The organism is Terribacillus saccharophilus, from assembly GCF_002272075.1.
Classification (GTDB): domain Bacteria; phylum Bacillota; class Bacilli; order Bacillales; family Amphibacillaceae; genus Terribacillus; species Terribacillus saccharophilus_A.
Map to the genome: position 1 here is coordinate 1 of NZ_NPBJ01000013.1, position 57671 is coordinate 57671.

Here is a 57671-nt window from a genome sequence, read left to right on the forward strand (position 1 = left end):
GTTTTGTTCAGTTTTCAAAGATCAATGACTGCCTTACGACAGTAACTATATACTATCACCATGTTTCGATACTGTCAACACTAGTTTCGGAGAAAAATAGAATATGAAAGAGGAAAACGTCGGAACGCCTTCCTCACATAGATTTCTTCGCCTTATTTAAAGACGAGTTCACCTTTCCATTCCAGCATTCCGCCGTCCATATTAATCACGTCATAACCTTGGTTTTCCATAAATGCAGCAGCATTCATGCTCCGGTGACCACCGCGGCAGACAAGTACATATGTGTCTTCTGTCGACAGTTCAGGAAGCTTCTCAGGTATCTGCTGAAGCGGGATATGAACCGCACCAGGAATCATACCTTGCTCTACTTCTTCATCTTCCCGTACATCAATTACTATATAGGAGGAAGTATCTTTTTCAATTAGTTCATCCAGTTCTTCCGGTTGTATATTGCGCATTTATAGTTCCCCTTTACTTAAAATAGAATCCCTTCCGTAAACAGAAGGGATCCGACTATTAATTTGCTACTACGTTGACTAGCTTGCCTGGTACGACAATCACTTTACGGACAGTCTTTCCTTCCAGCCAGCTTTTCATTTGTTCATCGTCAAGTGCAATTTTCTCAAGCTCTTCCTTAGAAGCATCATGAGGCACCATAACTTTTGCACGTAGCTTACCCATTGCCTGCAATACAATCTCTATTTCCTGTTCTACAAGCTTCGACTCATCATGAACCGGCCATTCAGCGTACGTAATTGTTTCCCCGTGGCCAAGTTTACTCCACAGTTCCTCCGCGATATGTGGCGCAACTGGTGAAAGTAACTTCATGAATCCTTCCGCAAATACGCGCGGGATGACAGGTGCCTTGTAACAATCATTGATGAACACCATCAATTGAGAGATACCTGTATTGAAGCGCAAAGCTTCAAAGTCCTCTGTCACTTTCTTCACAGTTTCGTGATACGTTTTTTGCAGGTCTTCTGATTCTGTGTCTTGTACTTTCTCTGAAAGTTCGCCCGCTTCTGTGATGAACAGTCGCCATATACGATCAAGGAATCGACGGGAACCATCTAATCCATTTTCAGACCAAGCGATGGAAGCATCCAATGGTCCCATAAACATTTCGTATAGACGAAGTGTATCTGCGCCATGTGATTCGATAACATCATCAGGGTTAACCACATTCCCTTTGGATTTACTCATTTTTTCATTATTTTCTCCAAGGATCATCCCTTGATTATATAACTTTTGGAAAGGCTCCTTAGTCGGCACAGCACCGATATCAAATAAGAACTTATGCCAGAAGCGCGCATACAGCAAGTGAAGAACAGCATGTTCTGCTCCCCCGATATAAACATCAACCGGCAGCCATTTCTTCAGTGTTTCAAAATCAGCCAGCTTTTCCGGGTTCTTCGGATCGATATAACGAAGGAAGTACCAGCAGCTGCCTGCCCACTGCGGCATTGTATGTGTTTCACGTTTCCCTTTCTTGCCTGTTTCCGGATCAGTGACATTCACCCATTCCGTAATATTAGCAAGCGGAGATTCACCTGTACCGGATGATTTAATCTCATCTGTTTTCGGCAAAACAAGCGGAAGCTCTTCTTCGGGAACACTTGTCATTGTACCGTCTTCCCAATGGATTACTGGAATCGGCTCACCCCAGTAGCGCTGACGGCTGAAAATCCAGTCGCGCAGACGGTAGCTGATTTTTTTCGAACCTTGTTTGTTCTCTTCCAGCCATGCGATTGCTGCAGAAATTGCTTCTTGTTTATTCATACCATCAAGGAAATCAGAATTGATATGTGCTCCCTCACCAGTATAAGCTTCATTTTCTATATCGGCACCTTCGATAACTGCCTTGATCGGCAAATCAAAAGTCTTCGCAAATTCATAGTCGCGTTCATCATGTGCAGGTACTGCCATGATAGCTCCGGAACCATAGCTCATAAGTACATAATCCGCGATCCAGATCTGCATTTTTTCGCCATTAACCGGGTTTATTGCATACGCACCAGTAAAGACACCCGTTTTCTCTTTTGCAAGATCTGTACGCTCCAAATCACTCTTCGCTGCTACTTCTTGTTTGTAGCTTTCAACTGCTGTCTGCTGCGCTTCAGAAGTGATCTTATCAACTAGCGGATGCTCTGGAGACAGTACCGCGAATGTAGCACCAAACAAAGTATCCGGACGAGTTGTAAACACATCGAAGCTTTCCTCAGTGCCTTCTATACGGAATGTTACTTCCGCACCTTCCGAGCGTCCGATCCAGTTACGCTGCATCTCTTTCAAGCTATCCGGCCAGTCAAGTTCATCCAAGTCTTCCAGCAGGCGATCTGCATAGGCAGTAATACGAAGCACCCATTGCTTCATTGGCTTACGGATAACAGGATGCCCGCCGCGTTCGCTCTTTCCGTCGATGACTTCTTCATTGGAAAGTACAGTACCAAGAGCAGGACACCAGTTCACTGCTACCTCATCCACATAAGCAAGTCCCTTTTTATACAACTGAAGGAAAATCCATTGAGTCCACTTATAGTATTCTGGATCAGTTGTATTAACTTCACGATCCCAATCGTAAGAGAACCCAAGTTCTTTGATCTGTCTTGTGAAAGTCGCGATATTCTTTTTCGTGAATTCTTCCGGGTCATTCCCTGTATCCAGCGCATACTGCTCAGCAGGTAATCCGAAAGCATCCCAGCCGATTGGATGCAGCACTTCAAAGCCTTGCATCCGCTTCATACGAGACAGAATATCTGTAGCTGTATAGCCTTCAGGGTGTCCTACGTGCAGACCAGCTCCTGATGGATAAGGGAACATATCCAAGGCATAAAACTTTTCTTTTTCAGAGGAAGTATCTGTTTTGAATGTTTTGTTTTCTTCCCAATAAGCTTGCCATTTCTTTTCGATTTCATGGTGATTGAATGACATATCGTGTGCCTCCTGTACTCTCTTCAACTTGAACAATTCTGACCGTGAAGCAAAGAAAAAAGCCCCTCATCCCAATAATGGGACGAGAGACTTCTCCCGCGGTACCACCCAACTTAGCGCAAATGCGCCCGCTCGACATTCCTTAACGCGGAAAACGGCAAAAAGTACTGGTAGTTCCCTTTTGCAATTACGAAGGCGAGTTCACAAGATGCCGGGACGGCTTGCACCAGAATGCCGTCTCTCTTAAACCAAGCAGAGCTTGCTACTACTCCTTCTCCTCATCGTTCACAGTATTGTTGTGTCCAGTGTACGGAACTGCGCTACATTTGTCAAGATTCGGCAGCTTCCGTCCGGAACACCGAAACAGCATCCTGCAGTTCACGTGTTACGCGGTCAAGGTGCCTGACTGTCATTGCCAGCTGCTCATAGGCTCCATACTGTTCATTGGTGGAATGATGTACTACATCTGTTTTTGCAGTATTTTCCTGGAGGGTACTGCTGATTTGTTCTACCCTGCCAAGAACCTCGGTGCCCAATCGCTCCGATTGGACACTACCGCTTTGAATTTGCTGCAGCCGATTCGAGATGGACTGAAACTTTTCTTCAATTTCCACGAATGAGCTTTCCATGCTTTCCATAGAAGCGGTTTCTGCTTTAGCAACCTCATGACCAAACTGCACAGCTTCGGATAAACTCATTGTGCCCTGCCGAATTGATCCTACCGTCTGATAAATCGCATCCGCAGAAGATTTGGACTCATCCGCAAGCTTTCGGATTTCATCTGCTACAACAGCGAAGCCTTTCCCCGCTTCACCAGCTCTTGCAGCCTCGATCGCAGCATTTAGCGCAAGCAGATTGGTCTGTTCAGCAACAGAAGATACCGATGCTACCATTTGCTCGATCTGTTGCGAATATTGGATGAAGTCTCGCAGCGACGCTTCCATTAAATCTCTGCTCTCCCCGTTCTTTACGGTAAGCTGCTGCTGATTATGTACAGTTTCCCTGCCGCGTACTGCTGCCTCTGATGCAAGCTTGCCAAGTGCAACTGTTTCCGTAGCAAATGTACTGTTCGCACTTCCTTGCTTGTCCATTTGTTCTACCAGAGTCACAGTTTGCTGCAGATCGGCGGAAATACGCTGCGAACCGGAAGTGATTTCACCAACTGAAGCAGCAATTTCTTTATGAAGTCCCTGCAGATTCTGATTGTCTTTATCAATTTCAGCAGACATTCCAGCTACTTCATCACTTGCTTTCTCAATCGAACCGATTAAATTTTTCAGCTGCTCTGTCATCTGTCCGAAGGCCTGATTCATCTCACTGATTTCCAAACTGCCTGTCTTTTCTATCGGCTCTACCGTTAAATCCCCCGCTGCAATTTGGTTCGTTCTGGACGCTAGTGCTAATAGGGGATCTGCAATCGATTTACTCGTTCTTCGAGATGTATAATTTGTAATGACTATGAGCAGCACTACCCCAATAACAGATACCACAATTACAAATGTAATCTGATTCTGCAAGGCAAGCTGTTCATCCTCATAAGCTGCTGTACTGTATGCGTTCGCCATATAAATATCATTCAGCAGTCCTTGAACACGGCTCGATAATCGCAGCGCATCCATCTCATTCACATTGGTCAAAAGACTCGTAACTTCCCATTGCCAGTCATCATACTTTGCCTTTCCCGCTTCAAGATATGCTGCTGACTGTCCTTCTGATGATTGCAAAAGCTGTTTGAAACTTGAGTTGCTTTGTTCCATGTATGACCGTAAATCCCCCGCTGACGCATCAGTACGGATTGTAGTCGTATTTCTCAGTACCTGGCCGGCATTATTCAGCTGGCTGTCCAACTGCTGAAGCTGGAGAAGATGCTGAACTTGCTCATAACTTGAAGCATTGATTCTTATCATACTGAAAATGATAAAGGCAATGAGCGCCAATGCTAATGCACTCGTACCTGCTGCCTGCAGGAATAGTTTCCGTGTCAGTTTCATTTAGCTCACTCCGATTCTAACAGCTTTTGTGTCGCTGTGTGGACTTTTCCTTCAACTGTGTCGGTAATACTGACAACAGCAATAGGACTTAATCCGACAGCCTGCTCCTTCAAGCCGACCATATTGTCTTCAGGCAGCTCTTCACCTTTAGAGAACCGTTCAAGAAAATCAAATACAATATGATCAATTTGCAACTGAGCAGACGTGACGACGTTATCAGGAGCTAGATAGCTCTGGTCACCTCCAGCACCGACTGCATATATATTCGCGAGGGCTGCTTGCTGCAGCATTGCCTTTCCAGCATCGCCAGGCTCAGCGAAAAGAATATCTGCTTCCTCAGCAATCAACTCCTTTGCCGCTTTGCTGCCCGCTGCCTTATCTTCCGGTGAAGTCTCCCGAACGAGCAGTTCGGTTTCCTTGGATGTAGCTGCAATTCCTTGTTTGAAACCTTCAAGGTAAGCACTGGACGACTCACCAATGAAACCTGCTTTACCAGACGGCGTTACGGCGGCAGCCGCCACCCCAGCCAAATAACCTGCCTGCACTGTATCAAAAACGTAGCCGAATAGATTATCAGCTTCCAGCTCCGTCTCAAAAGCTATGTATGTAATAGCAGGATTGGCCTTCGCCTGGTTGGCTACAGCATCTTCTGCCGCTGCTTCCAAAGTTATAATTGTATCCATGCCTTCATCGGCCAATTCCTGTAATGCTTTCTCATAAGTTAGTTCTGGTGTAATTTCTTTATATGTATAGATGATATCAAGTCGGTCTCTCGCTTTCGTCAACCCTTCGATCGCCAAATCATTCCATTCTTGATCTCCGAGTCCCGCTTCTGTCAAAACGATTCCGATACGTTTTTCTTCATCCAGCTTGGCTGCAGCCGGGTTTGCGGCACACCCAGATAAATAACATAGAATCAAGGCACAAATAGGTATTAGGATGCACTTATACATGTCGATATACTCCCTTCTCTTTCTTCACACTACTACTATGGTCCTTATATCGACATGTTTCTACATATATTTGGTAAATTAATTGTAAATTTTCCTTTACAATAGAGAGGTTTGATTTGCTAAATAAGCACAGGTAGCGTAAAAATAAGAGAGAACAATTTGTCAGAGAGAGGATTCAAGAAATGCTAAAACACGTTATCGCTTATGCACACGAACTGATGGAGCAAGTGACTCAGCCAGGAGATACAGTCATTGATGCAACATGCGGCAATGGGAATGATACCCTCGCACTCAGCCGTTTTGTCGGAGAAGAAGGAAAGGTGCTGGCATTCGATATACAGGAGCAAGCCATCGAAATGACAAGCAAGCACTTGAGCCTGCATGATGTAACGAATACAACTCTAATTCTGGACAGCCACCAGCGTGTCGATCATTATATAACACCCGAAGATGAAGGAAAGCTCGCTGGAGCCATTTTCAATTTAGGTTATTTGCCCGGCAGCAATAAAGCCATTACCACCAATGCAGAAAGCACGATTACTGCAATTGAGAAAATCCGCCGCGCATTGAAACCCGGCGGCAGAATCGTGTTGGTTGTTTATCATGGTCATCCGGAAGGAGCTATCGAAAAAGAAGGACTGCTTGCTCACGTGAAAGATTATGATCAAAAACATTACGCTGTCTTGCAGTATCGCTTTCTTAACCAAAAAAACACCCCGCCATTCATCATTGCTATTGAGAAGAAGAAATAAAAGAAGCGCGATCCCCTAGTCAATCGGGGTACGCGCTTCTTTTATATAGGCTTCCAATCAGATGGAAGAAACTTGATTAAGTTCGGCTGTATACACAAACTCAAAGTCTGCTTTTTAAGAATTGATATGCCATGTGATCAGCTTCCTCCCCCATTGTCGGGCCGTGATTAGCCTGGGAAGAAGATAGGTACATAGCGTCCGCATCAGAAGATACTAGGGCTTTATAAAGACTCTCGCTTTGCTCAATCGGTACCAGAGGGTCTTTTCCCCCGTGCAAAATCATCATCGGCGGACTATCGGCGCTTGCGTATGTAATCGGACTGCATTTTTTGGCTAGTTCTATATACTTCCAATCCCCTTCACTCGTATTGCCGCTTTCCAGTAATCTATTCAAATCTAACAACGATTTTCCAGGCTCAGTATATCCAAGAATTTGGGTTACAACAGTATCCATGGATTTGTCCGCATGATCAACTTCTGTTCCAGACAGATTCTTTAATGCTGCATTCGCATCATTTTTGATGAGTTCTACTAAGTCGGATGGCGCATAAAAAATTGCCGCCGCCCTTACCGTACTCGTATATTCTTGGTTACCGCCGACATCCCCTTCCATTTCTCTGCAATTTGCGCTCATTGCAACCATCGCTGCTAGATGTCCACCAGCAGAGTTCCCCAACACTCCAATTCGTTCAGGATCAATATTGTATCTCTTTGATCTCGCTTTCAAAAAACGGACTACTCCCTTGCAGTCATGAATGCATGCTGGGAAAACAGACTGACTAGCCAAGCGGTAGGATGGAGATACAATTGTGAATCCTTGTTCTACCAATCTTATAAGTTCCCTGCAATATACTGCTTTTTGGGTAACCTGCTTGTATTCTCCATACATCCACCCACCACCGAAATAGTAAATGATGCATGGACCTGGAGTTTTCTGATTAAGATCTTGATAGATATCCATTTTCAGTGTGTATGGCTCTCCATTATCAAGCGTGACCTCTGCAAAGGGTACATCTTCGTAACGCGGCGGACGACCTGGCGGACATAAAGGTTTTACTTTAGAAAGTTGTTGCCCCATACATATTTCCTCCCGATAATTATCTCAACTTTTGTAGTGCCGTTTAGTCGATAAGAAAGGTACCATTATTACATGATCAGCTTACAGGGAACATAATCATCGCACCAACGCTTAGTGCGAAAATACGAATCACATACATAGGTACTGAGAACAGCCAGAACTGCGGCAGCTTATACTTACCCATACCTAAGATCATAGCAGGCATACCATCGACTGGCATGTAGCCGCCGTTCCATGCAGATATTACAACTGCAACTGCTGCAGCAGTTGGGTCAAGCCCTAAACTCAGACTCGTTGCAATGGCAATTGGCGCAAAGATATATACAGAACCCATATTTGAACCAGTAAACGTAGCACATGTGCTAGTCAAAAGAGCGAAGATAAAGATTAACATGAATGGACTGATATTAGTCCCTAATGAATTCGCTACGTAGTCTCCTACCATAGCTGTGAATCCAGTCTCAGCCAATGCATTGGCAACCCCGATAACACCAGCCATTAACAGGATGACAGGCGCTCCCATATTATCTCGAACTTCCTTGAAGTCAAGTACATTAATTATTAATAAGAATGCTCCAGCAAGACCAGGAATTACATAAGCCGCTTCGCCAAACACATTCATTAGCATCATGCCTGCTACACTTAAGACAAATGCTGCTATCGTAGCGTATTCTTTCCATGGAGGCATGGTATTAATCTCAGAAGCAACTGCAACCTCATCAAAACCAGAATCTTCCGAAATCGGATGATCCGGCAGAAGACGGTAAGCAACCAAAGCCCATACCAAAAAGCCAAGGGTCAAGATGAAATTCACGACAGCAAACTTAGACATAGAAAGCCCGCCGGTAAATCCAGCTGTTTCTAGTACACTGACAGTAACACCATAAAAGAGCGCCACATTAAAAGGAATCAAAGGATGGTTAGTTGCAAATCCCAAAGGCATCATTAATTTAGACGTAGGCATTTTTTTATTGTAAGGGATTGTAGATATTAAAGATAAAATAAGTACATAGTATCCCGTGGAACCAGGTCCCGCTAAACTGGCACCAAACATAACTACTACAATCAAAAGAGCATAACTTTTGTATCCTCCCTTATTCACCAAAGCAAGCATAGAACTTTGAACCTTACCAATTACGCTCGTCTTCATTAGTCCCGCCATAACAACCATAAAGCCGGCGACCATGATAACGCTTGAGTTTACAAAGCCGGCAAAAGCCTCGGGAACTGTAGCCAGACCTGTCACTACAAGTAAAAGGGACGCTATGAGTGGTGGTGCACCAAATGCAAATTTGTCTGACATGATCATCACAATCATCAGCACCAAGATACCAAGTGCAAGATACATATCCAATGTCATTTTTATTACTCCTCTCTTAAGTGATGACACTTCGCCATCACCTTAAAGACTTCCTAAAGTCTCTTGTGGGGGTGTACTTCCTAATAATCCCGAGCTCATTCTTCTAAGTGAAGCGGTTACATTATTTGCCGCTCCAACAGAGAATTTATTCTAGGAGCATGTATTCTCAGATTGTGCTGCTGCAATTGAGCAGCGCACCTTGACTAAGCAATGTTGTCTAAATTGGTATGCGACAGCGTTGTATGAGAGCGTGCTGCGGCTGCTATGCAAACGCAGCACACCGATACTAGAGTATTGGAGTCAGCCCCTATGTCTCTCCTTATTTCTAAGGAGTTACAGTGGGTACGATAATGATGCTATAACAGGCTCTTGTGATTACTACTTAGCTAATTTCTCCAGAAGTAGGATTGTAGACCCCTTCGTATTCACGCTTTGCACCGTAAATATCCTCAACTGAAAAACCATTATATTTTACACACATTCTATTTTTATACGCGTAGACTAGGTGTAGGTGCCCTTGCGGATCTTGATAAAGAGTTGGATATTCGAACTGTGAATTGTTCGTTTTATTTTCTGATCCGATGAAACCTTCAGCGTGTTCAATAATTCGTCCAATCGGCCAAGTATTACCAGCATCTTCAGACACGGAAACCACTACAGGGTTTCTTAATCCAGGCCATGCCACTTTACCTTTTTCGGGTCTATTAGCTGCATTTGCGTTATATGCAATCGCAATTGCACCGTTATCCAGCTTAATTGCGCTTACACTTGAATTGTTATTTGGTAAGGTTGTTGGCTCAGGAGCTGTCCAAGAATCTCCATAATCAGTTGACTCACTTCTATAAATATAATCTGCGAATCTACTTCTCATAAATGCCACTAGATGACCATTTTCTAATTCTATGACATTGGCATGTACTCGTCCGTTACTATCAGGCATACGCACTACTTTCCAAGTCAGTCCTTCATCGTCCGACACATGCATAACTGTGGGATCGTTCGTTAGACCAAATTCGGAATCCTCACATACCCAAGTACTGAATATCCATCTACCATTACTTAATACTTGAATAGCTTGTCTTGCAAAAGTTCCTTGCTGGCTGAACAAAACTTCTGGCTCAGACCAGCTTTCGCCATTGTCACTTGTTTTTTGATACTTGATAATTGATGTAAATTGCATATTATCTTTATCTGGCTGTCTGCCTTCCTGGGAAGTATAGATTACCCATACTGTGTTATCTGGTGCATGGAAAAATGATGGGTTTTGCTCGCTGCGCGTATCGTCCTGCGAGATAATTTTCGGCTCGTTCCACTCTTGGGATACATGATCAAATTTCGATAATACAATTGAAATATCCGGGCTGCCTTCAAATGACCCTGCAAACCACGCACATAACAAATCTCCATTTTCCAACTTTGTAACAGTAGGGGCATGTGCAGTCGAAAATGGTCCAGATGGAATCAAAGAAAAATCAATATTTGTGTATGCATCGTGATACAATTTACCGTTTGGAATTGACTCGTTAACTACTATTTTATTACTCATACTATTCACCTTATCTTTCTATTTAAATTTCGATTTTAATTACTGCTTTTTTGTAATTTGTCGCTTTATCTATATACTTTAAAGCTTTATGCCCATCATGAGGCAGACAAATGTAGGCCATGCCTTTATTGATTTTCATGGTCGTTTCCGGATTGCCGTTCAATCGAACAACATCTTTTTCGACATTGTATGCAACGTCAACTTCTAATTGATCAATGGGTGCCCATGCTACATATTCCGATCCATCCAATACAATTTGAATATCGATATAATTTTTATGTGCTTCAAATGTCCCTTCATCTATGTGAGTCGTAGTTCCTTCCTGAAAGAACAAATAACCTCCATCAAATTCAAATCGCTTATTATAATCTATTTCTATTTCATTGAATTTCTTTAATCCGTTGCCGATTTTTGGATTTAATGAATTATATTCAACCAAATTCTCTCTTAAATCGAATATCACACTTTTCACTTCGTTTCTGTATTGACATTATGAGCTAACTTCTTTCTCCTAAGTAAGGGGTTACATTTTCACATAAGCTTTTTTGAAAAGCTTTGAGTAAGACTTCAGGTTAGCTACTTATGGTTTAAATTTTTACTTGGGGCCAAGCCCCCTTAAACTCATTTTGCATCATGACTATTCTAATTCTTATTTCAAAACTTCTTTTGGGGACAAATCAGCAGCAGACTGGATTGCTGCAAGCATACTTCTTTCATCTGCAATATTTTTCCCAGCGATATCAAATGCAGTACCATGGTCTACGGAAGTACGAATAACACCTCCATTTAAACCAACCGTGATGTTAACACCCTCTTCCAAACCTAATACCTTTATTGGAACATGGCCTTGATCATGATAACAGGCAACGATTAAATTAAAATCACCACGAACCGCTCGGAAAAATACGGTGTCGGCAGGATGTGGACCGCTTACATTTATTCCTTCAGCAAATGCTTGCTCTATACCAGGAACTAGTTTTTCTTCCTCTTCCCCTTCTCCAAACAACCCATTTTCACCCGCATGTGGATTGATTCCGCAAACTGCAATTCTTGGATTTTTATATCCTGCACGCGTTAAAGTGTCGTGAGCAAGTTTCACCACTTTATATGTCCGTTCTGGCGTGATAGACTCGACTGCTTTAATCAGGCCAACGTGTGTGGTTAAGTGAATGACTTTTAGTTTTGGCGAAGATAACATCATGGAATAATCAACCGTTTCCGTTAACTCAGCAAGGATTTCAGTATGTCCCGGATATAGATGCCCTCCCTTATGAAGGGCTTCTTTATTTAATGGTGCAGTACAGATCGATTGTATCTCCTTATTCTTAGCCAACTCAACGGCCGTTTTCAAATATTGAAAGGCCGCATCTCCTGCTTGTGGTGATAATTCTCCAAAAGGCATGTCAGCAGATAGCAGATTCAAATCAATACAGTCAATTCTGCCAAATTCAAAATTACTTTCAGCGACAGATGCAACAGTCTCAACTGTTAAAGGAGATTGAGTGACGCGTATAGCTCTTTCTATCATTTTCGCATCACCAATCACAAGTGGTCTGCATATATCATAAACTCCCGTATGGCTCAAGGCTTTTACAATAATCTCAGGACCCACACCTGCGGCATCCCCCATGGTAATCCCTATAATCGGCTTCATCATATTCCCTCCCACGAAGTTCATAATGTGGCTTTCAACATGACTTTTTTAAAGCCATGTTGAAAGCAATAGCAACCACATATTTTAAACCGATTGTATTCTTGTACCTAATAATTGGAGCTGCTCGCCTAAACTTTCAAGAGAGTTTGGCCCTGCGATGATTTGGTCTGCTGTTTGAAATTTAAATAACTTTTGCATTGTCGTAACCTCTTTTCACACATTTTATAATTCGATTCAAGATGTGAGTAGCACTAGTTTTGCTACGTTAATCCTTAAATAACTGTTTCCTTTATGTAAGTTTGTTTATTTTTTAAACACATATTAATTTTATAACGCTTTCATAAATCCATTATATATATGAATGTTTAATTTATCAACAGGTTTTTTGTGAAAATACATTGCTTCCGGGAGATGTAAAAACCCATCTCAAAAGCACCCACCAATTCACGAATAGTGCAATTGCCATTTATCTCACGAGCTTCGATGAATAAGATGCTAAGCTTTCAAAAAATAAAGATATATGTAATAAAGGAATATTTACAGCTAGGAAGAAGTCCAACCAGCACCCGAGGAATACATTGGAAATGAAATGCTTATGCAGAAGTCAGAATCAGACATTCAGATCCATACAGACTATGACTGACCGTCAGATAGTACAAAGTCCTGTTCATCTTACATTTATCGGCCGCTTTCATATTATTCATTATTACTTTTTGCAACAAGAAATAAAGAAGCGCGATCCCCTAACTTATCGGGGTACGCGCTTCTTTCATTTTATTATATGCTTTGATATTCAAATGGAAAAACTTCGATTTGTTTCCGCTTGCCTTGAGCAGTGTTTTGATCATCTCTTTGCCATCCGAAAGCAGACTCACTTTGCGATCTGCCAAATACAGTCCAACAAGCCCGTGATGGACCATCTCATGGAATGACGCATGCGGAAGGCGCTGTACGCTTTCGTTCGTCCGCTCAATGAAGTACTGGAGTCTTTCCTTCATTTCATCTGAGTCTCGGTAATAATGGCAGAAATTCAGATCTCCTTCCTCTTCATCCTCCATCTGATCGATATAGTAATCTAGCAGAATGTGCAGTCCTTGCATATACGGGAAGTAGCTTTGATAGATATCATCTGCTAATTGATGATTCAGTTCCATCCCCATACCATACGATACAAAACAGAAGATACCGAGGGTCGACCCGCTGCACGCTGAGAATTCATACCATGTAAGATCCCTGTGCTCCTCTTGATGCTGGGCAAACCAGTTCGTCAGTCTTTCAATCCGCTCTTCCTTCGCCACATGCTTATGCACTTGCAAATCGCCGTATAAGCCGGAAAGTTTCAGCAAATAAGGCTGCAAAACTTGAAGGTTCGGCTGTTTGCCAAGGATGGTCTGACAAGTGAAAACAAGTGAGTGCAAGTATCCGCCGTCTTCCCGCTCGTCACGCAATGCATAATAATCCTTCAGCTTTTCACCGGGCTGAAGTGCATCCAGCATCGATTGATGCAAAAGACGAAAATCTTCTGGATCGAGAGAAGTACTGCGATCACATAAATTATCAAGATAGTCACTGATAGTCTGATAGGCAATAATGAACTTGATCGCTTGCTTCCAGGCATCACCAGCAAGCAGACTGTATACTGCCCCGCCCTGACAATGGAAGCGTTTGGTCCGAATACTTTCCAGTGCCTGCTTCCGCAGTTCCGGATCCGGTATCGCTTCTGCCCGCTGTGTCCATAGTTCTAATTCTTTATGTACTTCCGGGAATATTTTCCGATATACTTGATGCATAAGTAAAACCGATGACTTTGGTATTTGTTGGGCCATAATGTAATTTCGCTCCTCGAATCCGGGATTGTCTTCTTTCCAAAAAATCTATTAATTCTATAAGAACATAAACGAAGGGAGTATTCAAATGATATACGAATACGACAAGAAACGTCCACATGTTCACAAAGAAGCTTATGTAGCTCCTGACGCCGTTATTACAGGAGACGTTACGATTAAAAAAGATGCCAGCATCTGGTTCAAGACAGTGATACGCGGTGATGTTTCACCAGTTATGATTGGTGAAGGCGCCAATGTGCAGGATCTTTGTGTCCTACACCAAAGTCCTGATCTTCCTCTTATTATAAAGCAAGGAGCCACGATTGGTCACCAAGTTACGCTCCATTCTTGCACAATCGGAAAAAATTCCCTTATAGGCATGGGGTCAATTGTCCTTGATGGCGCGGTCATCGAGGATGGTGCTTATGTAGGCGCAGGTTCACTCGTCCCCCCAGGAAAAACAATTCCCTCCGGCAAACTTGCATTCGGCAGACCTGCCAAAGTAATACGTGATTTGACCGAAGCTGATTTCCAGGACATGGAGCGCATTCGGTTGGAATATATCAAGAAAAGCAAACAGTATAAAGAAACAACATAAAAAGCCGTTCCTCTTGCAGGAACGGCTTTTTTATTATGTGGTCTGCAGTTTGCTTTCCACTCTATCGACTTTTTGGAACTCAGCAAAGTCATACTTACGTTCTACGTAAATCTGATGCCATAGCATGAAAGCAAGTACAGTCCAGATTTTACGGCTGTAATCTACCTTACCTTGGCAATGTGCATCTAACAGATTCAAGATGTAGTCTTTATGCAAAAGATGATCTGTTTGGCTTTCATGGATGAGTGTTTTCGCCCAGCCATTCAGTTCATTTTTCAGCCAGTGGCGCATTGGCACTGGGAAACCAAGTTTTTTCCGATGCAAAACATGATCCGGAACAATGCCTTCTACCGCTTCACGAAGTAAGCTCTTCGTTGTGTTGTTGGCGATTTTCAAATCTTCCGGAATCTCGCGGGCAACACGGAATACTTCTTTATCCAAGAATGGAACGCGAAGCTCTAGTGAATGTGCCATTGTCATCTTATCCGCTTTCAGAAGGATGTCTCCGCGCATCCATGTATGAATGTCGATATACTGCATTTGATCGACAAGAGATTCGTTTTTTACGTTCTCATACAATGGTGCTGTAATCTGCTGGTAGTGAACCGCATCACTGTATGTTTTTAATAGCTTCTGTTTGTCTGCATCCTCAAACATTTTAGCATTTCCAATATAACGATCTTTCAATGGCGTTGTACCACGCTCAAGGAAGCTCTTACCACGTACACCTTCTGGCAAGATTTTAGCTACTCTTGCAAGCAAGGCTTTTGCAGGTCCCGGAATACTATCGAACATGCGAAGGGATTCTGGTTCACGGTAAATATTATATCCACCGAACAGTTCATCCGAACCTTCTCCGGAAAGTACAACCGTTACATGTTTGCTAGCTTCCCTTGCCACGAAGTAAAGTGCCACAGCAGATGGATCAGCCAATGGATCATCCATATGCCACATGATTTTCGGCAGTTTTTCCAAGTATTCTTCTGGTGTAATGATATGGGAATAGTTTTCTACGCCGAGTTTCTCAGCTGTTTCTTTTGCCACATCTACTTCGGAGAATCCTTCACGTTCAAAACCGACAGAGAATGTCTTCAAATTCGGATTGAATTGCTTCGCAATGGCTACAATGATGGAAGAATCAATTCCACCTGAAAGGAAGGAACCGACTGGTACATCACTTCGCATATGCTTGCTCACGGAATCATGAAGCACATCCTGGATACGTGTGATCCAAGCTTGCTTGTCCATGATTTTCGGTGAGAATGTCGCATGCCAGTAACGATGGAATTCTATCGGTTCACCTTCACGCTTCACGAAGTAGTGACCAGGCTCAACTTTTTTGATACCTTCTGTCATCGTAAATGGTTCCGGTACATACTGGTAGCTCAAATAATGCTGGAGTGCTTCCGTATCGACTGTCTCTGATTCTTCCAGAAGTGTGATGCTCTTCTTCTCAGAAGCGAAGAAAATCTCATCTTCTGTTTCTTTATAGAAGAGCGGCTTGATGCCAAATGGATCACGTGCTCCGAAAAGTGTCTTCTTCTCTTTATCCCATAGCAAAATGCTGAACATACCGCGAAGCTCTTTGAACGCTTCCGTTCCGTATGTATGGTACATCGCTGCGATGACCTCGGTATCGGATTCTGTCTTGAACTCTGCGCCTTTTTTCAGCAATTCTTCACGAAGCTCTACATAGTTGTAGATCTCTCCGTTGAAAACCATCCAGATTTTCTCGTCGTCATAGCTTAATGGCTGAACACCAGCCTCGATATCAATAATACTCAAGCGGCGGAAACCGAATGAGACATGTTCGTCATGGTAATATCCTTCATCATCCGGACCGCGGTGCGTGATGATGTTGTTCTGTTGTTTGAATTTATCCTTATCAGCTTGCGTTAATTGTTTTACGTTTTTTCTAATTACGCCAATCAAACCACACATTTAATGTTAGCCTCTCTTTCATTACTTCTAGCCATTAATTATAGCATAAAACAATTCGGTTCTTGAAGGGAGATTATGGGTGCCGACACAAAAAAAGCAAGAGCGAAATTACCGCTCTTGCCTTTCAAGCAGCTTATGCAAATGTATAGCTTTCCAGCTGTACTGCTTTGTCAGTCTGCTCCCAAGGGAAGTTTTTATCTGTACGTCCGAAGTGACCGTATGCAGCTGTATCTTTGTAGATTGGCTGACGCAGGTTCAGCATTTTGATGATGCCGGCAGGACGAAGATCGAATAAATCGCGTACCGCTCTCACCAATGCTTCTTCTGACTCTTTGCCTGTTCCGAAAGTATCGATACTGATGGATACTGGTTCAGCAACACCGATCGCATAAGCAAGCTGTACTTCACATTTCTCTGCAAGACCTGCTGCAACGATGTTCTTCGCCACATAACGTGCTGCATAAGCACCGGAACGGTCTACTTTTGTAGCATCTTTTCCGCTGAATGCACCGCCGCCGTGACGAGCATAACCGCCATACGTATCAACAATGATTTTACGTCCAGTCAGACCTGCATCACCTTGTGGTCCGCCGATAACGAATCGTCCAGTCGGGTTAATGATGTATTTCGTATTCTCATCCAGCAATTCAGCTGGAACGACAGGTTTGATAACAAGCTCTTTCAAATCGTTATGAATCTGAGCTTGCTCCACTTCTGGGTGGTGCTGTGTGGAGATGACAATCGTATCAATCCGTACTGGTTGATCGTTTTCGTCATATTCTACTGTTACTTGTGTTTTCCCATCCGGGCGCAAGTAATCTACAGTTTCATCTTTCCGTATCTTAGCCAGTTGCTTGGAAAGACGGTGCGCCAATGAAATTGGCAGCGGCATATATTCTGGTGTTTCATTGCTTGCATAGCCAAACATCAAGCCTTGGTCACCTGCACCGATTGCATCGATCTCTTCGTCCGTCATCAGCCCTTCACGAGCCTCAAGCGCCTGATCGACACCACCTGCAATATCAGGAGATTGCTCATCGATTGCTGTCAATACAGCACATGTATCAGCATCAAAGCCATATTTCGCACGTGTATAACCAATTTCCTTGATTGTTTTACGCACGATGCTTTGGATATCTACATAAGCGCTGGTTGTAATTTCACCTGCAACGAGTACAAGTCCAGTCGTAACAGTCGTTTCACAAGCAACACGGGCATTCGGATCCTTAGCTAGGATTTCATCTAATATAGCATCCGAGATCTGGTCACAGATTTTATCCGGATGCCCTTCAGTAACGGATTCTGAGGTAAATAATCGACGATTAGCAGTCATTCTGCCAAATCCCCCTTCAACTACAATTAATACGGAAGTTTTACTCTTTCCAAGGTATGTTATTAAGAAACTTGATAATGGGTGAAGGTTGAAAGAGCACTATCATTAGTATTGCTCTTTTTTTATTATTAAGCCGTTACATGAAAAAAACCTTCCATCATAACAGAAGGCTGGCTTATTCCCTCTCTTATCGTTCAAGGTATCCCTTGCTCAGGTTGAGCACCATTTCACAAAATGTGACGGTTGCCGGGTTTCTTAGGGCCTGTCCCTCCGCCTACTCTGAATAAGAGTGATTTTCCGTTCGCAACTATGTTATCGGAACAGCCTCCAGAAGTCAACAAAATCATGTTAATACCGACTTAAAAACTCGGAATTATTAACCAATAAAGCATTCACTTATCGATTGCATTTTAAAATAGTATGTATTAATATTTTAATGTGTTATACTAATTAAAACTTCTAAAAAAAAGGCGGGATCCAGATGCGAATGATGCACGCATTAACAGCGCTAGAAGAAATGCGCTCCCAATCCAATGTAAGGAAAAACCTATCAGCAGCTCAGCTGACGGAGGCGGCATTGTCCCGCCAAGAAGCTCGTTTGACAAAGACTGGTGCTTTGCGGGCTGCGACAGGGAAATATACCGGCCGCTCACCAAAGGATAAATTCATCGTCAAAGACGAGCTTTCCGAAAACAAAGTAGACTGGGGAAAAGTCAACCAGCCTATTAGCGAAGAAACATTCGAGCAACTTTTAGGTAAAGTCGTAGACTATCTGCAGGCACAGGAAGAAGTATTCTCATTCCAAGGCTTTGCAGGAGCTGATGAACGTTACCATCTCCCGATACAAGTAATCAACGAATATGCTTGGCATAATCTATTTGCCCACCAATTGTTCATTCGGCCAAATGAGGAGGAGCTGACTGCACATAAACCTGCATTCACTGTCATCTCTGCTCCTGGTGTAAAAGCAGACCCACTAGTCGATGGCACTAATTCAGAAGCATTTGTCATCGTTTCCTTCAAACAGCGTGTAATCGTCATAGGTGGAACGGAATATGCCGGAGAAATGAAGAAATCCATCTTCTCCGTAATGAATTTCCTTCTGCCGCAGCAAGAAATCCTGCCAATGCACTGCTCTGCTAATGTAGGTTCAGATGGAGATACAGCCCTCTTCTTCGGTTTATCCGGAACAGGTAAGACTACATTATCTGCTGATCCGAACAGACCTTTGATCGGAGATGACGAACATGGCTGGTCACCTGATGGAATCTTCAATATTGAAGGCGGCTGTTATGCTAAATGCATCAATCTTTCAGCTGAAAAAGAGCCAGAAATTCATGGCGCCATCAAGTTTGGCACGATTCTTGAAAATGTAGCTGTAGATGAAGCTGGCGTTTGTGACTATAAAGATGGTTCTGTTACAGAAAATACGCGTGCTGCTTACCCGATTGACTACATCAAGGGCAGCCTGGCGAAGAGCTTAGCCGGACATCCAAAAACAATCATTTTCCTGACCGCAGATGCAACTGGCGTGCTGCCGCCAATCAGTAAATTGACAACAGAACAGGCAATGTATCACTTCCTTAGTGGATATACGAGCAAACTTGCTGGCACAGAACGCGGTGTTACAGAACCTGAAGCTACGTTCTCGACTTGCTTCGGTGCTCCATTCCTGCCGCTGGCACCTTCTGTCTATGCTGAGATGCTCGGCGAAAAAATCAGTGAACATCAAGCAGAGGTGTATCTTGTCAATACCGGCTGGACAGGCGGAGATTACCATTCCGGTTCCCGCATGAAGCTTCCGTACACGCGCTCCATGGTCCAGGCTGCTCTCAGCGGAGAATTGCGTAATGCAGAAACTACTCAAGATCCAATTTTCGGCCTGCATGTACCTGTTTCCATTGCAAATGTACCAGCAGAGTTGCTGATGCCGGAAAATGCATGGGAAGACAAAGCAGCTTACAAATCGACCGCACAAGAACTTGCGGTAAAATTCCATCAGAACTTCACAAAATTTGATTTTATCGATGATGCTGTCCGCCAAGCTGGGCCATTATATAGATAAAAAAAGAACTGCCCCAAAAGCTGTTGTTAGCTTTTGGGGCAGTTCTTTTACATTGTCTTTTCAAACTTATCTATATGATGCAATGCACTAGGCAGCACCTTATCTTTCATCATAAAGCTGTATTCAGCATGCTGTGCCAGATGGGAAGGGAACTTTTCGACCAGTACTGGCCCATATGTTTCCATGTAATTGGATTTCTTCCTCAGTTCCGAGATGATGGCATAATAGACATTCTTCACGATATGCCCGGCCTTGCCTGCCACGAAGTACTGACCGACATACTTCAGTTGCTGGACTACACCGCCAGTCTCTTCCATTACTTCCCGCAAAGCCGCATGCTCTGCCGTTTCTCCTTTTTCCACCTTACCGCCAGGGAACTCCAATCCCCTATCTTTATGACGTGTGAGAAGCCATTTGCTTCCGTATCTGCAAATCACCCACACATGTTTAGGCTGATCAGAAAATGGATGATCGGCGAAAGACATCTTCACTTCATTATTGTAGTAATCTCTGAACGTAATCATCTTCCCACTGCCTTCTTCACATCAAACCTACAAGTATTTGACTGCTGCTATCTTCCAGCCTCCGTCATACAAGAATTTGATCTCGATTGTATAGTTACCGTGCAAATCATCGGTATTGCTTTGTGTAATTGTAACATACTTATCGGAGTCTGTTTCCTCTTTGTATGAATTATCAGGATTGAACCAAGCTGGTGTCTCAGTCGGCAGAATGTACAAGCCGTCTGCTTCCTCCGTGAAATAGAAATCGACGATCGGTCCGCTTACATCTCTTGTAGCCACTTCGTCAAAACTTTTCAGCAATTCTTCTTTCGTATTATAGTTTAGAACTTTGTAATTTGTATCAATGTCTTGTGTGACTTTATCCATAAACGCAGCTGTCAGCTGTTCAATTTGTTCTTTATCCAGTTCCGGCTGCTCAGCAGCCTCATTTTTTTCTGCGTTTACTTGTTCAGCTGTTACAGCAGATATATTGTCTGATTGGTATGATAGCGCGAATGTAAATGGGACTAGGAGCGTGATGATAGCAGCTATTGCTTTTTTCCAAGTTGGTTTAAGCATAATTAGTCCTCCTTATGTAGTCATGTTATAGGTATTCCTCATCTTTCTGCTTTTAAAACCCAATTCTTTTGTAGGATTTTCTTACTGTTTGTCGTTTTCTGACACTTAACTTCAATTTGCATTTGAACAGGCATTACCCCCTTGCCTTTCTTTCAGCAATATAAAGAAGTGAAGGTTTAATTTGTAAAATATAGGGAAATAAGCATACGAATTACAAATGGCTTGATGAAAAGATACATACTATACCTTGAACTCAATATCCTTTCTATCTGGCCAACTAAATAATATTGGAGGGTTAGCCTTGAAAAGAACTGAACCTAAGTTGGTTTATACCAGCCATCGCAGAAACTAAAAATCACTCGAAATAATGGAGAAACCATAGAAAACAATTGTAAAGACCATCAATGCCCTATGATGCAACGGTGGAATGTAAGACTTTTTCTCATGGCAATTACTTCACCTAGTCCTGACGTCTCATTTTCTTCTGGGTATTATGCTTCTCTTTTGTAAACATCTGCAAAAAAATCGTAGTAACTTCTTACTGAATGTAGTTTTTTGTAGGAAATTGTGAAGCAAATTCATGTAAAATACGTAATGAATTGATAAGCATTCCATACGGACCAATTTTTAACATCTATTGTACTAAGACATACTCCGTTTGTAATAAGGTAACGGGGTCCGTGAAAAAGCAAATTATTTTGGAGGGATTAGATGAAATCGGTAAAACATCTTGGCTGGTTAGTATTAGCACTAGCACTATTTTTGACTGGGTGCGGAACAGACAGCGCTTCTACAGACGCTGAAGGCAAAGAGAAGAAAGGCCCGACGCCGGAAGAAATCCTGCAAAAATCCGCTGAAGCTAATGAAGACTTGAATAGCTATGATATGGATATGACAATGGATATGGACGTCAAAGCTTCTGGATTGGATCAAACCATGACTACTACAGCGGACGGTACTATCGTAATGGATCCACTTTCCTCAAAACTTAGCATGGAATCCATGGGACAGCAATTCGATATGTATATCAAAGACAATATGATTTATATGTATGAGCCAGCATCTGATATGTGGATGAAGATGGATGCTGAATCCGAAATCGGTGCTTCACTTGGTACTGATCAAGTAGCACAGCCTTTGGATGAGCAGGTCCAGCAAGTTAAGGATCTGGCGGAAAGTATTAAAGTATCCGAAACCGATACAGAGTATGTACTTGATGTAGTAGTAGCAGAGGATAAGATGATGAGCTTTATGGAAGAGCAAATGGGTGCAGCAGGCGAAAGCCTCGAGAGCATGGGTGACTTTACTTTCGATAAGTTCAACTACACAATTTCCATTGATAAAGAGACAAATTATCCTAAGAACATCAAATTGGATATGGTCATGAAGATGGAAGATGCCGGTGAAGAAGCAACTGTCAATGCATTGATGGATATGAACTATGAGAACTACAATGCAACAGACAGCATTGAAATTCCAGCTGAAGCAGAAAGCGCAGTAGACATTTCTGATCAAGCAGCTGCAACTTATTAAACAAGAAAAGGCACCAGGATATCCTGGTGCCTTTTCTTGTATTAGATATTATATTTCACATCTGCATCTTTCTCGAGCTCGTCCACTTTATCGAGCATGACAGTCTGTAAGTTCTGCTGTTCCATTGTCGCTTTCAGCTGGTCCTTGATGTCATCGTATTTCGGCAGACTATCTTCTTGTTTACTTTCTTTAGCCTGTTTTTCCATCTCTTCGTAATATGTCTTCATATCGTCTTCTGTCACTTCTTTTGGTGACAGCTCGCTATCAACATATTTCGTTACAAGCAAGCCTTCCTTCAGCTGCTGCTTATACTCATCTTCTGTAGAGCCTGTAGCTTCCAGTGCCTGATTGAATTGGTCTTCATCTTCAAACTGCTCTTTAGCGGATTTAAGTTCATCGTCCACTTCTTTATCAGAAACCTCGTAGTCTTTATTCTCCGCTTCCTGCAGAAGCAGTTCATTTCCTACAAGACTTTTCAATACTTGTTCCTTCATTTCTTTCGCAGCATCATCTGTTGTCGGATCTGAGCCGCTTGCCTGTGATTGCTGTTGAGCAGAGGATAGAAGTGAATTATACTCTTCACCTTTAATTTCCGTACCATTGACAGTTGCGACTGTTTCGTCCGGATCCACTTGCTGTTTCTCCATCTTCTTCTGCATTTCTTCCATTTGCTTCTGTGCTTCTTCCTGATCGGCTGTTGTAGAAGCATTATCAGTTGATTTATCCTCATCATTCCCGCATGCAGCCAATACAATAGCTAGTACCAGCATCAGGCATAGGGTTGTAATACGTTTCATAAAATAGAAACCCCTCTCTTCATGTATGGTTACGAATGTAACATCTATTAGCACTCAACTCAAGTATACCACGCATTTTTAGTAGAAAAGTAAGAGAAAGACGCCCGGTTAGAGGGCGCCTTTTTTACGCATACTGCTTCTTGCTATTTTTATGGTCTTTCACTACCAGGGCAGCATGTACAGCTCCCGGAACGAAAAAGATTAGCGTTAAAACTAGATTCAAAAGCGCCTTAAATGGCTTACCGGTGAACAACACGGCCACAGGCGGCAATAAAATCGCCAACAGGTACATAAACATAGGTATTCCTCCTCTAAGCTGCATTACTTTAGAAATACCCCTATTTAGTTCATTTGACACCTATTTTCCTGTTGATACCTCACTGGATACATATAGCAGATACTCCATATCTACCTCAACCCCGATACCTGGTTCATCTGGTATTCGGATGCTTCCTTGTTCCACTCGCAGCGGATTGATGAGTAAGTCACGATCAAAATAACGGTCAGATCCAGACAAATCACCAGGGATTGAAAACCCTGGCAAAGAAGCGAGCGCCAGATTATGTGCCTTCGATATACCTGTTTCCACCATTCCTCCACACCAAACAGCTAAGCCAGCTTGCTGACACAAATTGTGTATTCGGATTGCTTCCGTCAAGCCTCCTACCCTTCCAATCTTAATATTAATTGTCCTGCATGCTCCTAACTCGAGAGCCTGCCAAGCATCAGAAAAGCTCTCCACTGTTTCATCAAGACAAATAGATGTGTTCATACGCTGCTGCAGGCGCTGATGCAGAACAATATCCCCTGGAATAAACGGCTGTTCAATCATCTGCAGGTTCAAGCTGTCCAACCCGGCAAGCAAGGAAATATCCTCTTTCTTGTACATGCCATTTCCGTCAATCATGAGCGGAAGTTCTGGATCTATTTCCTTGACCAGCTCAATAGCTCTGCGTTCGTTATATTTTGTGACTTTTAGCTTGGCACGCTCAAAGCCTTGGCTGCGTATCATTTCAATTGTCTGCTCAAGATCGTCAGATAGACTGATAACCGCCCCTGCTTTCGCTTTTGTTCTTGTACCGCCAATACAAGCAACAAGGCTCTTTCCCTGCTGCTTCGCGTATAAATCCCATGCCGCCCCTTCCACAGCAGCCTTGGCCATTTGGTTGCCGACGATGCCAGAAAACAGCTGTGGAACTTCTGTAGGATGATTTACTTTTTTAGCGAATAAAAGCGGAAGTAATGTTTCCTGCAGCAGGATCCAGCTGGATGCAACGGTTTCGCTTGTATAAAAAGGAATAGCAAAAGCAACGCCTTCGCCAAAGCCAGAACACCCTTCATTATCCTGCAGCTCGACGATGATTCCTTCTCTTTCGTTCAGCGCACCAGCATGCGTCGTAAAGGGCTGTTTAAGCGGCAGCGTGTATCGGAATAGACGATAGCTTCTTAGTTCCATCACGCACTTCCTTCATCAAGCAACTGCTGCAGCTTATAGCGCATCAGTTTATTACTGGCATTACGCGGAAGCTCATCCACCCAGTGCCAGTATTTTGGAATTTTATAGCGGGCCAGTCTTTCCTGACAGTATGTCTGTAATTCTTCGACGCTCACATCTGCACTTTTTACAAGGAATGCTACTGGTACGCTCCCCCATTTTGTATCAGTTTTTCCGATGACAGCTGCATCTTTTATAGATGGTTGACTCGTTAAAATGCCTTCCACTTCAGCAGGATAGATATTTTCACCTCCGGAAATGATCAGATCCTTCCTGCGGTCAAGCACATACAAGTAACCATCTTTATCTGTATAACCTACATCCCCTGTCGCCAACCAACCTTCTCGGAAAGCTCCTTCAGTTGCGTTTGGATTCCGATAATATCCTTTGGTGATCATCGGACCTTTCACTTGAATCTCCCCGGGCTCCTCCGGCTTGGCAAAACCAGTTCCGGTCATGATGCGCAGCTGGGCAGGAACAAGCGCTTTTCCGGCAGATCCTAGCTTGCGAATGCTATCCTCAGGGCTTAACGTCACGATTTGTGACGAAGTTTCGGTCATCCCATACGATTGGAAAACAGGAATAGCACGTGCCTTTGACTCCTCCAGCAGATGGAGCGGAGCAGGTCCTCCTCCTAAAAGCATGCAGCGGAACTTCTCGGGATATGTGACACCATCTTCCTCCTGCAGCCGTAGCAAACGCTGTAGCATGACAGTCACCACAGAGACAATCGTCACACCACGGTCTATGATCGCTGTCTGTACGATTTTTTCATCAAAACTCTCGGTCACGTATAGAGGCATTCCATAAATGGCGCTTTTGAAAATAGTCGATAAACCACCCACATGGAACATCGGCAGAGGAGACAGCCACTTATCCTCATGGGAAAGGCCAAGATTCAGGGCAGAACCAATTGCACTCCACCAGTGGTTGCCGAATGTATGTTCAACACCTTTTGGATTGCCGGTTGTGCCGGAAGTGTAGATGATATTAAATACATCATCTAATCGAAGCTCTGTACAGCATGTATACTCCTTTTCAGGCTGCTCGTGCAGCATCTCTATCGTCAGTAAAGCTACACCAGTATCCTTTGCCTGTTTTTCGAATCTTGCTGCTGTGAGCAGTAAATCTGCTTCACTATCTTGCAGCTGGAATGACCATTCAGACGCTGTCAGTCTCGTATTAAGCAGGATCAATGTTGCACCGATATAGCTCAGCGCATGGACAAGCACCACCATCTCCACGCTGTTATGGGATAGCACAGCTACCCGGGATCCTTGTAGAACACCTAGAGAAGCGAGCTTACGAGCCTGGATATCGACTGCTTTATGCAAGTCACCGAATGTAATTTTCGTGCCCTCCGGCGTCTCTAATGCCAAACGCCCTGGACTAAGATCGGCCTGCTTCTGCAGCCAATGCGGGATGATTTCCGTCATGTTACTTCCATTCCTTTCTGTCATAAAGAAGAACCTTTGCAATATGCTGCAAAGGTTCTAGATGGTATCTATTAAGGGAAACGCGGGAATTTCTTGAAGTCAGGTGTGCGTTTTTCCTTGAATGCATCACGGCCTTCCTTCGCTTCATCCGTTGTATAGTAAAGCAATGTTGCGTCTCCGCCCATTTGCTGCAAACCAGCAAGTCCATCTGTATCTGCATTAAGAGAAGCTTTCAAGAAACGCAATGCTGTTGGAGACATGGAAAGCATCTCTTCACACCATTTAACTGTTTCTGCTTCTAGCTGATCCAATGGAACGACTGTATTGACTAGGCCCATATCCAATGCTTCTTGTGCATTGTACTGACGGCATAGGAACCAAATTTCGCGAGCTTTCTTCTGACCGATATTACGCGCAAGAAGACCAGCACCGTATCCAGCGTCGAAGCTTCCGACACGAGGACCTGTTTGACCAAAGATTGCGTTATCAGCAGCAATAGTCAAGTCACAGACTACATGAAGAACATGTCCGCCGCCAATTGCATAACCAGATACTTCGGCAACAACTGGTTTAGGAATGACACGAATTAAACGCTGTAAGTCTAGTACATTCAAGCGAGGAATTTGGTCTTCTCCAACATAGCCGCCATGACCGCGTACTTTTTGGTCACCGCCAGAACAGAATGCTTTATCGCCGACACCAGCAAGCACGATAACACCGATGTTAGAGTCGTCACGAGCGTATGTAAACGCATCGATCAGTTCATTTACCGTTTGCGGACGGAACGCATTGCGAACTTCCGGACGGTTGATCGAAATTTTTGCGATCTGATTGTATTCTTCGTACAAGATATCTTCGTACGTACGGGTAGCTTCCCATGTAATTGCCATTATGATTCCTCCAATATATCCGCTTCATTATGAAGCAAGTATCTTCTTACTATTTTATCAAAGATTCGCGGTTGTTCAACATGGACACAGTGACCGGCTGTCGCAACAATGTGTAACTCTGCTGCTGGCAGCCGTTTTTCCATCTCCTGATTGATACCGACGAATTTATGATCCATCGATCCAGCAACTAAGATTACTGGTTTATCCAAATAGGACAGCTTGTCCCAATAGGAGTCTTGTTTGCCCGTTCCCATAGTCCGGAGTGAACTCGCCAAACCGTTCACTTGCTGCGATAGGCGTTCTTCCCTAATGATCTGCTGGATAAACTCAGGCAAGTTTTTTTGTGTGTCAAACAGCGGGATGCTTTCCCAAAAGTCAATAAACTGCACCACACCATCCGTCTCAAGCCGCCTGGCCAGACGCTCGTCCTGCATTTGCCTGGCCAGCCTTTCCTCTTCTGATCGCAACCCGGGTGATGCACTTTCCAGCAGCATCTCACTTATTCTATCAGGATAGCGGCAGGCAAAAGCAAGAGCAGCTCTCCCTCCCATTGAATACCCGAGCAGCTTGACGTCAGCAATGTTTTGTTGATCCAAAAAATCAGCAACAGCATCCGTGAAGCGGTCCATGGTCAGATCATCCTGAATGGCTGTCTGACCATGACCTGGCATATCTACAGCAATTACGTGATGCTTTTCACTCCACGATTCCAGGAATGACAACCACGTTTGATGCGTGCCAGTAAATCCATGAAACAGCAGGAGTGTATCTGACGCATTAGCACTGCCACTTTCGATATAGTGAAACTTAGGCATGACTAGCATCCAAATAATCTAGCAGCTGCCTCTCGGCTTTCTGCCATTTTTCACGGTGCCAGCTGACATTAGCATCCCGCTCGGTACGCACCTCGATGATATGCATTCCTTTTCTATTATAACTTTCCTGCAAAGCATCGGAAAATGCTGTACGATCATCTGCCAGTGTATAAGGCAGCTGATATAGTCCAGCTGTATGCGCGAAATCCAAATTCGTCGGAGTACCGAAAAGCGCCTCGAAATGAGCTGCCTCTTGAGCTTGCGGCAGGAAGGAGAAGATGCCTCCTCCATTATTATTGATCACAATAATAGTGAGATCGAGGCCGTAGTTGCGGCCTAGCATCAGCCCGTTCATATCGTGATAGAAGGAAAGATCTCCGATTACGAGTGTGGTGCGTTTACCGCTGGCTGCAACACCCAGTGCTGTTGAAACAACACCATCGATTCCATTTGTTCCACGGTTGCACCATGGCTGGATTTGTTTATCTGTTGCAAAGAAAAAGCTGTCCAAATCACGGATCGGCATACTGTTACCAACGAACACATTACTATCCTCGGGCGTTTCACGTAGCATGTCCTGGACGGCTATTCCCTCAGTCAGCTCTTTACTTTCCATATCATCATGCAATACTTCTTGCGCAATTCGGTTCATTTCCTGCCAGGTTGGCAGCCATGTTTCTGGCTTAGCGGCAGGAATTGATGCTAACGCCTCGCAAAGCATAGCCGGATCAGCGTAGATAAATTGCGTGTCCACACCGACTGGTTCACGATAGCCTGCGTGTTTCTCCACGACAATATGTTTATTGCCAGTATATTCTTTCATCAGAAATAGATACGGCTTGGAAACAGGCATAGCGCCAAAACGAATAATAAAGTCCGGCTGCAGTTTCACACGTACAGATTCCGATTTAAGAATCGCATCATATGTTTCAATAATAACATCTTTCGCATGTGCTCCGCTTCGCAATTGTGATAGCGGATCTGCTAATATTGGCAACTGCCACTTTTCTGCAAGATGAACGACTGCATTCGCAAATTCCTTATCCTCCTGAGGGCCGACTACGATCAAGCCTTTTTTAGAGGTTTCAAGAATTTCGGCAAGCTGCTGTACGTGGTTTGCATCCAATTGTGCTGAACCATATAGAGCAGGCTTTGCTGTGTTTTCTCCTGAGGACCAAATGTTCTCAATGGTAAAATCAGGCGTAAGCGGCTCCCGAAACGGAAAATTAAGATGCACTGGTCCTGGATTTCCTTCCAGCGCCTGCTGCATCACTCTAGCTGCTTGCTGCTGCACATATCGCAATGCTGGCGGATTCGCTTCCGGAAGCATCATCTCATGGAACCATTTGACGAAGCCGCCGTACATCTGAATTTGATTGATGGCCTGCGGTGCACCTACGTCCCGCAGTTCATGCGGGCGATCTGCCGTCAAAAGAATCAAAGGGATACGACTGTAAAAAGCCTCAACAACAGCAGGCATATAGTTTGCTGCTGCAGTTCCTGATGTACAGACAAGCGCCACTGGTTTTTGACTTTCCTTCGCAAGACCAAGCGCAAAGAATGCAGCGGATCGCTCATCCAGATTCACCCATTGTTTCATTTGCGGATGCTCTGTCATCATAAGGGCTAGCGGAGTGGAACGAGATCCAGGTGAAATTACGACCTGCTCCACACCGTTTCGCCAAAGTGCATCCACAAAATGTCCGACATATTTGGTCAATGTTTCTATATGACTCATTCTGATACCTCCAAAGCTTCCAGCATTGGACGGAATTTGATTGCCGTCTCTTCGAATTCCATATCTGGATCCGAATCCTTCACGACACCACAGCCTGCAAACAGCACAGCCTGGTTCCCGTCCAGCAAACCAGAACGGATGGCAACGGCAGTATCACCATTACGATAGCTGTCCATCCAGCCTACCGGCGCACCGTACCAGCCTCGTTCAAGCGGTTCTTTTTTTTCAATGAAATCCAATGATTCCTGTTTAGGCAGACCGCCCAATGCAGGTGTTGGATGCAGTTCCTGCACAATCTGCTGCAGCGAGGCTCCAGGCAGGAGTGTGGCAGAAACCGGAGTATGCAAGTGCTGAAGCTGCCGTAGTTTCAATAGCTGCGGTCCATCAGGCACAAGCAAGTCCTTACTATATTTGCTGATTACATCGGTAATCATCTTTACAACGTATTGATGTTCTTCACGATTTTTACTATCTTGTAACAGCGCATTTCCGATCATTTGATCGTCTGTCTCGCTCTTACCGCGCGGAGCAGTTCCTGCGACACAGCTTGTATGCAGTATGCCAGACTCAACACGCACTAGACGCTCCGGCGTTGCCCCAAGAAAACATGCTGAGCCATTTTCGACAGCAAAAATAAAACTGTCCTTTTGGGTGTCCAGCAAATTACGAAGCACACCAGCTGCATGAAGCTTCTCTTCAAATTCAAGTTTCATCGCTCGCGCCAGCACAACTTTATCCAATTCAGTCGATTTTATTGTGTCCGTTGCTTCTTTTACTAATCGCTTCCATGCTTGTGACTCTAGCTCTTCCTTCCTAATGAGCTCCGTCTGCAGCGCAGGAAGATCTTTTTCAGCGAACAGCTGCTCGAGCTGCCCAAGTATAGTAGTGATTTGACTCTCTATATTCGAACCATCCACTAACTGATTAATTGTTACATAATATTCTTTCTCCGTTTTGGTCAAAGTAAAAGCAGGTATGCGATATTGTGTATCTGGAAAGTCCTGCCACAGTTCACGTTCACGCTCCTGCTGAAAGTTCATTCCACTAAAAGCAACAGGGCCTGTTCCAGCTCTCAAAGAAAGATTGTGAACAACTGCACTTTCTATAACATGCTCCCATTCATCAGCAGTACGCATATCCAATATTGCCGGTCCTGCACCAACCAAGTAAAGATCATCTTTTTGGCTGTACCAGAAATGGCGGTTTCCTTCTAAAGAAGAACCATTAGCAAAGAAACGGAGAGGATCTATCGCTCCGACTTTCTCAGTCCAGCTGACCAGTATTTGCTGTTGCTGCTTATCAGCAGCTTTACGAAGAAAAGACTCGAAATCTGTCTTATATTGTTGAATCATATTTTCCGACCTCCACATTACTGCAAGGACAATTAAAGTTCATTTACGTTCATTTTCTGATGTCCTTCCCTATTCTATTCCCTTTTTCGCCGATAAACAAGGAGTAGCACTTGATAACTTATTTTAAGTAAGCAATTAACGTTGACATGCTATCTTTGTTTCCCTAAAATTAATATGATATAATGCCCTGCATTTTTAAGGAGAGAAAGTATTATGCAATCTATCGGGAACGATAACGTGCGACAAGCACTTAATGAGCGCGAAGGCTTCCAAATTTGGTGGCGCCTGATGCGTCCTCATACTTTGACGGCTTCCTTCGTGCCTGTCTTTATAGGAACGATGCTCGCTGCATTGGATGGCAAGATCAACTGGCTGCTTTTCGGAGCTATGCTGCTTGCATGTATGCTGATCCAATGTGCGACGAATATGTTCAATGAGTATTATGACTTTGTCCGCGGCCTGGATAATGAACAGTCTGTTGGAATCGGCGGTACCATTGTACGCGACGGTATCAAGCCGAAAACCGTTTTGTCACTAGCATTGACTTTCTATGCTATCAGCATGCTGTTAGGCGTTTATATTTGCATGGAATCCAGCTGGTATATTGCATTAATCGGACTAGCATGTATGCTTTGCGGTTATTTGTATACAGGAGGACCTTATCCAATTTCCTACACACCTTTCGGGGAATTGACATCTGGAGTTTTTATGGGCGCAATCATCATTTGCATAACATATTACATCCAGACATTAACACTTACTGGTGATGTTGTATTGATCAGTATTCCTGTGACTATTTTCATTGCGTGTATCAATTTCGCCAATAACCTGCGTGACCATGACGGTGACAAAGTAAACGGCAGAAGAACAGTTGCGATCCTGCTCGGCCGTAAAAAAGGTGTTACCTTCCTTGGCATTTGTTTTATTGTCAGCTATGTCATTACTGCTGTGTTCATTGCTGTAGGATTACTTCCAATTTGGGCGGTCATCACATTCTTGAGCATTAAGAAAGCTCGTGATGCTTACCGTGGTTTCATTGGCAAGACAATACCGCTTGAGATGATGCCTGCGATGAAGGCAACAGGTCAAACAAATACAATTTATGGTCTATTGCTTGTGATTGCTTTACTGATCCAGCAATTCGTACCACTTTCATTCTGACTTTAGAAGCGGGCATCCAGCCCGCTTTTTTATATAGGTTTAATACATACTAGTACGGGAAATACATTACATACAGAAAGCAGGTTACTATATATGAACTTCTCAGATACATTAATGGAGCAGCTGCAAATGCGTGTGGTCGAAGCAAATAAGGATCAGGTTGTGATGGAGATGCCCGTCGGACCGCATAACAGACAGCCAATGGGTTTCTTGCACGGTGGTGCTAGCGTAGCTTTGGCAGAAACAGCAGCAAGTATTGGAGGCAACCTGCATGCAGATCCTGCAACACAGGCTGTGTTTGGCCTGGAGATCAACGCAAACCATATTCGCAGTGTTCGGTCTGGCATCGTAACTGCAGTCGCTTCTCCGATTCATGTTGGAAAATCGACGATGGTATGGCAAATATCCATTTCGGATGAGAATGAAGACCTGCTCTGTATCGCCCGCTGTACGCTGGCCGTTAAAACGAGAAGGCAATAAAGGAGATGGATTGAAAATGGATAAAAATAAACTGGATTATTTCCGTAAGCAATTGCTTGCGATGAAGGAAGAAGCAGAGGAACAAATTAAAGGCAACGATAGTTATAACAGCGCTAAAGAATTCCCTAATGATTCTACCGGCGAGCTTTCGACAATTGTCAATCACCCAGGTGACCTTGGCACAGAAATGCATGATCGTGAAACTGCAGAAACATTGAAAGAAGCAGCACGTGAACGCCTTCGTGATATTGAGGATGCATTAGACCGAATCGAAGAAGGTACGTATGGAGTAAGCGAGAAATCCGGCGAACCTATCCCTGAGGAACGGCTGAAGGCTGAACCTACCGCCCGCTTGCTAGTAGAGGAACAAGCTGAAGTTGAAGAGACAAGAAGAGCATAAAAAGTGCATAAGAAAAGGCACCCTCGCAGGGTGCCTTTGTTGATATTGCGGCGTGTAAAGCCATGTGGCCACATCCACACGTGTCTAAGACGTGCTTTACCGACTTATGCAATTCAGCTCATCGCTAGACTATTGTAGCATGGATTATCTTGCTTTGCAACAACTTTTTCAGTCAAATAAAAAAGCTCCCAAATCGGGAGCTTTTCTTATGCTGCAGCTGTTCTTTTACGCTTCGCGAACCAAGGTTTCAGTTTTGCAAATAGCGGCACGAAGACGATTGCTATGATGATACCTTTCAAAAGGTTGAATGGTAGGATACCAGCAACGACTGCTGCCCATTTCGCATCAGCACTTAGGACAGGAGAACCCAGGAAAATGCTATATAATGGCAGAACAACAAAGTAATTTAGTACACCCATTCCTACAGCCATGGTAACTGTACCTGTAGCCAATCCTGACACGAGTGTTTTTTTGCCTGCTTTGAATTTATGATAAAAGTATGCAACCGGCATTACGAAGAGCATGCCTGCCAGGAAATTCGCCACGACACCAACCGGGTCCCCAGCTCCTGTAAAGATAAGATATAATAAGTTCTTGATTGCTTCGACAGCAACACCTGCAAGCGGTGAAAACAGCAGTGCTGCAATCAGTACCGGAATCTCACTGAAATCTATCTTCAAGTAAGGCGGCAGAAATGGAAGCGGGAAATTGAGCAGCATAAGCACCATGCTGATCGCTCCCAGTAAAGCGAAAGTGATTGATTTTGTTAACTTGGATGAACGCATAATCGTTCTCCTCCTTCATCTTGTTTATCGATTCTAACTCTTGATGAAGGGGAAGCAGCCTATCTACGTTAAAAAACCCCGGAGCATAACGCTCTGGGGCTTGGAATATACGCAAATAAGCATGAAGATGTTAAGCATACAAATATCGTATGGAAACAAGGATAGCCCGTTCGGCATCCCTCTTCTGCTTCGTATCTTCTCCCATCCAGACTTTCACTGTCGGTCCCGGACTTGCACCGGATCAGCCGCAGAACTAAGTTCTGCGGGTCACGGACTTCAGCAGTGTTTCCTGCTGTCACCGTCGGTCGGGAATTACACCCTGCCCCGAAGATAGAATCGATTTAGTTTTGTTATTATATTATAACTGCTTTCTGTGCATTTGCAACCCCTATGCTCACAGGTCTAATGGATTCAAGCTTTCTTCGCCAGTCAGGTTTGTCAGGAATTTTACCAATAGATCGATTTCCTGCTGAATGACCTGCAGACTGACTGTTTCCACCGGGGAGTGCATATAGCGAAGCGGCAAAGACACAAGCGCTGTCGATACACCTTTACCTGAATAGCGCATCTTATCGGCATCAGTTCCGGTAGCGCGAGGCGTCAGTTCGTATTGCAGCGGAATGTCTAGTTCCTTCGCTGCTTGTTCCAGTATAATATTCGCTTTTCTGTTGATTGGTGCCCCTTTAGCCAGTACGGGACCTCCGTCCAAGCTGACGTCCACTGCTTTCCGTTTGTTGACACCTGGATGGTCAGTTGCAAATGTAACATCACATGCAATCGCTAAATCCGGCTGAATACCAGCTGCTGCGAAATACGCTCCACCCATATTTGTTTCTTCGTTTACAGTGCTGACTGCATATACGCCAACATTAACGTTCTCTTTCTTAAGCCGGCGGACAACTTCTCCTATGATGAATGAACCTGTACGGTTATCCAAACCTCGCCCAGTCAAATAACGATCCATCAGCACTGATGGCTGCCGCTGGTAGACGATCAAGTCACCTACTTGTACGTACTGCTCCATTTCCTGCTTGGACTTTGCCCCGCAATCAATATACAGATCCGGCAGTTCAAAATCACCCTTCACTCCTCCAAGATGCATCGCATTCACACCGACTACGCCCGGAATGGTCTTGTTATAACCTATCACCTGTACGGTCATTCCCAATGCCGCTTTTGCATTAAAGCGTCCCATTTCGTCAATCTGCAGGAAACCATTCGCATCAATTCCGGTGACGACCATCGCGATTTCATCACAATGCCCAGCGAGAAGGACTTTGAACTCTGCATCTGGATTTACGACTGCAATCGCATTACCTGACACATCAGTACGCATCTCATCTGCGTATGGAGCGTATTCCTTCATCCACTTTTTTTGTATGTCCATTTCATAGCTGGACGGAGATGCCGTCCGCAGTAATTCCATTAAAAATTCTTGATTATCTAGTTGCATATGTATTCCGCCTTTATATAGAGTCTTGTATCACTGTAGCATAAACAGAGGCTTATTTGTTTAGTTTATCCTACCGCTCGGGTAAACTAAACATCAGAAAGGATGAGACACATGACGACATTAAACGAATGGTTTGAAAAAGGAATAAATATCGATGCTTATTTGGACTCCATGCAAACACATAAAGAAAATACAATGCATATTTACGATCACTACGAACTTCCAGCCGATACGGATTTTTTCAATACACTCCGTTCCCAAAAACTGCGTGCTATCGTACTGACAGAAGACTGGTGCGGGGATGCTATGCTAAACCTGCCAATTTTTTATCATATTGCACAGGCCGGAGCAATTGATGTGCGCATCCTTCATCGTGATGAAAACCTTGAGTTGATGGATCAATACCTAACTAATGGGAAAAGCCGTTCCATTCCGATCATAATCTTTATTAACCAAAATGGGGATGAAGTTGCAAAATGGGGTCCAAGAGCTCCTGAACTACAAGTATATATAGATGAATCCTTCAGCAGTCTGCCAGATAAGGATGCACCTGAATATGAAGAAAAACGCAATCAGATGCTCACTTTTATTACAAAATCCTATCGTGACAATACAGACTTCTGGCAGCGCGTCTATGCAAGTTTTAAACGCGGCCTTGAAGAAGCATAAAAACATCCATTACGGATGTTTTTTTGTTTGCATATCTTACACAGCAGGAATGTATCACACCTCTTCCATATCACATGAATTGGCGCTCCATCTCAGTTGCCAGTTTGCAGCTTGGTCCATATTCAATCAGCTCATAATACAGTCCTAATTTTGCTAGTTGGGCTGCTCGCTGACAGATTGCTTCTTTATCGGCAGCTTCATACTTACACAGTACTTGGTTTAAGAAATTCGAGCTTATCTGGCTGATTCCAACAAAATCAATGGCTGGATCTCCTATATGCATATCACTAAAATCGATAATTCCGACCTGAGAATTCGATTTTTCCCACAATATATGCGCTGATCTTAAATCTCCATGGACAACAGCCGTACAAACTGGCTGCAGTTCAGCAAACAATCTCTCTGTATGATGGATGACGAAAGCAGGTAATTCTGGATAAAAGCTTCTTATTTTTTGATAAAGTGTCTCATAATATGACCTGTCTCTTTTTGGCAAACTGTAACTGGTCACGTCCAGTTGGTGGAGCCTTGTGAGAAAGACTCCTAGCTGACCCGCGATATTTTCAAGCGATACATCTAACATGTTTGCAGAAACCGGATGCCCTGGTATGTATGGATAGAGCATCGCTTCTCTGCACTCCGGAGTCGTACAGATGGTGAATGCCGGCAGTGCAATATTTGTTTTGTTCTGTAAATTCTTGAGCAACTTCTCCTCTTCCCGGTTGATTGTTACATCTTTTTTCGGCAGTCGCAATATCCAGTGGCCATTCAGTACATATACGTCATGATCCCAGCCCGAATTAATAGCTTCTACTTGCCTGATTGGCTCCTGCAAGTGCCCTTCCAGCCATGCTGCTGTCAATTTATCCAACCCTTCTCCTCCTGTCCGTTTAAAGCAAGTGAATATACATATACTAACAAAAAATCGAGGAGGGATAGCATGGTTACACAGTTTCTGCGCCGTTTCTATTTCCGCCTTCCCATATTTGTACGTCTCTTTTCTACTATACTTGTGGTGATGGTGTTATTCGGCATATGCATGCGCCACATAGAACCGAAGCAATTCCCAACTTATTTTGACGGTATCTGGTGGGCATTCGTCACTGCTTCCACTGTCGGCTATGGAGACTTGATTCCGGAAACATTGTATGGCAAGATACTTGCAATTTTCCTCATCCTATCTGGAGCTGGTCTTGTTACTTTTTCTTTGACCACCATTGCTGCCGGAACTGTAAAGTATACCCAGGATCTTTCCAAAGGGCTTACTGAGTTCAAAGGAAGTAATCATATCATCATTATTGGCTGGAATGAGCGGACCAGGACACTGCTTGAAAAGCTGAATGAAAAACACCCGGAACAGTCTGTCGTCTTAATCGATCAGTCACTAACTATGCTCCCCTACCGGGAACATACTTTACACTTCATCCGAGGAGACGCATCTGAGGATAAGACCCTTCAAAAAGCGAATATCCAATATGCAAAGACCGCTATTATTACTGCAAACGCTGGCAAAAACGAGAAACAGATTGATTACATGACGATTCTGACAGCAATTGCTTTACGAGGAAACAATCCAAATCTTCATATCGTGGCCGAAGTGCTGACGCATAGTCAGAAGGAAAACCTTCGCCGTGCAGGAGCAGATGTCGTCATCCGATCAAATGATTTCGTGAGCACATTGTTTTTCCACGAAGTGTATCATAAAGAAAAGAAAAGTCATCTGGAGCTGCTGCTGCATTTTCTGAAAGAACAGGAAATTCGAAGTATATCATTGCCGAGTGAATTAGCAGGTAAAAGCTTCTTTGAAGCAAGCCGTTATTTTGCCCGTAAAGAGAAGACGGCAATTGGTTATATGCGTGGAGAAACAATAGATATGAGTCCAGACTTCCAGGAACCGATGCTTCAGGAAGACAGCATCATCACCTTGCAGCATATCGAATAAAAAATCCCTTCTGCCACCAGGGCCAGAAGGGATTTATCAATTATAATCTTTTTTCTAATTTTGCTTTTTCTTCTTCATAGCCAGGCTTGCCAAGCAGTGCGAACATGTTCTTCTTATATGCTTCCACTCCTGGCTGATCGAACGGATTCACACCAAGCAAGTATCCGCTGATTGCACATGCTTTCTCGAAGAAGTATACCAGATACCCGAAGCTGAACGAATCCAGTGCTGGAACTTCTACGACTAAGTTCGGTACGTTACCATCTGTATGAGCAAGCAGTGTACCCTGGAACGCTTTGTAGTTCACTTGATCAACTGTCTGACCTGCAAGATAGTTCAGGCCATCAAGGTCTTCCTCTTCCGCTTCTATGGTCACATCAGAGACAGGCTGTTTCACAAGCACGACTGTTTCGAACAAGTCGCGGCGGCCTTCCTGCACATATTGACCTAGGGAATGTAAATCTGTAGAAAAGTTAGCAGACGCCGGGAACAATCCTTTCAAATCCTTCCCTTCACTTTCACCGAACAATTGTTTCCACCATTCACTGAAATACTGCAATGATGGCTCGTAGTTCACAAGCAGTTCGATATTCTTACCTTTGTTATAAAGAACGTTTCGGATAGCTGCGTATTGATATGCCGGGTTCTCCTTCAGATCAGATACAGACAGTTCTTCCTGCGCCTTTTGCGCGCCAGACATGATGCTGTCGATATCAACACCAGCAGCTGCAATTGGCAATAGTCCCACAGCTGTCAGCACAGAGAAACGGCCGCCAACATCATCAGGGATGACGAACGACTCATATCCTTCTTTGCTGGCAAGTGTTTTCAAAGCACCTCTTGCTTTATCCGTTGTGGCATAAATACGCTTGCGTGCTTCTTCGACTCCGTACTTCTCTTCCAAATACTTTTTGAAGATACGGAAGGCAATTGCTGGTTCAGTTGTTGTACCACTTTTGGATATAACATTCACACTGACATCTTTGCCCTTAATTGCATCAAGCAGCTGATTCAAATATGGGGCACTGATGCTATTGCCGACAAAGAATACTTGTGGTGCTTTGCGGTCTTCTTTAGAAAGTACGTTGAAAAAGCTGTGTGTCAGTGCTTCAATTGCCGCACGAGCGCCAAGATAAGAACCGCCAATTCCGACAACGAGCAAAACATCCGAATCAGATTGGATCTTCGCTGCTGCCTGCTTGATACGAGCGAACTCTTCTTTGTCGTAATCCGTCGGTAATTCGAGCCAGCCTAAGAAATCATTGCCGGCACCTGTTTTATTATGTAATTGTTCATGCGCAGCCTGCACGAGCGGTGCAAGGTAATCCAGTTCCTGCTCCCCGATATATGGCAACGCTTTCTTATAATCAAATCCGATGTGTGTCATATTCATCCTCCTTGAAACTGCTTACTATAGCAACTTTACCGAAACTGGACAAGTAAATCAAGAATTGTTATAGGAATATAATCGGTCAACAAAGGCATGCTAAGAAAGATTTATCATCTCGCTTCATGAAATGGAGGTTATGCAGTTGAATATGATACAGCGTATCGCTCTTGTTCTTGTCATAATTGGCGCGATCAACTGGGGACTAGTCGGTTTATTCAACTACGACTTGGTTGCAGGTATCTTTGGTAACGGCAGTCAGGCGGCTGCTTTCCCACGGATCATCTACAGTCTTGTCGGCTTGGCTGGTCTTGTGTCAATTTCCGCTCTGTTCCTAGAGCGTAAAGAAGTGGAAGAAGCGACAACAACCAAGGCATAAATGGATAAATCAAAAAAAGACCCCCATTATGGGGGTCTTTCTAATTATTTGCCTTCAGTTTGTTTGATCCAATCCTGAAGCTTGTCTTTCAACGTATTGAATCCTGCTGGAGCATCCTCAGAAACAGCTTGCTTCTGAACGCTAGCTTGCTGCTGCTTTGCAGGTGCTTCTTCTGTAGCACGGATAGAAAGGGAATATTTACCGCTTTGTTCGTTGATATCAAGAATTTTAACTTTAACTTCATCGCCTACAGATAGGTGTTCATTGATATCTTTAACGAAACCATGAGTCACCTCGGAAATGTGAACCAAACCTTGAACCTGCTCATCCAATGCAACAAAAGCACCGTAAGGCTGGATTCCTGTTACTTTACCTGTCAATACTTGTCCTGTTTCGAACTTCTCTGCCATACTAAACAACTCCTGATTTTTTCTACTTTTATACGCAATAAATAATTCTATCACAGTAAGTTGGTTTCGGCAAAAATTTATATATGTATAATTTTTTTATTAGAATAGGTTTGCTAGTAAGCAATTTTGGTAATACATAGTTATGTAAGACTTTCTCGTATTCCCCCTGTAGGCAAAGCGATGCGTATCGCTTTGCTATTTTTTTTGCATATAAAGTCCAAAATGACCGAAACTAGAACTAATTGCAGGCAAAGGGGCAAGCTAGAATGTCTTACTCGAACCATACCTTCTACTACGAAGATATAGCTATTGATTATCGTATTTATTCTTCTTACAGTCATGACACCTCCCGCACAATCCTTCTTCTTCACGGGTTCCTTGCCTCCGGAGGCTGCTTTCACCGCATGATTCCGGAGCTGCGTCAACGGTACCAAGTAGTGACATTAGATTTCCCCCCCTTTGGAAATAGCCAAAAATCGGCTGAAATAGCTTTTTCCTATGAAGATTATACCCGTCTTGCCGCATCTCTTCTTGATCATTTACAGATAGAAAAAATAGATATTGGCGGTCATTCAATGGGCGGTCAAATTGCCATGCGTCTCGCCTATAGTTACCCTGATCGGATAAATAAACTGTTTCTGTTTGCACCATCAAGCTATATGCTGCCAACAGACGCATTCTCAAGCTTGATCGCTTCCGCCAGCATCTTCCCTGCCATTATGCACCTCGCATTCGAAGCCAGCAGTGTCGTTGGTTTCCTGCGCCACCTTGTAGCTGATCCTGATAAGGTCACCCTTCGGATGGTGGTTGCGTATAGCATCCCCTTTATGGCTAAGGATCTTTATCCAAGTCTTGCTAGCTTCATCCGAACACGAGGCGGCGATTTGCCAAATGACAGTTTGCAGCAGATACAAGCAGACACAATTATTTTCTGGGGAAAGAAGGATCCATTATTGCCCCCTTCGATCGGCTATCGTCTGCTTGCCGAGCTTCCGAATGCTACACTCCATATCCTTCCTGATGCCGGTCATCTTCTCCCTGAGGAAACGCCTGAAACAATTCTCTCGTATATAGAATGATCAAGCCTTTCGCTTTTCGAAGGATTTCTTTATATAATGGGGAAAGAAATGATGGAAGGAGTACGGACTATGCATAATTTCGAAACAGTTCACGACCGCAGAAAGACCCGATCGGTGAAATGGGACAACCTTACAGCATTATATGGAGGAGAAGATGTTCTGCCGATGTGGGTCGCAGATATGGACTTCCAATCACCTCGAGCGGTGATAGACGCCTTGAAGAACAGGGCTGAACACGGTATTTATGGTTATACAATTACAGATGCGAGTATTTCAAAGACCGTATCCAATTGGGTTGAAAAACGCCACGGCTGGCGCATTAAGCCAAGCTGGCTGCTTTACAGCCCCGGCGTAGTAACCAGTCTGCATATGGCTATCCAGACGTTTACAGAACCTGGTGAGCAAGTCGTCATCCAGACGCCTGTTTATGCTCCTTTTTACAGCGTGGTCACTGCACATGACCGCAAAATCGTCGAAAATCCTTTGCTAGAAGAAAATGGTACATACCAGATGGATTTCGAGCACTTGGAGACATGTTTCCGAGAAGGAGCAAAGACGATGATTCTTTGTAATCCGCATAATCCAGTCGGACGTGTTTGGATGAAAGAGGAGCTAAAGCGCTTAGTGAACCTATGTCAAACGTACGATGTTTTACTTTTGTCAGATGAGATTCATGCCGATTTAATTCATGAAGGGTATCAGCATATCCCCATTGCCTCCTTGTCTGAAGACATGAGCAAACGGACAATCACATTCTTGTCCCCGTCAAAAACATTCAATTTGGCAGGACTGCAGGTATCATACAGCATCGTTGAGCAGGAAGATATGCGAAAGCAGCTGCAAGAAACCTTCTCTAAGCAAGGCTTCCATATGTTGAATACGATGGCAGTCGCTGCAATGGAAGCCGCTTATACGGACGGCGAGGAATGGCTGGATGGTTTGCTGGACATTTTGGCAGTAAATCGGAAGCTGACGGAAGAAGCATTGGCTGATACTCCTCTTATCCAGCTTGCACCGCTGGAAGGCACCTATTTGATGTGGCTGGATTGCCGTCAAATGAAGTTGGAACAAAAAGAACTGATGGACTTCTTTGCCCAGAAAGCGAAGCTAGGATTCAATGACGGTGTACAATTCGGAGAAGCAGGTACTGGATTTGTTCGGATGAACATCGCCTGCCCGCCTGAAACAATGCGGGATGCCCTGGACCGGCTGAAAAACAGCCTTAAAGAATTCGAGGCAGCAAAATGACCTTAGAAATGGGCAGCGTCGTAAAAGCACGCTATAAAACTGGTACCTATGTCGGAAGTATCAAAGAAGAACGCGGCAAGTTTTATTTAGTAGAGATACTGGCTGTTCTCAAGCATCCGCAGCAAGGTGATTTGCATCATCCGAAGGAAACAGAAGATGTTTTCTTCCATGAACGCCGGGCGCTCGCACAGAATGAAAAAGCGAATATACCAAAAACTGCAGTATCAGCATATACAAACACAGTACCGGAGTACTCCGATTCTTTGCGGACAGCAGTTCAGCAGCTAAAGCACGATTTGAAGGAACAGCCTTCTTCTCGCTATCAAGAACTTGCGCTTGCAAACGTGGAGACATTGGAGAAAGATTACTTTAAGTAAACGAAAAAAGGCAGGAAACTTTGTTCCTGCCTTTTTTCGTTGTCTTAAGAGCCTGGCACTTTCAAATTACGTTTTTTCGTCACAGGCTTACCAAAAATCTTGTTCGTTAACTTTGGGGCAAATTCGAATAACAGTACACCAATGAAAGCCGCCAATACGATGTAGATGCCTGCAAATACTTTCGCTGTACCAACTGCAATACTAGCAATCACGACACTGAATTCCCCTCTGGCGCAAATAGACAATCCGCCACGGAAGGCGACTCGCTTCGGCAAACCGTACATCAAGCCGCCGAAGTAGCCTGTCATCACTTTAGCTGCCATCGTCCAGATCAAGACAATCGTAAGCAGTACTGGCATTTGTACACCGTCACCGAAATCTATAGTCGTACCAAAATAGATGAAGAACGTCGGCAGCAACAAATCTCGAATCGGGTTCACAGCATGTTCCACTCGCTCGATCTTACCCGATTCCGCTAAAATCATCCCTGCCAGGAAGGCACCCAGCACCTCAGATAAGCCGAGATAGACGGCAAGTCCTCCATAAGTCAAGGCTATTCCGATTAACAGCACAATCTTGAAATCCTCGTCTTCAAACTTATCCATGAATGTATCGAACCTACGGAAGACTGTTTTGCTCAGTACCACTGCCCCTACAGCCAGACCAAGTATTTTCAGCACAAGGTATACAGCACTAATCGGTTCAAAGCTTCCCGAACTGCTGATACCAATAAGCACAGCGACTAAAATCGGCGCGATGATATCCTCGAATATAAGCAGCGCCAAGATGAATTCTGTCTCCATATTGGCCATTCTGCTCTTGTCATCCAACAGCTTCGCCGTAATGGAAGAGCTTGTTGCATAGGCCACCGCACCAATCAGGAATGACGTAAATAGATCTACTTGCATGATTAAACAAATCCCCATTGTCACACCAAGGCTTAACATCACATCCAAGAGACCAGTTGACCAGATTTTCTTAGCTATACCGCCAAGTCTCGAAATACTGAATTCAAGTCCGAGTACAAAGAAAAGCAAAACGATACCAACTTCACTTGAAAAGTGGAGAATTTCATTATGAAGCAGCAAATCTGCCAGAACGATGCCAAACAAAATATACAGAATGACACTCGGAAAACGGATTTTGATGGATAGAAAACCTAGGTAGAATATTCCGAGCAAGACAAGGCCAGCTCCAAGCAGCGTTGGCAGCTGCACACTCAAGTCTGCTCTTCCTTACCGTCGCAAAGGTCGATCATGGCATCAATCTGATTCTTCTTTCCAATTGACATCAATACATCTCCCGGTTTCAAAACAGTAGCCGGCTCTGGAATGGCAATCGTCTCATCACCTTGGATAATACCGATAACAGTAACACCAGTTCTCGACCGCACTGCTGCTTCTTCTAATGTCTTATTAGCAATCTCAGATGATTCCGATAATTCAATGTAATCCACAACGATTTGCTTGCGAAACAATTTTAGCTGGTCTGTATCAACAGGCTGATAAGTAGCACCTAAAAGCTGTGCACCTAGCTCCCGTGTCTCATCTGCCGTTAAATCCATTGCGAAATCCGCCTCATCACTGGAAGCGTCTTCAAAGAAATATAATTCTCGTTTGCCGGAGTGATGGACGATAATAACAACCATCCCCTCTTCTCCAGTGCGCAGCGTAATTTTGCTTCCGATGCCAGGAAGCTGTGATATATGACATTTCATAAGCTAGGACTCCCATCCGGTATATTATACTCCTTGAGGAAAGTATAAAAAAAGCTGGAGAAAATCTCCAGCTTTTTCAATCAGCTCAAATGGTTTTCCAGCACTTCCTGGATACCTTCTATTGCTGCTGCCTCATCATTTCCGTCAGCTGTAATAACAACCTGTGCTCCTTGCGGGACACCTAGTGACATGACACCCATGATCGATTTCAAGTTCACTTTCTTTTCTTTAAAAGCGAGTTCAATCTCAGAATTGAACTGGCCGGCTTTATTAACAAGCAGCGTTGCAGGTCTCGCATGGATTCCCGTTTCGCTTGTAATAGTGAATGTTTTCTCTTGCATCGTAATTCCCTCCAAAGCAAATAGCTCAGATATGTAAATGTGAAAGTAGTAACATACTTATTATAGGAGAAAAGAAAGCGGTTTTAAATAAATTTGTCACTTTTTTAAGTTTAAAAACAGCTTCACGGCATAAGATTGAGTTTATCTTGTATTTATGGTAATTTTGACACATCTAGCAAAAAGGAGTGCTGTCATGAGTGTACATATAAATGCAGAAGCCGGCCAGATTGCAGACAAGATCCTGCTTCCTGGGGATCCGCTTCGCGCAAAATACATCGCTGAAACATTTTTGGAAGATGCAAAGCTTTATAACGAAGTAAGAGGAATGTATGGCTATACAGGTACATACAAAGGGGAAAGAATCTCTGTTCAAGGTACAGGTATGGGTGTGCCGTCCATCAGCATCTATGTAAATGAATTGATTCAAAGCTACGGCGTGAAGAAACTGATTCGCGTTGGTACTGCGGGAGCTATTCAGAAAGACGTTAAAGTTCGTGATGTAATCTTAGCTTCCACGTCTAGCTCTGATTCCCAAATAAACCGTCAGGAGTTTGGTACAGTCGATTTTGCCCCTACAGCGGACTTTGATTTGCTGCTGAAAGCATATCAAGCTGGACAAGCAAAAGGCTTGAATATCCGTGTTGGTAACGTCTTTACAAGCGATCGTTTCTATCGTGACAACACATTGGAATTCTACGGAAAATTGGCAGATTACAAAGTTTTGGCTGTCGAAATGGAGACAACTGCACTTTACACGATTGCTGCGAAACATGACTGCCAAGCGCTATCTGTCCTTACAGTCAGCGATCACATCCTTACTGGCGAAGAAACAACTGCCGAGGAGCGTCAGACTACTTTTGGCGATATGATGGAAATTGCATTGGATGCAGCAATCCAGGCATAGAAGAAGGCTTCTATGCCTTTTTCTATGCCTATATTGTAAACCTTAACAAAAATTAGGTTGACAATAAAGAGCGTGTCGCTTACTATTTCTGCAAGGAGTTGATAAATTTATGAGTCGTACTGGTAAATTGACTGCAAGCGCGATGTTTGTGGGCTTGATGACAGTCGGAGCAAATATCTCGGTTTGGCTGCCGTTTCTTGCAGTACCAATCGGAGGACAAACAGTGCCGTTATCATTGCAGCCTTTCTTCGCACTACTTGCTGGATTGCTGTTAGGCTATAAATGGGGATCCTACAGTATGATTTGTTATGTACTGCTAGGTCTTACTGGGCTGCCGATTTTCGCAGATCTCTCTGGAGGATTTGGTGTCTTTGCCGGGCCTACTGGCGGTTTCTTGCTATCTTTCATACCTATTGCCTTTATCGCTGGGTTTATTATGGAAAAGACATCTATGCGTTACCGCGTTTTTGGAGCGGTAATCGCTGGTGTAATTGTAAATTATCTCTTTGGGGTCACGTATATGTACGGCGCCATGCATCTTTGGATGGGTGTGGATATAAGCTACTTGGCTGCTTGGATCAGCATGATACCGTTCTTTATCAAAGATTTCTGTTTCGCAATTCTTGCAGCCTTGTTTTATCCTAGAGTGGCTCATGCTTTCAGAAAAGGTAAAGTGACATATAATACTTCGTTTAAATGACATTTTCTCAGGGAAATTTAGTTATAATGAGTACATCATATATTATAGCTTTTTCTCTGAAAGGATGTAGCAGTACATGTCATTGTTACAAAATATGCCTCTATGGAGTGCGCTGATTGCAATCGTTTTCGCACAAATAATAAAAGTGCCTATCCGTGCGATTGCGGATAAGCGCATCCAAGCCGATCTAGCATTCAGTACAGGCGGAATGCCGAGTAGTCATTCAGCAGCCGTGGCTGCCCTGACAACCTCGATCGGCTTTGAAAGCGGACTTGATTCCCCTATTTTTGCCGCATCCTTCGTCTTTAGCATCATCATCATGTTTGATGCATCCGGTGTAAGAAGACAAGCCGGTGAACAGGCAATATTGCTGAATCTGCTTCTGAAGGATTTTCAGCGCTTTGTGGATGAAGCGAAAATCTGGGGCAGTAAGCAGGAGTTCGAAAAGAATCGCGAAATCCGAGAAATGCTCGGACATCAGCCGATCGAAGTCTTTTTCGGCGCACTAACCGGCATTGGTATTTCTTTAGTCATCTATTTGCTGTTTTAATTGTAAATGCAGCTGCTTGCTTCCGAAGTCACGTACAGGAAGCTGCCTCTGTTCATATTGGATGACGTCCTCTGCTGTCAAATTCGTCAGCTGGCTCCAGGTCACATACATAGCTGTAAGCCAGAGGGTACAAAGCAGTGCTCTTATGCACCATCGTCGCATCATATCTTTCACCTCTGGTAACAGCATCGACAAATGAGAATATCCCTATACAAAAGAAAAGCAGCCATATGGCTGCTTTTTGTTTAGCTGAATATGTTGAACTTCCCTTTTTTCAAGACTAGTCCTACACCGCCAAGCTGGAAAAGATAGCGATTATCCGACGCTTTCTTCATCACATCTGCCGGTTTTCCGAACAGCTTCTTACCCATTACCATACCCATGGCGTCACCGCCTCCTAAGGAAGCAAGCGTACCCTTGATCTCTGGCACGAATTTCTGGGTATTGCTTTCCTTGCGGATGAGTGCTTTCAGATTCTGGGCACAGTTATAACCCATCTGTGTAGCTATTTGCGCTGTTGGCGGATACGGTTTACCGTTTTCGTCATTTATGACGGCCGCACAATCGCCGACAATAAAGATATCGTCATGGTTCGGATCACGCAGATCCTCTGTCACCATCACCTTGCCTCGGTTTACTTCGAAACCGGATTCCTCCAGAATCGAGTTACCTTTCACACCAGCTGCCCATACCGTTGTATTGGTTTTGACCGTATGTCTCTCACCAGCTTTTTCATAAACAATGCTGTTGGCTGTCACTTCCTTAAGGAAGGCATTTGTCTGGAATTCGATGCCGCGGGATTCCAAGGAATTCAAGGCATATTCAACAAGCTGCGGATCGAATCCCATCATGACGGAAGCTCCAGCTTCTACAACTATGACCCTTACCTTATCCCGGTCTATATCGTATTCCTTGCACAGTTCTGGTATGCGTTCTGCCAGTTCTCCGGCAAACTCGATACCCGTGAAGCCGCCTCCGCCAATAACGATATTAAGACGTTCTTCTTTCTTTTCCGCTTCATTGTTATACACTGCGAAATTGTGCTCGATATGCTCTCTGATCAAACGGGAGGAATTGATGCTCCGAATCATGTACGCATGGTCAAGAAGGCCATCAATCCCGAAATTCGCCGGCTCAAAGCCTAAGCCTACAACAAGATAATCATAGGAGATTTCGCCGTTTTGCATAACTAGCTTTTTTTCATCTGGTTTGATTTTCGTTACCGTATCTTGGACAAAATTGACTTTTTTTGCATCGATAACATCCTTGATTGCAATCCGCGTCTGATCATGATGTCTCGTCCCGGCCGCATTCTCATGAAGCCATGTTGTCTGATAATGGTAATCATGCTTGTTTACGAGCGTGATGCTCGCGTCGTCCGCTCCAATCAGTTTCTGAAGTTTCACTGTCGTAATCAGGCCACCGTAACCAGCACCTGCAATCACAATTTTTGGTTTGCTCATCTTTGATCACATCCATTAATATAGTTTGGTTTTCCCTAAGCTTGCTGCAACCTAATAACTCATTAATTTTTTTGTTTGTGATACTATTCACTTTATAATGCAGATGAAAACATAAAACTGTCACAAAACCGTCATCAATATTATGGTAAACGTTTTCTTTCCTTTTATCAACCAAAAAAGGGGAAGCTTATCATGTTCGAGGGCATACTACTAGTCATTAAAAATCCTTCTTCTTACTCATATTTCAGCAACTATGATAAAATACCAATTGTTACGTTTAAAAATACTAGGAGGAACCGGTATGTCAGATCAAATATATGATGTGACCATCATCGGTGCAGGTCCAGTCGGACTTTTCACCGCATTCTATGGTGGGATGCGTCAGCAAAGTGTCAAAATCATTGAAAGCCTTCCCCAAGTGGGCGGACAGCTTTCAGCTTTATACCCTGAAAAATACATCTATGATATAGCTGGATTCCCTCAAGTCCGCGCACAGGAATTAGTGGACAACCTTATGGAACAGCTGAAACGCTTTGACCCTACCATCGCACTCGGCGAATCAGTCGATAAAGTCGAGCGTTTAGAAGATAATACATTCCGCATCGAAACAGATAAGGATGTACACTTCTCGAAAACGATCATCATCACAGCAGGAAACGGTGCCTTCCAGCCTCGTCGCCTGACAGTTGAACGATGCGACGAGTTTGAGGGTGTTAACTTGAATTACTATGTGGATAATATGCAGAAATACGCTGGCAAGCGTGTGCTATTAGCAGGTGGCGGCGATTCTGCTGTTGACTGGGCGCTAATGCTTGAACCAATTGCCAAAGAAGTCATTCTCGTGCATCGCCGGGATGAGTTCCGTGCCCATGAACACAGTGTAGAACGACTCATGCAATCCAATGTAAGAATCATGACTCCTTATACACCAGTTGAGATGCTTGGTACTGACCGCATCGAACAGGTTGTTCTGCAGAAGGTGAAAAGCGAAGAAACTGAAACGATCGATGTTGACGAAGTACTCGTCAATTACGGCTTCATTTCTTCCTTAGGACCAATCAAGCAATGGGATTTGGAAATCGAGAAAAACAGTATTGTTGTCAATACGAAGCAAGAAACGAATATCGCTGGCATTTACGCAGCTGGTGATATTTGTACGTACCCTGGTAAAGTCAACCTGATCGCCTCTGGTTTCGGCGAAGGCCCGACTGCCATCAACAATGCCAAAACATACATTGATCCAGACGCTCGTGTACAGCCTAAACATTCCACAAGCATGTTTTAAATAACACCGCACCGGTTACCTTTATGGAAAACCGGTGTTTTTTTATACTTCTTGTATAAGGAAGCCCTTCTTTCACACACTAGTATCGATAAAGGAGGAGCTGTATGGAAAACGAATATGAACATCGCTTAATTCCGCTTGCCTCAATAAAGAGCGGAAAAGAAACAACTGTCTCCCCAACTGTTCATGGCTATCTAGACAGAATAGTAAATGTCTTTTTTATTGAAAATCCTGATACAAAAGAATGGGTACTTGTCGATGCCGGGGTTCCTGATACAGCAGGCAATATTAAGCAAGCTGCTGCTGAACTATTTGGTGAAGGCACTAAACCAGCATGCATTCTCCTCACACATGGTCACTTCGACCATGTCGGCAGTATCGTCGAGCTGGTGAAGGAATGGGATGTGCCTGTTTATGCGCATGAGCTTGAGCTTCCCTACCTGACTGGACAGCTTGACTATCCGGAAGGAAAGACTGATGCTGGCGGCGGACTGATTACCAAGCTGTCTAAGACCTTCCCGAATACAGGAATCGATTTAAGCAAGCATGTAAGGCTCATACCGCTCGACCATAAAGTACCGCACCTGCCAGGCTGGGAATGGATCCACACACCAGGACACACTCCAGGGCATATCAGCTTATTCCATACAGAAGATAAAGTCTTGATTGCAGGTGATGCGTTTACGACCGTGCAGCAGGAATCTCTGCACAAAGTGCTTACGCAGCAAAAGGAATTCAACGGTCCTCCACGCTACTTCACAATGGACGAGCAGGAGTCCTTCCGTTCCATCCGCAAGCTGCAGGAGCTGCATCCTCAAGCGGCTGGTACTGGACATGGAATGCCTGTCTTCTTCGACGAATTGGAAGCAGGCTTAAAGAATCTAGTCGAAACAAAAAAATAGGAGAAGGGATTATACCCTTTCTCCTATTTCTGTTTTCTTCTTCAATTTTGGTACTGTTTTGCGGATTGTCATCTGGCGGAAATCCTGTTCCAATTCTTCCAGCGTACGATCCTTTGTTTCTGGAAGGAATTTTTGTATAAAGAGAATTGCAGCAATCCCCAGGACAACAAAGATTAAGAAAGTACTGGATAGACCAATTGCACTTAACAAGACTGGGAAAGTCAAACTAATAGTGAAGTTCGTCATCCATTGGAAGAATACAGCAATCCCCATACCCATTCCGCGCAGCCTGGAAGGGAAAATCTCTGCTAGCATCAACCATGTGACTGGTGAAACAGCACCCTGCTGGAAGGCAAGAAATGTGACTGTCAGAGCTAATACCATATACGGAAGTGCTGTTGTTCCTTCAAAGAAAGTAGCAACAATCGTAATAAGCAGCAGCGCACTCGTTGTTCCGATAAAACCTACTGTCAGCATCTGTCTGCGACCTACTCTGCCTAGCAGCCAGATACCAACAAATGTGGCAAGCACAGAGATGACGCCATTTGCAATATTACCAATCAATGCAGCTTGTGTTCCGAATCCTGCATTACTCAATATCTCTGTTCCGTAATACATGATAGAGTTAACTCCGGTGATTTGCTGGATAATACCTATACCCATACCGATAAAAACAATCTTTCTTATCCACGGTATCGCAAGGTCTTTATATGACGCCTTATCCTGTTTCTCTTCTTTTTCCACTGTCTTGCGAATTTCCGCCATTTCTTGTTTTGCTTGATTATTGCGGCGAATCTTCGAAAGAATTTGGAAAGCAGTCTTTAGCATACCTTGCTGTGCAAGCCAACGAGGACTTTCCGGCATAACCAGCATCCCAAACCAAAGTATGATAGCCGGCAAGGTTGCGATAACCAACATATAACGCCAGATATGACCTGTATCAGCGAACAAGTTTCCAAGTGCAGCATTGGAAGTATAAGCGAGCAACTGACCAGTTACGATCATCAATTCATTTTGTGTTACCATTCGTCCACGTTTCGCTGCTGGAGACATCTCAGCAAGGTAAGCCGGCACAGTTACAGAAGCACCACCAACGGCCAGACCAAGCAGCACTCGGAAGATCACCATTGTCTCCGTGTTCGGTGCGAATGAACAGCCTAATGTCGCAATAAAGAATAAAACAGCAAGATACAAAATAATACGGCGGCGACCTACCTTATCAGAAAGCTTTCCGCCAAATACTGCACCAAATGCAGCTCCTAATAGCAGAGAGCTGGCAACAACACCTTCTGTCAGCGGTGTAAGATTCAGCTGATCTTCCTGACCCATAAACGGCAGTGCACCATTGATGACACCTGTATCATATCCAAACAATAATCCTCCGAAAGTAGATATGATGGCAATCCATCTCAGCCTCCGCTTCGAACTTTTTCCATCATCCTCAATCTGTGGGACATGCCCTTTTTCAGTCTCATGTTTGTCCATATTTTTCTCCTCCATTTACGCATTTGACTGCTGCATGAATAATGCTTTTACCCTTTCTGTATGTAGGGGCTGGTAGGATTTATATACCCGTCTTTTGTCAAAATAATCACTTTTGTTATATTACAACTCTATTTCAATTGAACAGTTGTACCACAGCAATCATGATTATTACCATTTTCACCGGTGAAAACAGCATAACAATTTCTTTCTTTATAAAAGAAAATCCCCTCCTGTCTGCCAGGAAGGGATCTTTTTATTTACACTCTTTCACTTAGTTCAGTTTTCTTAGTCACTTTTGGAACAGTTTTGCGGGTTTTCTTATCACGGAAATCTTGTTCCAATTCTTCCAGCGTACGACCTTTCGTTTCTGGCAGGAATTTTTGGATAAAGAGAATAGCAGCAATACCCAGAACAACAAAGATAAGAAATGTGCTGGATAGACCGATCGCACTAAGCAACACTGGGAAGGTCAAACTTACCGTAAAGTTTGTCATCCAATGGAAGAAGATTGCAATCCCCATCCCCATACCACGAATACGTGACGGGAATATTTCAGAAAGCATCAACCATGTTACAGGCGATACCGCTCCTTGCTGGAATGCAAGGAAAGTTACCGTTAGACTCAGCACTAGATATGGAAGTGCAGCCGAACCTTCAAAGAATGTCGTTACAATCGTTAACAGAAGCAATGCAGTTGTCGTACCGATAAATCCGACCGTCAGCATCGGTCTGCGTCCTACTTTACCTAGCAGCCAGATACCAAAGATAGTAGCTGCTACGGAAATGATACCATTGGCAATGTTACCTATAAGAGCCGCATCTCGACCAAATCCTGCGTCACTCAAAATTTCAGTACCATAGTACATGATGGAGTTTACACCAGTTATCTGCTGGATTACTCCAATCCCTAATCCGATAAGAACGATTCTTCTGATCCACGGAATAGTCAAATCTTTAAAGGAAGCTTTGTCCAGCTTCTTCTCTTTTTCTACCGTATTCTTAATCTGTTCCATTTCCTGCTTCGCTCGATTTTTACGGCGAATCTTTGAAAGAATCTGGAAAGCAGTTTTTAGCATACCTTGCTGTGCAAGCCAGCGCGGACTCTCTGGCATAACAAGCATTCCGAACCAAAGTACAAGAGCTGGTATTGTAGCAATAACAAGCATATAACGCCAAATATGAGCAGTATCTCCGAACATATTCCCAAGAAATGCGTTAGAAGAATAAGCAAGAAGCTGACCAGTAACGATCATCAAATCATTCATCGTTACCATTTTTCCGCGTGACTCAGTAGGAGAAACCTCCGCCAAGTAAGCAGGAACAGTTACCGAAGCACCACCAACTGCTAGTCCAAGCAGTACGCGGAAGACAATCATTGTCTCCACATTCGGTGCAAAAGAACAACCTAAAGTTGCTAAGAAGAATAATACAGCTAAGTATAATATCACACGACGTCGACCGACTTTATCTGCAAGCTTACCGCCGGATACAGCACCGAACGCTGCTCCAAGAAGCAAGGAACTTGCTACCATTCCTTCTGTTAATGGTGTCAGATTCAATTGGTCTTCCTGCCCCATGAAAGGCAATGCCCCATTGATTACACCTGTATCGTAACCGAATAATAATCCACCGAAGGTAGAAATAATAGCGATTAATCTTAATCTTCGCTTCGAACTTCGACCATCGTCCTCAGTATGAGCGACATGCCCTTGTCCATTCGCTTGTTTGTCCATCGTTCTCTCTCCTCCATTTATGCATGTTGTCTGTTGTACAAACAATGCTTTCACCTTATGTAGGTGTTGGTAGGAGTTATATACCCGCATTTTATTAATATAATCATTTTATAACATTACAATTTTTGGTTTTCCGCATGATATAGGTTTTACTGAGCTCTACTTACTTATCATAGCTTTTTGGTCATCATGACTGTTTCAACCCGAATCCCATTGGATTTTGTAATTGTTTTACTGTCATTGATGCAAAATCCGTTCTTCTTATATAAATCGATATTTCTCTCTTCTGACAGCCTCACCTGACAGTAAAGCGTACCAAGACTTTGGGTTGCCGCATAATTTTCTAATGCTGATAGTAAATGTCGTGCTACCCCTCTTCCTCTCCACTCTGGTCTTACAGATAAGCGGAAGAAGTATAAAGCACCATCCTCTTCCTTAAAACGGACAGTACCTAACGCTATATTATTAATCCAAAAAAGAAGAGCTCTCTCTTTACCCTCTTCTAAAAATGATCTTATTGAATCTATTGTTTCATCCAATGCACTGGATGGAACTGCCGTATTTCTGTACTCTTCAAATGCAGCGATCATGACCCGGTGGATTTCCGACGCATCTGCAGGTTTAGCTAGTGTGATCATCTTATATCTCCTTAATAGACATTAATGGGATTTCTAACTGTTGATTCTAGCAATATTATTACACGAATAGAACACCTACTTTGTACACTCTAATTGGGAAATAAAATCTTACTGATGAGTGATTATGACTGTGAAAATGGTTTACTAAAGGACGTAGAAATAGTGAAATCATCATAAATTTCCCAATACCGGAATTATATTTTACAATTTAATAGTATTACATAATATAAATATTAGGAGGATACAAGAAATGAGAAAATGTAAACAAATTACGCTTTTGATTATCAGCTTTGCCATGGTACTAACATTTTCTGCCTATTTCCAGCCCACTAAAGTCCAAGCCGCTACTGATAACACACCAGTTGTCTTTGTTCACGGTTTGACGGGTTCCGATTCGAATTTCTATTTCATTGAAAGATACTTACAGAACCAAGGATGGTCGAGTGATGAGCTTTATTCAATTGATCTCCCAAGCAAGCAAGGGCATCAAGAATTGAATTCATCTGCCATTCAGGGATTTGTAGATGACGTACTCGAAGAAACAGGCAGCGATAAAGTAAACATCGTGGCACATAGCATGGGAGGCGCAAACAGTCTTTATTACATATTGAATAAAGGCGGCGGTGACAAAGTGGATAAGCTCGTAACGCTAGGTGGGGCAAATAGACTGACAACTAGTGCAGCGCCTTCTGGCATAGATACTACTTCCATCTATTCGACAAGTGACTATGTCGTAAGCTCCTATCTATCCATCCTTACTGGTGCGAATAACATTAGAATTTACGGCGTATCTCATATTGGTCTTTTAAACAGCTACCAAGTAAATGGTCATATTAAAGAGGCTCTACTAAATTAAATGAGAAAGACTCTAGAAAATGCAAAAAAGCCTTTCTGCCGTTTGATTGTACAAACGGCAGAAAGGCTTTCATTTTAACATCAGCAATTCTCAGGCGTACCTTCACGGGCTGCCGCCTTAAATGACGAACCACACCCGCAGCTGACGATGGCGTTCGGGTTATCAATAGTAAACCCGCCGCCCATCATATTTTGTTTGAAATCGATAGTAGTGCCTTGGATAACCGGAATATCCATAGAACGGATGATGACCGGGATATCGTTGACCTCTTCGAATGTATCCAACTCTTCATTTTTTTCATATTCAAAGCCGAGGCTGTAGGAAAGGCCGCTGCAGCCACCGCCTTTGACGCCAAAGCGCAGCAGGACTGTTTCTGCTTCTTCTTCCTTCATCATTTCTTTGATCTGAAGGCTGGCAGTGTCAGTAATATTCAATACCATCTCAAGTTACCTCCCCATTCTAATCTTACTTTCAGTATACGCTCCTATTCACTGATGCTCAAGCACTGTGCTCCCAATAAAAAGTTCCAGATACAGTCTTTTCAGCCGCACCACGCATCCAGACGGAACCGTCTTTTTCCCATCGGATGAACAAATCGCCGCCGCTAAGATGTACGGTCACTTCTTCTCCATACGGTGCTTTGCCATTTTGAATAGCTGCAACGACTGCCGCACAAGCACCAGTACCACATGCCTGTGTAACACCAGAGCCGCGTTCCCATACACGGAAATGCATTTCTTTATTGGAGACCATTTCTATGAACTCGACATTGACTCCTTCTGGGAATCGAAGATCCTTCGTAATAACAGGACCTTGCGTATAAAGCGGTGCTTCATCAATGTTATCGACAAAGAACACGGCGTGTGGATTACCCATGCTTACTGCTGTAACATGAAGCTGTTCTTCTCCTGCTTCAAAAACTTCATCGACGACTTCCTGACCAGCCTCACCGAGCATTGGAATCAGTTCACGCTGCAAAATCGGCGCTCCCATATCAACTGTCACTTCATGTACATGCGCTTTTGATCCATGCACTTTTGCTTCCACTTGTCCTGCCTTCGTCTGAATCGTGAATGTATCACGTTCCACCAAGTCATTTTCATAAGCATATTTCGCGACACAGCGGAGACCGTTCCCGCAATTCATTGCTTCGGAACCGTCCAGGTTGAAAACACGCATGCCTACATCACACGTTTCGCTCGGATGGATAAGTATCAAGCCGTCAGAGCCGATTCCAGTATCCCTGTCTGCGACAGCTATCGCAAGCGGCGCTAGCATTTCCTCCTCCAGCTGGAATTGGAACAGATTAATAAAAATATAGCTGTTTTTTAAGCCATGCAGTTTCACAAACGGTATCTCCATTGTCTCTTCTCCTCTACTATGAAAAAAGCCGAGGCCTGCGGAATGCAGACGCACGGCCAATTAAAATAACGGATTTTCTTCGATGAACTTGTAAACATTTTCGACAAGCTCATCAGGTGTCTCAGCTGTCACCGGTTCACCGTTTACAAGAGCGAACATGTGCTGGGCACAAATGCCGCAAAAGCTTGTACAGCCGTATTCTATGACATCAAGACCTGGGTCACTATCCAGCTTTTCATAAGCTGCCTGAGAACCTGAGGCCAGATTATTAACACAAAACTCAATGATCGGATTCAACCCGCTCACTCCTATTCTAGGATGTAACACTATTAAGTGATAATCCTACCATAAGGCGGGTTATCAGCACAACTAGGTTGCGCTGACTGTCTCAACAGCTTTTGTGACTGCCTTAAGAGAAATGATTCCTTCACCCGCTATCTCATCATTAACGAGAACAACAGGATAGAACAGATCTTCTTCTAACACTTTCGCCACGAACTGCTTATGCTTTTCTTCATCGGGCGGTTCATTGATATCAATGTATTCGAATTGAAACTTTTTGTTTTCGAACTTCCTTGCCAATGCGGCCTGCAGCCATTCATACGTGTCTTTAGAGCTTGGTGCATTCACACAGCTTGCACAGATGATATCAGCTCCATATACGGTAATATTAGTTGTCATCCTGCTCCATCCTCTCGTATGCTGTTAGCTTCAGTTTACCGTAACAAGCACGATGTTGGAATTTATTTTTTAATTGATAAAATTTCTCAGTTAGCCAGCGTGGATTTTTTGCCGGAAA

Annotated in this window: 58 protein-coding genes, 2 riboswitches and 1 other annotated feature; of the genes, 19 read left to right on the plus strand and 39 right to left on the minus strand. The window is 43.7% G+C overall.

Annotation, left to right across the window (positions count from 1 at the left end; translation table 11 throughout):
* Positions 1–152 precede the first annotated feature (152 nt).
* The 4 genes from CHH48_RS06110 to CHH48_RS06125 form a co-directional block, all read right to left on the minus strand.
* Positions 153–458 (minus strand): rhodanese-like domain-containing protein, encoded by a 306-nt coding sequence (locus CHH48_RS06110; RefSeq protein ID WP_095218271.1) that lies wholly within the window; start codon positions 456–458, stop codon positions 153–155.
* A 58-nt stretch (positions 459–516) separates the two neighbouring features.
* Positions 517–2931 carry a leucine--tRNA ligase gene (gene leuS, locus CHH48_RS06115; RefSeq protein WP_095218272.1) on the minus strand — a complete coding sequence of 805 codons (2415 nt, stop codon included), beginning with the start codon at positions 2929–2931 and terminating at the stop codon, positions 517–519.
* Positions 2932–3006: 75 nt separating this feature from the next.
* Positions 3007–3219 (minus strand) — a binding site (T-box leader).
* A 41-nt stretch (positions 3220–3260) separates the two neighbouring features.
* Positions 3261–4922, minus strand: coding sequence for a methyl-accepting chemotaxis protein (locus tag CHH48_RS06120; protein WP_095218273.1), 1662 nt, complete (start codon positions 4920–4922; stop codon positions 3261–3263).
* Between the two features lie 5 nt (positions 4923–4927).
* Positions 4928–5875 carry a BMP family ABC transporter substrate-binding protein gene (locus CHH48_RS06125; protein ID WP_095218274.1) on the minus strand — a complete coding sequence of 316 codons (948 nt, stop codon included), beginning with the start codon at positions 5873–5875 and terminating at the stop codon, positions 4928–4930.
* Between the two features lie 182 nt (positions 5876–6057).
* Between CHH48_RS06125 and CHH48_RS06130 the strand changes: the two genes are divergently transcribed.
* Positions 6058–6627: a tRNA (mnm(5)s(2)U34)-methyltransferase gene (locus CHH48_RS06130; protein WP_095218275.1), complete on the plus strand. Its 570-nt coding sequence runs from the start codon at positions 6058–6060 to the stop codon at positions 6625–6627.
* A 100-nt stretch (positions 6628–6727) separates the two neighbouring features.
* Here the strand turns inward: CHH48_RS06130 and CHH48_RS06135 are convergent, their stop codons facing one another.
* The 6 genes from CHH48_RS06135 to CHH48_RS06160 form a co-directional block, all read right to left on the minus strand.
* Entirely contained in the window at positions 6728–7705 is a 978-nt protein-coding gene (locus CHH48_RS06135) for an alpha/beta hydrolase (protein WP_095218276.1), read from the minus strand.
* 76 nt (positions 7706–7781) lie between these two features.
* On the minus strand, positions 7782–9065 hold the full coding sequence (locus CHH48_RS06140) for an SLC13 family permease (RefSeq protein ID WP_095218277.1): 1284 nt from the start codon (positions 9063–9065) through the stop codon (positions 7782–7784).
* A gap of 382 nt (positions 9066–9447) precedes the next feature.
* Positions 9448–10611 (minus strand): sialidase family protein, encoded by a 1164-nt coding sequence (locus tag CHH48_RS06145; RefSeq protein ID WP_095218278.1) that lies wholly within the window; start codon positions 10609–10611, stop codon positions 9448–9450.
* Between the two features lie 22 nt (positions 10612–10633).
* Complete coding sequence (locus tag CHH48_RS06150; RefSeq protein ID WP_176466389.1) at positions 10634–11074, minus strand: YhcH/YjgK/YiaL family protein; 441 nt, start codon at positions 11072–11074, stop codon at positions 10634–10636.
* 186 nt (positions 11075–11260) lie between these two features.
* Positions 11261–12268: a 4-hydroxythreonine-4-phosphate dehydrogenase PdxA gene (gene pdxA, locus CHH48_RS06155; protein WP_217903020.1), complete on the minus strand. Its 1008-nt coding sequence runs from the start codon at positions 12266–12268 to the stop codon at positions 11261–11263.
* Between the two features lie 740 nt (positions 12269–13008).
* Positions 13009–14091 (minus strand): tetraprenyl-beta-curcumene synthase family protein, encoded by a 1083-nt coding sequence (locus CHH48_RS06160; RefSeq protein ID WP_095218281.1) that lies wholly within the window; start codon positions 14089–14091, stop codon positions 13009–13011.
* Positions 14092–14179: 88 nt separating this feature from the next.
* Here CHH48_RS06160 and CHH48_RS06165 point away from each other — a divergent pair, with 88 nt between their 5' ends.
* On the plus strand, positions 14180–14689 hold the full coding sequence (locus CHH48_RS06165; RefSeq protein WP_095218282.1) for a gamma carbonic anhydrase: 510 nt from the start codon (positions 14180–14182) through the stop codon (positions 14687–14689).
* A gap of 33 nt (positions 14690–14722) precedes the next feature.
* On the opposite strand, the gene asnB is transcribed toward CHH48_RS06165, so the two are convergent.
* Together asnB and metK are read right to left on the minus strand one after the other, a co-directional pair.
* Complete coding sequence (gene asnB, locus CHH48_RS06170) at positions 14723–16630, minus strand: asparagine synthase (glutamine-hydrolyzing) (protein ID WP_095218283.1); 1908 nt, start codon at positions 16628–16630, stop codon at positions 14723–14725.
* Between the two features lie 133 nt (positions 16631–16763).
* A complete protein-coding gene (metK, locus tag CHH48_RS06175) occupies positions 16764–17963 on the minus strand; it encodes a methionine adenosyltransferase (protein WP_095218284.1) in 1200 nt (399 codons plus the stop codon).
* Between the two features lie 184 nt (positions 17964–18147).
* Positions 18148–18253, minus strand: a riboswitch (SAM riboswitch).
* 191 nt (positions 18254–18444) lie between these two features.
* Between metK and pckA the strand changes: the two genes are divergently transcribed.
* Entirely contained in the window at positions 18445–20028 is a 1584-nt protein-coding gene (pckA, locus tag CHH48_RS06180; RefSeq protein WP_095218285.1) for a phosphoenolpyruvate carboxykinase (ATP), read from the plus strand.
* Positions 20029–20075: 47 nt separating this feature from the next.
* On the opposite strand, the gene ytkD is transcribed toward pckA, so the two are convergent.
* Complete coding sequence (ytkD, locus tag CHH48_RS06185) at positions 20076–20552, minus strand: RNA deprotection pyrophosphohydrolase (protein ID WP_095218286.1); 477 nt, start codon at positions 20550–20552, stop codon at positions 20076–20078.
* Positions 20553–20579: 27 nt separating this feature from the next.
* Complete coding sequence (locus CHH48_RS06190; protein WP_095218287.1) at positions 20580–21110, minus strand: hypothetical protein; 531 nt, start codon at positions 21108–21110, stop codon at positions 20580–20582.
* 711 nt (positions 21111–21821) lie between these two features.
* On the opposite strand from CHH48_RS06190, the gene CHH48_RS06195 reads away from it, so the two are divergent.
* Positions 21822–22643 (plus strand): DUF6612 family protein, encoded by an 822-nt coding sequence (locus CHH48_RS06195; protein ID WP_095218288.1) that lies wholly within the window; start codon positions 21822–21824, stop codon positions 22641–22643.
* Positions 22644–22684: 41 nt separating this feature from the next.
* Here the strand turns inward: CHH48_RS06195 and CHH48_RS06200 are convergent, their stop codons facing one another.
* From CHH48_RS06200 to CHH48_RS06235, 8 genes are all read right to left on the minus strand, one after another.
* Entirely contained in the window at positions 22685–23440 is a 756-nt protein-coding gene (locus CHH48_RS06200) for a SurA N-terminal domain-containing protein (RefSeq protein WP_095218289.1), read from the minus strand.
* A gap of 124 nt (positions 23441–23564) precedes the next feature.
* Positions 23565–23732, minus strand: coding sequence for a YqaE/Pmp3 family membrane protein (locus tag CHH48_RS06205; protein ID WP_245609735.1), 168 nt, complete (start codon positions 23730–23732; stop codon positions 23565–23567).
* A 66-nt stretch (positions 23733–23798) separates the two neighbouring features.
* Complete coding sequence (menC, locus tag CHH48_RS06210) at positions 23799–24896, minus strand: o-succinylbenzoate synthase (protein WP_095218290.1); 1098 nt, start codon at positions 24894–24896, stop codon at positions 23799–23801.
* Entirely contained in the window at positions 24896–26371 is a 1476-nt protein-coding gene (locus tag CHH48_RS06215; protein ID WP_095218291.1) for an o-succinylbenzoate--CoA ligase, read from the minus strand. The genes menC and CHH48_RS06215 overlap by 1 nt, the downstream gene beginning before the upstream one ends.
* Positions 26372–26442: 71 nt before the next feature.
* The gene (gene menB / locus CHH48_RS06220) at positions 26443–27261 is read right to left on the minus strand and encodes a 1,4-dihydroxy-2-naphthoyl-CoA synthase (protein ID WP_038565044.1); all 819 of its coding nucleotides are present in this window, start codon (positions 27259–27261) and stop codon (positions 26443–26445) included.
* Complete coding sequence (menH, locus tag CHH48_RS06225) at positions 27261–28076, minus strand: 2-succinyl-6-hydroxy-2,4-cyclohexadiene-1-carboxylate synthase (RefSeq protein WP_176466388.1); 816 nt, start codon at positions 28074–28076, stop codon at positions 27261–27263. The genes menB and menH overlap by 1 nt, the downstream gene beginning before the upstream one ends.
* A complete protein-coding gene (menD, locus tag CHH48_RS06230; protein ID WP_095218293.1) occupies positions 28069–29814 on the minus strand; it encodes a 2-succinyl-5-enolpyruvyl-6-hydroxy-3-cyclohexene-1-carboxylic-acid synthase in 1746 nt (581 codons plus the stop codon). Before menD ends, menH begins: the two co-directional genes overlap by 8 nt.
* Entirely contained in the window at positions 29811–31166 is a 1356-nt protein-coding gene (locus CHH48_RS06235) for an isochorismate synthase (protein WP_176466387.1), read from the minus strand. The genes menD and CHH48_RS06235 overlap by 4 nt, the downstream gene beginning before the upstream one ends.
* Before the next feature lie 213 nt (positions 31167–31379).
* Here CHH48_RS06235 and CHH48_RS06240 point away from each other — a divergent pair, with 213 nt between their 5' ends.
* From CHH48_RS06240 to CHH48_RS06250, 3 genes are all read left to right on the plus strand, one after another.
* Positions 31380–32327 (plus strand): 1,4-dihydroxy-2-naphthoate polyprenyltransferase, encoded by a 948-nt coding sequence (locus CHH48_RS06240; RefSeq protein WP_095218295.1) that lies wholly within the window; start codon positions 31380–31382, stop codon positions 32325–32327.
* 93 nt (positions 32328–32420) lie between these two features.
* The gene (locus tag CHH48_RS06245) at positions 32421–32807 is read left to right on the plus strand and encodes a hotdog fold thioesterase (RefSeq protein ID WP_095218296.1); all 387 of its coding nucleotides are present in this window, start codon (positions 32421–32423) and stop codon (positions 32805–32807) included.
* Positions 32808–32823: 16 nt separating this feature from the next.
* Positions 32824–33207: a TraR/DksA C4-type zinc finger protein gene (locus CHH48_RS06250; protein WP_093880306.1), complete on the plus strand. Its 384-nt coding sequence runs from the start codon at positions 32824–32826 to the stop codon at positions 33205–33207.
* A gap of 206 nt (positions 33208–33413) precedes the next feature.
* Here the strand turns inward: CHH48_RS06250 and CHH48_RS06255 are convergent, their stop codons facing one another.
* Together CHH48_RS06255 and CHH48_RS06260 are read right to left on the minus strand one after the other, a co-directional pair.
* Positions 33414–33992, minus strand: coding sequence for an ECF transporter S component (locus CHH48_RS06255; RefSeq protein WP_095218297.1), 579 nt, complete (start codon positions 33990–33992; stop codon positions 33414–33416).
* A 189-nt stretch (positions 33993–34181) separates the two neighbouring features.
* Positions 34182–34328: riboswitch (FMN riboswitch) on the minus strand.
* 58 nt (positions 34329–34386) lie between these two features.
* Positions 34387–35445: a M20/M25/M40 family metallo-hydrolase gene (locus tag CHH48_RS06260; protein ID WP_095218298.1), complete on the minus strand. Its 1059-nt coding sequence runs from the start codon at positions 35443–35445 to the stop codon at positions 34387–34389.
* A gap of 111 nt (positions 35446–35556) precedes the next feature.
* Between CHH48_RS06260 and CHH48_RS06265 the strand changes: the two genes are divergently transcribed.
* Positions 35557–36114: a thioredoxin family protein gene (locus CHH48_RS06265; protein ID WP_095218299.1), complete on the plus strand. Its 558-nt coding sequence runs from the start codon at positions 35557–35559 to the stop codon at positions 36112–36114.
* 70 nt (positions 36115–36184) lie between these two features.
* Here CHH48_RS06265 and CHH48_RS06270 read toward each other — a convergent pair whose 3' ends face one another.
* The gene (locus CHH48_RS06270; protein ID WP_176466386.1) at positions 36185–36985 is read right to left on the minus strand and encodes a phosphotransferase family protein; all 801 of its coding nucleotides are present in this window, start codon (positions 36983–36985) and stop codon (positions 36185–36187) included.
* 69 nt (positions 36986–37054) lie between these two features.
* On the opposite strand from CHH48_RS06270, the gene CHH48_RS06275 reads away from it, so the two are divergent.
* On the plus strand, positions 37055–38056 hold the full coding sequence (locus CHH48_RS06275; protein WP_175074690.1) for a potassium channel family protein: 1002 nt from the start codon (positions 37055–37057) through the stop codon (positions 38054–38056).
* Between the two features lie 40 nt (positions 38057–38096).
* Here the strand turns inward: CHH48_RS06275 and CHH48_RS06280 are convergent, their stop codons facing one another.
* Positions 38097–39443, minus strand: coding sequence for a glucose-6-phosphate isomerase (locus CHH48_RS06280; RefSeq protein ID WP_095218302.1), 1347 nt, complete (start codon positions 39441–39443; stop codon positions 38097–38099).
* Positions 39444–39588: 145 nt separating this feature from the next.
* Here CHH48_RS06280 and CHH48_RS06285 point away from each other — a divergent pair, with 145 nt between their 5' ends.
* Positions 39589–39822 carry a DUF378 domain-containing protein gene (locus CHH48_RS06285; RefSeq protein ID WP_095218303.1) on the plus strand — a complete coding sequence of 78 codons (234 nt, stop codon included), beginning with the start codon at positions 39589–39591 and terminating at the stop codon, positions 39820–39822.
* A gap of 44 nt (positions 39823–39866) precedes the next feature.
* On the opposite strand, the gene yugI is transcribed toward CHH48_RS06285, so the two are convergent.
* Positions 39867–40232 carry a S1 domain-containing post-transcriptional regulator GSP13 gene (gene yugI / locus CHH48_RS06290; protein WP_095218304.1) on the minus strand — a complete coding sequence of 122 codons (366 nt, stop codon included), beginning with the start codon at positions 40230–40232 and terminating at the stop codon, positions 39867–39869.
* Between the two features lie 266 nt (positions 40233–40498).
* Between yugI and CHH48_RS06295 the strand changes: the two genes are divergently transcribed.
* From CHH48_RS06295 to CHH48_RS06305, 3 genes are all read left to right on the plus strand, one after another.
* Positions 40499–41311 (plus strand): alpha/beta fold hydrolase, encoded by an 813-nt coding sequence (locus CHH48_RS06295; RefSeq protein ID WP_095218305.1) that lies wholly within the window; start codon positions 40499–40501, stop codon positions 41309–41311.
* A 69-nt stretch (positions 41312–41380) separates the two neighbouring features.
* Positions 41381–42559 carry a MalY/PatB family protein gene (locus tag CHH48_RS06300; protein ID WP_095218306.1) on the plus strand — a complete coding sequence of 393 codons (1179 nt, stop codon included), beginning with the start codon at positions 41381–41383 and terminating at the stop codon, positions 42557–42559.
* Positions 42556–42936: a kinase-associated lipoprotein B gene (locus CHH48_RS06305; protein WP_095218307.1), complete on the plus strand. Its 381-nt coding sequence runs from the start codon at positions 42556–42558 to the stop codon at positions 42934–42936. Before CHH48_RS06300 ends, CHH48_RS06305 begins: the two co-directional genes overlap by 4 nt.
* Before the next feature lie 44 nt (positions 42937–42980).
* On the opposite strand, the gene CHH48_RS06310 is transcribed toward CHH48_RS06305, so the two are convergent.
* From CHH48_RS06310 to CHH48_RS06320, 3 genes are all read right to left on the minus strand, one after another.
* Positions 42981–44153 carry a cation:proton antiporter gene (locus CHH48_RS06310; RefSeq protein WP_095218535.1) on the minus strand — a complete coding sequence of 391 codons (1173 nt, stop codon included), beginning with the start codon at positions 44151–44153 and terminating at the stop codon, positions 42981–42983.
* Positions 44154–44155: 2 nt separating this feature from the next.
* The gene (locus tag CHH48_RS06315; protein WP_095218308.1) at positions 44156–44653 is read right to left on the minus strand and encodes a cation:proton antiporter regulatory subunit; all 498 of its coding nucleotides are present in this window, start codon (positions 44651–44653) and stop codon (positions 44156–44158) included.
* Between the two features lie 80 nt (positions 44654–44733).
* A complete protein-coding gene (locus tag CHH48_RS06320) occupies positions 44734–44994 on the minus strand; it encodes a phosphocarrier protein HPr (protein WP_095218309.1) in 261 nt (86 codons plus the stop codon).
* 193 nt (positions 44995–45187) lie between these two features.
* Between CHH48_RS06320 and deoD the strand changes: the two genes are divergently transcribed.
* From deoD to CHH48_RS06335, 3 genes are all read left to right on the plus strand, one after another.
* The gene (gene deoD / locus CHH48_RS06325) at positions 45188–45898 is read left to right on the plus strand and encodes a purine-nucleoside phosphorylase (protein ID WP_038564986.1); all 711 of its coding nucleotides are present in this window, start codon (positions 45188–45190) and stop codon (positions 45896–45898) included.
* Positions 45899–46007: 109 nt separating this feature from the next.
* Positions 46008–46598, plus strand: coding sequence for a biotin transporter BioY (locus tag CHH48_RS06330; protein ID WP_095218310.1), 591 nt, complete (start codon positions 46008–46010; stop codon positions 46596–46598).
* Between the two features lie 76 nt (positions 46599–46674).
* On the plus strand, positions 46675–47148 hold the full coding sequence (locus CHH48_RS06335; RefSeq protein WP_095218311.1) for a divergent PAP2 family protein: 474 nt from the start codon (positions 46675–46677) through the stop codon (positions 47146–47148).
* Here CHH48_RS06335 and CHH48_RS06340 read toward each other — a convergent pair.
* Both CHH48_RS06340 and CHH48_RS06345 read right to left on the minus strand, forming a co-directional pair.
* Positions 47125–47343: a hypothetical protein gene (locus CHH48_RS06340; RefSeq protein ID WP_139193211.1), complete on the minus strand. Its 219-nt coding sequence runs from the start codon at positions 47341–47343 to the stop codon at positions 47125–47127. The genes CHH48_RS06335 and CHH48_RS06340 overlap by 24 nt on opposite strands.
* 50 nt (positions 47344–47393) lie before the next feature.
* A complete protein-coding gene (locus tag CHH48_RS06345; protein WP_095218312.1) occupies positions 47394–48611 on the minus strand; it encodes an NAD(P)/FAD-dependent oxidoreductase in 1218 nt (405 codons plus the stop codon).
* Positions 48612–48912: 301 nt separating this feature from the next.
* On the opposite strand from CHH48_RS06345, the gene CHH48_RS06350 reads away from it, so the two are divergent.
* A complete protein-coding gene (locus CHH48_RS06350; RefSeq protein WP_095218313.1) occupies positions 48913–49896 on the plus strand; it encodes an NAD(P)/FAD-dependent oxidoreductase in 984 nt (327 codons plus the stop codon).
* A gap of 104 nt (positions 49897–50000) precedes the next feature.
* Positions 50001–50798, plus strand: coding sequence for an MBL fold metallo-hydrolase (locus CHH48_RS06355; RefSeq protein WP_095218314.1), 798 nt, complete (start codon positions 50001–50003; stop codon positions 50796–50798).
* 9 nt (positions 50799–50807) lie between these two features.
* On the opposite strand, the gene CHH48_RS06360 is transcribed toward CHH48_RS06355, so the two are convergent.
* From CHH48_RS06360 to CHH48_RS06370, 3 genes are all read right to left on the minus strand, one after another.
* Positions 50808–52283, minus strand: a complete 1476-nt coding sequence (locus tag CHH48_RS06360) for a sugar porter family MFS transporter (protein ID WP_095218315.1) — start codon at positions 52281–52283, stop codon at positions 50808–50810.
* 257 nt (positions 52284–52540) lie between these two features.
* A complete protein-coding gene (locus CHH48_RS06365) occupies positions 52541–54016 on the minus strand; it encodes a sugar porter family MFS transporter (protein ID WP_095218316.1) in 1476 nt (491 codons plus the stop codon).
* Positions 54017–54186: 170 nt separating this feature from the next.
* A complete protein-coding gene (locus tag CHH48_RS06370; protein ID WP_095218317.1) occupies positions 54187–54654 on the minus strand; it encodes a GNAT family N-acetyltransferase in 468 nt (155 codons plus the stop codon).
* A 250-nt stretch (positions 54655–54904) separates the two neighbouring features.
* On the opposite strand from CHH48_RS06370, the gene CHH48_RS06375 reads away from it, so the two are divergent.
* A complete protein-coding gene (locus CHH48_RS06375; protein ID WP_095218318.1) occupies positions 54905–55510 on the plus strand; it encodes an esterase/lipase family protein in 606 nt (201 codons plus the stop codon).
* A gap of 80 nt (positions 55511–55590) precedes the next feature.
* Here CHH48_RS06375 and CHH48_RS06380 read toward each other — a convergent pair whose 3' ends face one another.
* The 4 genes from CHH48_RS06380 to CHH48_RS06395 form a co-directional block, all read right to left on the minus strand.
* Positions 55591–55950 (minus strand): HesB/IscA family protein, encoded by a 360-nt coding sequence (locus CHH48_RS06380; protein WP_095218319.1) that lies wholly within the window; start codon positions 55948–55950, stop codon positions 55591–55593.
* Between the two features lie 58 nt (positions 55951–56008).
* Positions 56009–56872 carry a diaminopimelate epimerase gene (gene dapF / locus CHH48_RS06385; protein ID WP_095218320.1) on the minus strand — a complete coding sequence of 288 codons (864 nt, stop codon included), beginning with the start codon at positions 56870–56872 and terminating at the stop codon, positions 56009–56011.
* 60 nt (positions 56873–56932) lie between these two features.
* Entirely contained in the window at positions 56933–57169 is a 237-nt protein-coding gene (locus CHH48_RS06390) for a YuzB family protein (protein WP_095218321.1), read from the minus strand.
* 72 nt (positions 57170–57241) lie between these two features.
* Positions 57242–57553, minus strand: a complete 312-nt coding sequence (locus CHH48_RS06395) for a YuzD family protein (RefSeq protein ID WP_095218322.1) — start codon at positions 57551–57553, stop codon at positions 57242–57244.
* Positions 57554–57671: the final 118 nt, after the last annotated feature.

What these genes read in the sequence shown, in the direction of transcription:
- CHH48_RS06110 (WP_095218271.1), bottom strand. Translation starts at nt 458, where the DNA reads ATGCGCAATATACAACCGGAAGAACTGGATGAACTAATTGAAAAAGAT.
- leuS (WP_095218272.1), bottom strand. Translation starts at nt 2,931, where the DNA reads ATGTCATTCAATCACCATGAAATCGAAAAGAAATGGCAAGCTTATTGG.
- CHH48_RS06120 (WP_095218273.1), bottom strand. Translation starts at nt 4,922, where the DNA reads ATGAAACTGACACGGAAACTATTCCTGCAGGCAGCAGGTACGAGTGCA.
- CHH48_RS06125 (WP_095218274.1), bottom strand. Translation starts at nt 5,875, where the DNA reads ATGTATAAGTGCATCCTAATACCTATTTGTGCCTTGATTCTATGTTAT.
- CHH48_RS06130 (WP_095218275.1), top strand. Translation starts at nt 6,058, where the DNA reads ATGCTAAAACACGTTATCGCTTATGCACACGAACTGATGGAGCAAGTG.
- CHH48_RS06135 (WP_095218276.1), bottom strand. Translation starts at nt 7,705, where the DNA reads ATGGGGCAACAACTTTCTAAAGTAAAACCTTTATGTCCGCCAGGTCGT.
- CHH48_RS06140 (WP_095218277.1), bottom strand. Translation starts at nt 9,065, where the DNA reads ATGACATTGGATATGTATCTTGCACTTGGTATCTTGGTGCTGATGATT.
- CHH48_RS06145 (WP_095218278.1), bottom strand. Translation starts at nt 10,611, where the DNA reads ATGAGTAATAAAATAGTAGTTAACGAGTCAATTCCAAACGGTAAATTG.
- pdxA (WP_217903020.1), bottom strand. Translation starts at nt 12,268, where the DNA reads ATGATGAAGCCGATTATAGGGATTACCATGGGGGATGCCGCAGGTGTG.
- CHH48_RS06160 (WP_095218281.1), bottom strand. Translation starts at nt 14,091, where the DNA reads ATGGCCCAACAAATACCAAAGTCATCGGTTTTACTTATGCATCAAGTA.
- CHH48_RS06165 (WP_095218282.1), top strand. Translation starts at nt 14,180, where the DNA reads ATGATATACGAATACGACAAGAAACGTCCACATGTTCACAAAGAAGCT.
- asnB (WP_095218283.1), bottom strand. Translation starts at nt 16,630, where the DNA reads ATGTGTGGTTTGATTGGCGTAATTAGAAAAAACGTAAAACAATTAACG.
- metK (WP_095218284.1), bottom strand. Translation starts at nt 17,963, where the DNA reads ATGACTGCTAATCGTCGATTATTTACCTCAGAATCCGTTACTGAAGGG.
- pckA (WP_095218285.1), top strand. Translation starts at nt 18,445, where the DNA reads ATGCGAATGATGCACGCATTAACAGCGCTAGAAGAAATGCGCTCCCAA.
- ytkD (WP_095218286.1), bottom strand. Translation starts at nt 20,552, where the DNA reads ATGATTACGTTCAGAGATTACTACAATAATGAAGTGAAGATGTCTTTC.
- CHH48_RS06190 (WP_095218287.1), bottom strand. Translation starts at nt 21,110, where the DNA reads ATGCTTAAACCAACTTGGAAAAAAGCAATAGCTGCTATCATCACGCTC.
- CHH48_RS06195 (WP_095218288.1), top strand. Translation starts at nt 21,822, where the DNA reads ATGAAATCGGTAAAACATCTTGGCTGGTTAGTATTAGCACTAGCACTA.
- CHH48_RS06200 (WP_095218289.1), bottom strand. Translation starts at nt 23,440, where the DNA reads ATGAAACGTATTACAACCCTATGCCTGATGCTGGTACTAGCTATTGTA.
- CHH48_RS06205 (WP_245609735.1), bottom strand. Translation starts at nt 23,732, where the DNA reads ATGTACCTGTTGGCGATTTTATTGCCGCCTGTGGCCGTGTTGTTCACC.
- menC (WP_095218290.1), bottom strand. Translation starts at nt 24,896, where the DNA reads ATGGAACTAAGAAGCTATCGTCTATTCCGATACACGCTGCCGCTTAAA.
- CHH48_RS06215 (WP_095218291.1), bottom strand. Translation starts at nt 26,371, where the DNA reads ATGACGGAAATCATCCCGCATTGGCTGCAGAAGCAGGCCGATCTTAGT.
- menB (WP_038565044.1), bottom strand. Translation starts at nt 27,261, where the DNA reads ATGGCAATTACATGGGAAGCTACCCGTACGTACGAAGATATCTTGTAC.
- menH (WP_176466388.1), bottom strand. Translation starts at nt 28,076, where the DNA reads ATGCCTAAGTTTCACTATATCGAAAGTGGCAGTGCTAATGCGTCAGAT.
- menD (WP_095218293.1), bottom strand. Translation starts at nt 29,814, where the DNA reads ATGAGTCATATAGAAACATTGACCAAATATGTCGGACATTTTGTGGAT.
- CHH48_RS06235 (WP_176466387.1), bottom strand. Translation starts at nt 31,166, where the DNA reads ATGATTCAACAATATAAGACAGATTTCGAGTCTTTTCTTCGTAAAGCT.
- CHH48_RS06240 (WP_095218295.1), top strand. Translation starts at nt 31,380, where the DNA reads ATGCAATCTATCGGGAACGATAACGTGCGACAAGCACTTAATGAGCGC.
- CHH48_RS06245 (WP_095218296.1), top strand. Translation starts at nt 32,421, where the DNA reads ATGAACTTCTCAGATACATTAATGGAGCAGCTGCAAATGCGTGTGGTC.
- CHH48_RS06250 (WP_093880306.1), top strand. Translation starts at nt 32,824, where the DNA reads ATGGATAAAAATAAACTGGATTATTTCCGTAAGCAATTGCTTGCGATG.
- CHH48_RS06255 (WP_095218297.1), bottom strand. Translation starts at nt 33,992, where the DNA reads ATGCGTTCATCCAAGTTAACAAAATCAATCACTTTCGCTTTACTGGGA.
- CHH48_RS06260 (WP_095218298.1), bottom strand. Translation starts at nt 35,445, where the DNA reads ATGCAACTAGATAATCAAGAATTTTTAATGGAATTACTGCGGACGGCA.
- CHH48_RS06265 (WP_095218299.1), top strand. Translation starts at nt 35,557, where the DNA reads ATGACGACATTAAACGAATGGTTTGAAAAAGGAATAAATATCGATGCT.
- CHH48_RS06275 (WP_175074690.1), top strand. Translation starts at nt 37,055, where the DNA reads ATGGTTACACAGTTTCTGCGCCGTTTCTATTTCCGCCTTCCCATATTT.
- CHH48_RS06280 (WP_095218302.1), bottom strand. Translation starts at nt 39,443, where the DNA reads ATGACACACATCGGATTTGATTATAAGAAAGCGTTGCCATATATCGGG.
- yugI (WP_095218304.1), bottom strand. Translation starts at nt 40,232, where the DNA reads ATGGCAGAGAAGTTCGAAACAGGACAAGTATTGACAGGTAAAGTAACA.
- CHH48_RS06295 (WP_095218305.1), top strand. Translation starts at nt 40,499, where the DNA reads ATGTCTTACTCGAACCATACCTTCTACTACGAAGATATAGCTATTGAT.
- CHH48_RS06300 (WP_095218306.1), top strand. Translation starts at nt 41,381, where the DNA reads ATGCATAATTTCGAAACAGTTCACGACCGCAGAAAGACCCGATCGGTG.
- CHH48_RS06305 (WP_095218307.1), top strand. Translation starts at nt 42,556, where the DNA reads ATGACCTTAGAAATGGGCAGCGTCGTAAAAGCACGCTATAAAACTGGT.
- CHH48_RS06315 (WP_095218308.1), bottom strand. Translation starts at nt 44,653, where the DNA reads ATGAAATGTCATATATCACAGCTTCCTGGCATCGGAAGCAAAATTACG.
- CHH48_RS06320 (WP_095218309.1), bottom strand. Translation starts at nt 44,994, where the DNA reads ATGCAAGAGAAAACATTCACTATTACAAGCGAAACGGGAATCCATGCG.
- deoD (WP_038564986.1), top strand. Translation starts at nt 45,188, where the DNA reads ATGAGTGTACATATAAATGCAGAAGCCGGCCAGATTGCAGACAAGATC.
- CHH48_RS06330 (WP_095218310.1), top strand. Translation starts at nt 46,008, where the DNA reads ATGAGTCGTACTGGTAAATTGACTGCAAGCGCGATGTTTGTGGGCTTG.
- CHH48_RS06335 (WP_095218311.1), top strand. Translation starts at nt 46,675, where the DNA reads ATGTCATTGTTACAAAATATGCCTCTATGGAGTGCGCTGATTGCAATC.
- CHH48_RS06345 (WP_095218312.1), bottom strand. Translation starts at nt 48,611, where the DNA reads ATGAGCAAACCAAAAATTGTGATTGCAGGTGCTGGTTACGGTGGCCTG.
- CHH48_RS06350 (WP_095218313.1), top strand. Translation starts at nt 48,913, where the DNA reads ATGTCAGATCAAATATATGATGTGACCATCATCGGTGCAGGTCCAGTC.
- CHH48_RS06355 (WP_095218314.1), top strand. Translation starts at nt 50,001, where the DNA reads ATGGAAAACGAATATGAACATCGCTTAATTCCGCTTGCCTCAATAAAG.
- CHH48_RS06360 (WP_095218315.1), bottom strand. Translation starts at nt 52,283, where the DNA reads ATGGACAAACATGAGACTGAAAAAGGGCATGTCCCACAGATTGAGGAT.
- CHH48_RS06365 (WP_095218316.1), bottom strand. Translation starts at nt 54,016, where the DNA reads ATGGACAAACAAGCGAATGGACAAGGGCATGTCGCTCATACTGAGGAC.
- CHH48_RS06370 (WP_095218317.1), bottom strand. Translation starts at nt 54,654, where the DNA reads ATGATCACACTAGCTAAACCTGCAGATGCGTCGGAAATCCACCGGGTC.
- CHH48_RS06375 (WP_095218318.1), top strand. Translation starts at nt 54,905, where the DNA reads ATGAGAAAATGTAAACAAATTACGCTTTTGATTATCAGCTTTGCCATG.
- CHH48_RS06380 (WP_095218319.1), bottom strand. Translation starts at nt 55,950, where the DNA reads ATGGTATTGAATATTACTGACACTGCCAGCCTTCAGATCAAAGAAATG.
- dapF (WP_095218320.1), bottom strand. Translation starts at nt 56,872, where the DNA reads ATGGAGATACCGTTTGTGAAACTGCATGGCTTAAAAAACAGCTATATT.
- CHH48_RS06395 (WP_095218322.1), bottom strand. Translation starts at nt 57,553, where the DNA reads ATGACAACTAATATTACCGTATATGGAGCTGATATCATCTGTGCAAGC.